The sequence below is a fragment of the Streptomyces sp. NPDC044571 genome (genome assembly GCF_040647115.1).
In the GTDB taxonomy this organism is placed as follows: Bacteria; Actinomycetota; Actinomycetes; order Streptomycetales; family Streptomycetaceae; genus Streptomyces.
Map to the genome: position 1 here is coordinate 1 of NZ_JBEZBN010000039.1, position 57671 is coordinate 57671.

At 71.0% G+C, this 57671-nt stretch carries 48 protein-coding genes and 1 tRNA gene (1 of these 49 running past the window's edge); 23 read left to right on the forward strand and 26 right to left on the reverse strand.

What is annotated here, in order from left to right; all coding sequences use genetic code 11:
* Positions 1–101: 101 nt before the first annotated feature.
* Positions 102–1232: a glycosyltransferase gene (locus AB0B01_RS21030; RefSeq protein ID WP_361721041.1), complete on the reverse strand. Its 1131-nt coding sequence runs from the start codon at positions 1230–1232 to the stop codon at positions 102–104.
* Positions 1233–1465: 233 nt separating this feature from the next.
* Between AB0B01_RS21030 and AB0B01_RS21035 the strand changes: the two genes are divergently transcribed.
* Positions 1466–2263 (forward strand): hypothetical protein, encoded by a 798-nt coding sequence (locus AB0B01_RS21035; protein ID WP_361721044.1) that lies wholly within the window; start codon positions 1466–1468, stop codon positions 2261–2263.
* Positions 2264–2280: 17 nt separating this feature from the next.
* On the opposite strand, the gene AB0B01_RS21040 is transcribed toward AB0B01_RS21035, so the two are convergent.
* The 3 genes from AB0B01_RS21040 to AB0B01_RS21050 form a co-directional block, all read right to left on the reverse strand.
* Positions 2281–3123, reverse strand: a complete 843-nt coding sequence (locus AB0B01_RS21040; RefSeq protein WP_361721046.1) for a hypothetical protein — start codon at positions 3121–3123, stop codon at positions 2281–2283.
* 149 nt (positions 3124–3272) lie between these two features.
* A complete protein-coding gene (locus tag AB0B01_RS21045) occupies positions 3273–4529 on the reverse strand; it encodes a metallophosphoesterase (protein WP_361721197.1) in 1257 nt (418 codons plus the stop codon).
* Positions 4530–4744: 215 nt separating this feature from the next.
* Positions 4745–5860, reverse strand: coding sequence for a LacI family DNA-binding transcriptional regulator (locus tag AB0B01_RS21050; RefSeq protein WP_361721049.1), 1116 nt, complete (start codon positions 5858–5860; stop codon positions 4745–4747).
* A 361-nt stretch (positions 5861–6221) separates the two neighbouring features.
* On the opposite strand from AB0B01_RS21050, the gene hisC reads away from it, so the two are divergent.
* A complete protein-coding gene (hisC, locus tag AB0B01_RS21055) occupies positions 6222–7301 on the forward strand; it encodes a histidinol-phosphate transaminase (RefSeq protein WP_361721052.1) in 1080 nt (359 codons plus the stop codon).
* A gap of 66 nt (positions 7302–7367) precedes the next feature.
* Here the strand turns inward: hisC and AB0B01_RS21060 are convergent, their stop codons facing one another.
* Positions 7368–7736 carry a cyclophilin-like fold protein gene (locus tag AB0B01_RS21060; RefSeq protein ID WP_361721055.1) on the reverse strand — a complete coding sequence of 123 codons (369 nt, stop codon included), beginning with the start codon at positions 7734–7736 and terminating at the stop codon, positions 7368–7370.
* Between the two features lie 189 nt (positions 7737–7925).
* Here AB0B01_RS21060 and AB0B01_RS21065 point away from each other — a divergent pair, with 189 nt between their 5' ends.
* The 4 genes from AB0B01_RS21065 to AB0B01_RS21080 are packed head-to-tail and all read left to right on the forward strand — an operon-like array spanning position 7926 to position 15857.
* Positions 7926–9431: a cytochrome ubiquinol oxidase subunit I gene (locus AB0B01_RS21065; protein WP_361721058.1), complete on the forward strand. Its 1506-nt coding sequence runs from the start codon at positions 7926–7928 to the stop codon at positions 9429–9431.
* Positions 9432–9449: 18 nt separating this feature from the next.
* Positions 9450–10451: a cytochrome d ubiquinol oxidase subunit II gene (cydB, locus tag AB0B01_RS21070; protein WP_361721061.1), complete on the forward strand. Its 1002-nt coding sequence runs from the start codon at positions 9450–9452 to the stop codon at positions 10449–10451.
* 45 nt (positions 10452–10496) lie between these two features.
* The gene (gene cydD / locus AB0B01_RS21075) at positions 10497–14087 is read left to right on the forward strand and encodes a thiol reductant ABC exporter subunit CydD (RefSeq protein ID WP_361721064.1); all 3591 of its coding nucleotides are present in this window, start codon (positions 10497–10499) and stop codon (positions 14085–14087) included.
* A 24-nt stretch (positions 14088–14111) separates the two neighbouring features.
* Positions 14112–15857, forward strand: coding sequence for a GAF domain-containing protein (locus AB0B01_RS21080; RefSeq protein WP_361721067.1), 1746 nt, complete (start codon positions 14112–14114; stop codon positions 15855–15857).
* On the opposite strand, the gene AB0B01_RS21085 is transcribed toward AB0B01_RS21080, so the two are convergent.
* Positions 15854–16744: a Cof-type HAD-IIB family hydrolase gene (locus AB0B01_RS21085; RefSeq protein ID WP_361721070.1), complete on the reverse strand. Its 891-nt coding sequence runs from the start codon at positions 16742–16744 to the stop codon at positions 15854–15856. The genes AB0B01_RS21080 and AB0B01_RS21085 overlap by 4 nt on opposite strands.
* 119 nt (positions 16745–16863) lie before the next feature.
* On the opposite strand from AB0B01_RS21085, the gene AB0B01_RS21090 reads away from it, so the two are divergent.
* Positions 16864–17769, forward strand: coding sequence for an LLM class flavin-dependent oxidoreductase (locus tag AB0B01_RS21090; protein ID WP_361721073.1), 906 nt, complete (start codon positions 16864–16866; stop codon positions 17767–17769).
* A gap of 75 nt (positions 17770–17844) precedes the next feature.
* Here AB0B01_RS21090 and AB0B01_RS21095 read toward each other — a convergent pair whose 3' ends face one another.
* The 3 genes from AB0B01_RS21095 to AB0B01_RS21105 all read right to left on the reverse strand — a co-directional run bounded on the left by AB0B01_RS21095 (position 17845) and on the right by AB0B01_RS21105 (position 23406).
* On the reverse strand, positions 17845–20829 hold the full coding sequence (locus tag AB0B01_RS21095) for a tetratricopeptide repeat protein (RefSeq protein ID WP_361721076.1): 2985 nt from the start codon (positions 20827–20829) through the stop codon (positions 17845–17847).
* On the reverse strand, positions 20826–22727 hold the full coding sequence (locus AB0B01_RS21100) for an HSP90 family protein (protein ID WP_361721079.1): 1902 nt from the start codon (positions 22725–22727) through the stop codon (positions 20826–20828). The genes AB0B01_RS21095 and AB0B01_RS21100 overlap by 4 nt, the downstream gene beginning before the upstream one ends.
* Before the next feature lie 139 nt (positions 22728–22866).
* On the reverse strand, positions 22867–23406 hold the full coding sequence (locus AB0B01_RS21105; RefSeq protein ID WP_361721082.1) for an RNA 2'-phosphotransferase: 540 nt from the start codon (positions 23404–23406) through the stop codon (positions 22867–22869).
* Between the two features lie 132 nt (positions 23407–23538).
* On the opposite strand from AB0B01_RS21105, the gene AB0B01_RS21110 reads away from it, so the two are divergent.
* Complete coding sequence (locus AB0B01_RS21110) at positions 23539–24306, forward strand: aquaporin (protein WP_361721085.1); 768 nt, start codon at positions 23539–23541, stop codon at positions 24304–24306.
* 104 nt (positions 24307–24410) lie between these two features.
* On the opposite strand, the gene AB0B01_RS21115 is transcribed toward AB0B01_RS21110, so the two are convergent.
* The 3 genes from AB0B01_RS21115 to AB0B01_RS21125 form a co-directional block, all read right to left on the reverse strand.
* A complete protein-coding gene (locus AB0B01_RS21115) occupies positions 24411–25325 on the reverse strand; it encodes a MerR family transcriptional regulator (protein WP_361721088.1) in 915 nt (304 codons plus the stop codon).
* Between the two features lie 280 nt (positions 25326–25605).
* A complete protein-coding gene (locus tag AB0B01_RS21120; protein WP_361721091.1) occupies positions 25606–27414 on the reverse strand; it encodes an SDR family oxidoreductase in 1809 nt (602 codons plus the stop codon).
* The gene (locus AB0B01_RS21125; protein ID WP_361721094.1) at positions 27411–28268 is read right to left on the reverse strand and encodes a M24 family metallopeptidase; all 858 of its coding nucleotides are present in this window, start codon (positions 28266–28268) and stop codon (positions 27411–27413) included. Before AB0B01_RS21125 ends, AB0B01_RS21120 begins: the two co-directional genes overlap by 4 nt.
* A gap of 284 nt (positions 28269–28552) precedes the next feature.
* Between AB0B01_RS21125 and AB0B01_RS21130 the strand changes: the two genes are divergently transcribed.
* From AB0B01_RS21130 to AB0B01_RS21150, 5 genes are all read left to right on the forward strand, one after another.
* Positions 28553–29530, forward strand: a complete 978-nt coding sequence (locus tag AB0B01_RS21130; protein WP_361721097.1) for an ABC transporter ATP-binding protein — start codon at positions 28553–28555, stop codon at positions 29528–29530.
* A complete protein-coding gene (locus AB0B01_RS21135; RefSeq protein ID WP_361721100.1) occupies positions 29520–30407 on the forward strand; it encodes an ABC transporter permease subunit in 888 nt (295 codons plus the stop codon). Before AB0B01_RS21130 ends, AB0B01_RS21135 begins: the two co-directional genes overlap by 11 nt.
* On the forward strand, positions 30404–31315 hold the full coding sequence (locus tag AB0B01_RS21140) for an ABC transporter ATP-binding protein (RefSeq protein WP_361721103.1): 912 nt from the start codon (positions 30404–30406) through the stop codon (positions 31313–31315). The genes AB0B01_RS21135 and AB0B01_RS21140 overlap by 4 nt, the downstream gene beginning before the upstream one ends.
* Before the next feature lie 14 nt (positions 31316–31329).
* Positions 31330–32049 (forward strand): ABC transporter permease subunit, encoded by a 720-nt coding sequence (locus AB0B01_RS21145; RefSeq protein ID WP_361721106.1) that lies wholly within the window; start codon positions 31330–31332, stop codon positions 32047–32049.
* 85 nt (positions 32050–32134) lie between these two features.
* A complete protein-coding gene (locus AB0B01_RS21150) occupies positions 32135–32782 on the forward strand; it encodes a rhomboid-like protein (protein WP_361721108.1) in 648 nt (215 codons plus the stop codon).
* Positions 32783–32904: 122 nt separating this feature from the next.
* Here AB0B01_RS21150 and AB0B01_RS21155 read toward each other — a convergent pair whose 3' ends face one another.
* From AB0B01_RS21155 to AB0B01_RS21195, 9 genes are all read right to left on the reverse strand, one after another.
* Positions 32905–33717 carry an HAD family hydrolase gene (locus AB0B01_RS21155; RefSeq protein WP_361721111.1) on the reverse strand — a complete coding sequence of 271 codons (813 nt, stop codon included), beginning with the start codon at positions 33715–33717 and terminating at the stop codon, positions 32905–32907.
* Positions 33714–34991 carry a serine--tRNA ligase gene (serS, locus tag AB0B01_RS21160; RefSeq protein WP_361721114.1) on the reverse strand — a complete coding sequence of 426 codons (1278 nt, stop codon included), beginning with the start codon at positions 34989–34991 and terminating at the stop codon, positions 33714–33716. Before serS ends, AB0B01_RS21155 begins: the two co-directional genes overlap by 4 nt.
* A 526-nt stretch (positions 34992–35517) precedes the next feature.
* Positions 35518–36453: a prephenate dehydratase gene (gene pheA / locus AB0B01_RS21165; RefSeq protein ID WP_361721117.1), complete on the reverse strand. Its 936-nt coding sequence runs from the start codon at positions 36451–36453 to the stop codon at positions 35518–35520.
* A 45-nt stretch (positions 36454–36498) separates the two neighbouring features.
* Positions 36499–37770 (reverse strand): iron uptake transporter deferrochelatase/peroxidase subunit, encoded by a 1272-nt coding sequence (gene efeB / locus AB0B01_RS21170; protein WP_361721120.1) that lies wholly within the window; start codon positions 37768–37770, stop codon positions 36499–36501.
* Between the two features lie 4 nt (positions 37771–37774).
* Positions 37775–39748, reverse strand: coding sequence for a copper resistance protein CopC (locus AB0B01_RS21175; RefSeq protein ID WP_361721123.1), 1974 nt, complete (start codon positions 39746–39748; stop codon positions 37775–37777).
* A 22-nt stretch (positions 39749–39770) separates the two neighbouring features.
* Complete coding sequence (locus tag AB0B01_RS21180; protein ID WP_361721126.1) at positions 39771–40283, reverse strand: copper chaperone PCu(A)C; 513 nt, start codon at positions 40281–40283, stop codon at positions 39771–39773.
* The gene (locus tag AB0B01_RS21185; RefSeq protein WP_361721129.1) at positions 40280–40930 is read right to left on the reverse strand and encodes an SCO family protein; all 651 of its coding nucleotides are present in this window, start codon (positions 40928–40930) and stop codon (positions 40280–40282) included. The genes AB0B01_RS21180 and AB0B01_RS21185 overlap by 4 nt, the downstream gene beginning before the upstream one ends.
* 63 nt (positions 40931–40993) lie before the next feature.
* Complete coding sequence (locus tag AB0B01_RS21190; RefSeq protein ID WP_361721132.1) at positions 40994–41710, reverse strand: YcnI family protein; 717 nt, start codon at positions 41708–41710, stop codon at positions 40994–40996.
* Between the two features lie 103 nt (positions 41711–41813).
* On the reverse strand, positions 41814–42623 hold the full coding sequence (locus AB0B01_RS21195) for a hypothetical protein (protein WP_361721135.1): 810 nt from the start codon (positions 42621–42623) through the stop codon (positions 41814–41816).
* A 216-nt stretch (positions 42624–42839) separates the two neighbouring features.
* On the opposite strand from AB0B01_RS21195, the gene AB0B01_RS21200 reads away from it, so the two are divergent.
* Positions 42840–43340 carry an ATP-binding protein gene (locus AB0B01_RS21200; RefSeq protein WP_361721138.1) on the forward strand — a complete coding sequence of 167 codons (501 nt, stop codon included), beginning with the start codon at positions 42840–42842 and terminating at the stop codon, positions 43338–43340.
* 115 nt (positions 43341–43455) lie between these two features.
* On the opposite strand, the gene AB0B01_RS21205 is transcribed toward AB0B01_RS21200, so the two are convergent.
* Positions 43456–44922, reverse strand: coding sequence for an aminopeptidase P family protein (locus AB0B01_RS21205; RefSeq protein ID WP_361721141.1), 1467 nt, complete (start codon positions 44920–44922; stop codon positions 43456–43458).
* Positions 44923–45009: 87 nt separating this feature from the next.
* A complete protein-coding gene (locus AB0B01_RS21210; RefSeq protein ID WP_361721143.1) occupies positions 45010–46629 on the reverse strand; it encodes a PP2C family protein-serine/threonine phosphatase in 1620 nt (539 codons plus the stop codon).
* Between the two features lie 439 nt (positions 46630–47068).
* Between AB0B01_RS21210 and AB0B01_RS21215 the strand changes: the two genes are divergently transcribed.
* Together AB0B01_RS21215 and AB0B01_RS21220 are read left to right on the forward strand one after the other, a co-directional pair.
* Entirely contained in the window at positions 47069–47767 is a 699-nt protein-coding gene (locus AB0B01_RS21215) for a bifunctional DNA primase/polymerase (protein WP_361721146.1), read from the forward strand.
* Between the two features lie 124 nt (positions 47768–47891).
* Entirely contained in the window at positions 47892–48494 is a 603-nt protein-coding gene (locus AB0B01_RS21220; protein ID WP_361721149.1) for a hypothetical protein, read from the forward strand.
* A 182-nt stretch (positions 48495–48676) separates the two neighbouring features.
* Here AB0B01_RS21220 and AB0B01_RS21225 read toward each other — a convergent pair whose 3' ends face one another.
* The 3 genes from AB0B01_RS21225 to AB0B01_RS21235 form a co-directional block, all read right to left on the reverse strand.
* A complete protein-coding gene (locus tag AB0B01_RS21225; RefSeq protein WP_361721152.1) occupies positions 48677–49651 on the reverse strand; it encodes a DUF5926 family protein in 975 nt (324 codons plus the stop codon).
* A 164-nt stretch (positions 49652–49815) separates the two neighbouring features.
* On the reverse strand, positions 49816–50418 hold the full coding sequence (locus AB0B01_RS21230) for an ATP-binding protein (protein WP_361721155.1): 603 nt from the start codon (positions 50416–50418) through the stop codon (positions 49816–49818).
* Between the two features lie 85 nt (positions 50419–50503).
* Positions 50504–51304, reverse strand: coding sequence for a glycerophosphodiester phosphodiesterase (locus tag AB0B01_RS21235; RefSeq protein WP_361721158.1), 801 nt, complete (start codon positions 51302–51304; stop codon positions 50504–50506).
* A 222-nt stretch (positions 51305–51526) separates the two neighbouring features.
* Between AB0B01_RS21235 and AB0B01_RS21240 the strand changes: the two genes are divergently transcribed.
* From AB0B01_RS21240 to AB0B01_RS21270, 7 genes are all read left to right on the forward strand, one after another.
* Complete coding sequence (locus AB0B01_RS21240; RefSeq protein WP_361721161.1) at positions 51527–53107, forward strand: trypsin-like peptidase domain-containing protein; 1581 nt, start codon at positions 51527–51529, stop codon at positions 53105–53107.
* 113 nt (positions 53108–53220) lie between these two features.
* Entirely contained in the window at positions 53221–54126 is a 906-nt protein-coding gene (locus AB0B01_RS21245; RefSeq protein ID WP_361721164.1) for a LysR family transcriptional regulator, read from the forward strand.
* 79 nt (positions 54127–54205) lie between these two features.
* Entirely contained in the window at positions 54206–54754 is a 549-nt protein-coding gene (locus AB0B01_RS21250; protein WP_361721167.1) for a cysteine dioxygenase family protein, read from the forward strand.
* Positions 54754–55800, forward strand: a complete 1047-nt coding sequence (locus tag AB0B01_RS21255) for a putative sulfate exporter family transporter (protein WP_361721170.1) — start codon at positions 54754–54756, stop codon at positions 55798–55800. The genes AB0B01_RS21250 and AB0B01_RS21255 overlap by 1 nt, the downstream gene beginning before the upstream one ends.
* Positions 55801–56051: 251 nt before the next feature.
* A complete protein-coding gene (locus AB0B01_RS21260; protein ID WP_361721173.1) occupies positions 56052–57008 on the forward strand; it encodes a peptidase in 957 nt (318 codons plus the stop codon).
* Between the two features lie 94 nt (positions 57009–57102).
* Positions 57103–57192, forward strand: a tRNA-Ser gene (locus AB0B01_RS21265).
* A 219-nt stretch (positions 57193–57411) separates the two neighbouring features.
* A protein-coding gene (locus AB0B01_RS21270) for a DUF6344 domain-containing protein (RefSeq protein WP_361721176.1) crosses the window boundary here: on the forward strand, positions 57412–57671 show its 5' portion. Its footprint extends 196 nt past the window's final position; the window shows 260 of its 456 coding nt (coding positions 1–260); it begins with the start codon at positions 57412–57414; its stop codon lies off the right edge, out of view.

Genomic DNA, 57671 nt, shown 5'->3' on the forward strand with positions numbered 1-57671 from the left:
ACTTACCCCACGGCTGCGGCCCGGTCCGTGCGCGCCCCTCGCCCCCCCGGGGGTTCTACCGGGCTCCCCCGGGTGCAGCGCTCCGGCCTGAAGTGCTGCGGTCAGACCGATGCGGGGTGCGATGTTTCACGTGAAACAGGGACGGTCGGGCCGAGCCGGGCTGCGGCGAAGCCCCGGTTGGTCTCCGTCTGCCGACGGTAGGACTCCGGCAGGTCGGGCAGGGCCAGTAGCCGGTCGCACATGTGCAGCGATGTCTCCATGTCACCGACCCAGTAGGCGGTGATCGAGTGCTCGAAGAGCAGGCCCCAGCGGTAGACCCAGGGCTGGACGAAGAGCAGGTCCGTAGGAGCCGGGCGGTCCAGCACGGCTGCGGTCACCGCATGCGCCGCGTGGTGCCGGCCCAGCAGACGCAGCCGTGAGGCGAGCTCGTAGCAGGCCTCCAGGCGGGTGGGGCGGGCTTCCCAGGCGCGGGTGAAGGCGTCCATCGCGGACGGCCAGTCGCCCGACTCCGCGCTCAGGATTCCGACCTGGAGCAGGGCGAAGTAGACCTCTTCTTCCCAGCCGCCCATCGCCGCCCGCCGCTCGTAGAGCCGGATCGCCGCCGGGGCGTCGCCCATGTCACGCATCGTCTGGGCGAGGTAGAAGACGGTCCGGGTGTTGGAGGGGTCCCGTTGGAATTCGGCGCCCAGGAGGCGGGCGTCGCGTTCGAACTTGTCGTGACGGGAGCCGCCGTCTGCGTGGTCCTCGATCACAAGGGCGTCGAGGTTCTCCTGGATGCCGGGGCGTGTGTCGTACTCGTCGGGACGGTCGCACGTGAGGTACTCGTGGGTGACACCCTCGTACCGCCAGGGAAGGTCGCCGCGGACCAGGCGCTTGATGCGGTATTCCGTCATCCCCTCGTGGCGCAGCATGTAGGACTGCGCCGTCAGCGGGGGCAGCGGGCCGTTGCGGCGCAGGACGAGGTCGGCGTCGAGGAGCAGCAGGTAGTCGGCCTTACCCCGGGCGTGCCCCACGTTGAGGCTGCGGTTGTGTCCGAAGTTGACCCAGGGCTCCTCGTGGAGTTCGCCGGGGATTCCCTCCAGGCTGTTGCGGATCAGCTGCTGGGTGCCGTCCGTGGACCCGGTGTCGGAGATGACCCAGGTGTCGATGAGATCCCGCACCGAGTCGAGGCAGCGTTCGATGACGGCGGACTCGTTCTTCACGATCATGCAGAGGCAAATGGTCGGCTTCACGGCCGCTGACCCTAGGGACGGGGCGGGTCGGGGCGGAGGCGGCTCGCCGCGGCGCGGACTCGGGTGGCCCTTTGGGGCACCGCCAAGTGGGGGTGCCCCATGGGCCGTTCCGCTGACACGCGGGCGAGCCGCAGCGCTCTTCGTGGAAGGCCTCCTCAGGATGACTCGCAGGGTCCGGCTCCATGTCCGGGCTCCGCAGACCCATTCGATTCGCTGTGCGCGAGGAGCGGTACATGAGTTCTGAGGACAGGGCCCGATCGATCCTGGGGCCGTTGCCCCGACGGGCCGGCTGGCTGGCCGGTGGCACGTTCGCCTCGGTGGCGCTGGTGCTGGCGAGCATCGCGGCTCCCGCTGCCGCCGGGGCTCCGCAGCCGACGGGGACGACGGTGACTTCGGACGACGGGGACCACTGCGGCCCGCGCGACACGAAGAAGGCCGGCAGCCCGGGGAAGACCGGTCAGGTCACCGGCGGCGACCGGTGCAAGGGCCCGACCGGCCCGCGGGGCCCGCGGGGCTTCACCGGTCCGACGGGTCCCACCGGTCCGACGGGCCCGGCCGGTGCGACGGGTGCCACCGGCCCGACCGGTCCGACCGGTGCGCAGGGTACTCCGGGTGCCAGCGGCCAGTGCTTCGACGTGGACGCCGTCCGGCCCGCCGCCTCCCGTGAGGTCAAGGCGGTGCTCTCCGACGGCATCACCTACGCGGGAATCCGCGACTTCACGGCGAACGTGCCCACTCCCTGGCGCTGGTACGACCTGACCGACACCGGGGACACCTACCCGGACGACGCGTGCGCCGTGTCGGTCACCGCCCAGGGCGTCAACGTCCACGTCGAGGTCCTGACCACGGGTGGTGAGATCTTCGAGACCCCGTGCACCATCGACCCCGGCACCCCGGATGCCCTCATCTGCACCGAGGTCTGGGCTGCGGCGAACCCCCAGCCCACCGAGGGAGACAATGGTCTGGCCCGGTTCGCCAACCGGGAGCTGACCAAGGAAGACATGAACCTGCGGCCGTACGAGACCAACTAGCGTGCCGAAGGCCACCGTCACTGTGGTCCGTGCCCCGGACCGCTGAAGTCCGGGCCGGTGAAATCCGGAGGCGTGTAACCGGGCCGGGGCCCCTGTGAGGGGGAGCCCGGACTGGTGAAGTCGGGCCGGGTGTATCCCAGGTTGGGGATGCGCCCGGCCCCTGGCGTACGGGGCGGCGGATACACCGGCCCCGTGCTCGGGTCGGCCAGCGCATCCCGCAGGAACGGCATGATGCCCCGCTCCAGCAGGGCGTGGCGCCATGCCTCACGGGCCAGCGCGACGTCGTCGGGTATCGCTGCGGTCCGGGCTTCGGCCACCACCTCCGTCGCCCGGTTGCGCAGGGCCGTCACCAGCAGGGCGATCACGGCGAACAGCAGCGTCACCACGGTCAGTGCGCCGAACAGCCAGCCCGCCCTCAGCATCGTGTCGGCGAAGGCCGGCTCAGGTTCGACCATCTTCAGCGTGTAGCCGACCAGCAGGAAGATCAGCATGGCGGCACCTGCCAGGAGCGGTGCGAGCACCGCGACCACGGCGCTGATCCCCGCCCCGTCGCCGTCTCCTTCCGCGTCCTCCTCGGCGAGGCCACCCGGTCCTCGGCTCCCCGTGGAGCCCGGTGTGGAGAGGATCTCGTCGCGCCGTTCCCCGCGGACTTTCACGTAGTGGTCGTACTCGGCCGCGGCCGCGGCCGTCAGTAGTGCGCTGGCCCCGAGGGCCATGGTGCGCAGTTGTTCGGCGTTCAGCCGTTCGCCTAGAGCGGCGAGTTCGGGCCGGTCGTGCGCGGTGCGCAGCGCCTCGTCGAGGAGCCGATCGAACTCCGGTCGGTCTTCGGTCAGCAGGTGCGGAGCGCTGTTCATGTGCATCCCCCGATGCTCCGTGGAGGCCGGTATGCCCGCGTAGAACGAGGCGCCGGCACAAACGGAGGAGAGCCTGCTACGGATAGAGCGATGGTAGAGCGACCATGCCACGCCGTGACAGGGGCTTTCCCGAATTACCCCGCTTCTGACAACCCTCAGGCAGCCAGCGGCAGTTGCACGACCAGCAGCTTGCCCGCCATCGTGACCCCGCCGTCCATCGCGATGGCGAGGCCGTCGGCGTACACATGGGGTCCGTCCACCGCCTCCGGGCCGCGGGAATCGTCGCCGTCCTCGGTACCCACCTCGCCGAGCAGGTACGGGATGGGGCTGTGCCCGTGCACGATGCGTCCGCCGCCGTAGGTGCCCAGCAGCTCGCGCACGGCCTGCGGGCCCGTCTCCTCGTCGCGGAAGGCGAAGCGCTTGGTGAACTTGCGGAACAGGTCCCAGGTGATGTCGGCGTCGTTGCGGTTGAGCAGCTCGTGGATGGTGTCGTTGACGTCCTCGATGGAGTCCCCGTAGTCGAGGTAGGCGGTGGTGTCGGAGTGCAGCAGCAGGTGCCCGTCCACCAGCACGGCCGCGTCCAGCCGTGACATCCACTGCAGGTGTACGTCCTCCAGGCGCTCCATGTCGGTGCGCTGGCCGCCGTTGAGCAGCCAGGCCGCCTGGAAGGTGGCGGTGCCCGCGCCCGAGGCGACGGGGGTGTCGCCGAACCGCTTGGCGCCGATGAGTAGCAGCTCGTGGTTGCCCATGAGCGCCTTGCAGTAGCCGCCGGCCGCCGCGGCCTCGGCGGAGAGCCGCATGACGAGGTCGATGACGCCGATGCCGTCGGGGCCGCGGTCGGTGAAGTCGCCGAGGAACCAGATGCGGGCGTTGCCGGCCGACCAGTGGTGGTCGGCGTCGATGAGGCCCTGGGCCTGGAGTTCGGTGACGAGTTCGTCGAGGTAGCCGTGGACGTCGCCCACGACGTAGAGCGGTCCGGGGCCGGAGGAGGGCTGGGCCTCCTGGGGCACGTACTGGACCTGGACGGTGTCCCCGGGGCCGCCCATTCCCCCGCGCGTGATGATCGGCAGGTCGCGCTGGGTGGGCGTGTAGCCCTCGGGGTCGTCCTCCTCGGGTGCCTGGCCGGCCTGCTCCTGAGGGGGCTGGGGCGCCTGGGCTGCCTGGTGGCCGGGGTGGCCCTGGTGCCCGGGCGGTCCGGAGGGCTGCGGGGGGTTCGAGGGCTGCGGGGGCGCGGCGGGCGCGCCCTCCTCGTAGTACGCGGGGTACTCGCCGTAGACGGGAGCCTCGTCGGGAAGCCCGGCGGGCACGCCGTACGGGGCGGGCTCGGTGACCGGCACCCGGAAGTCCCGCAGCGTCTCCGTCCGCATCGCGGGTCCCTGACCGGCCCCCTGAGTCATCGACCCCTCCACCACCGTCGCGCTGCCGTACACCTGCGGACCCTCCTGCCTCCGGGGCGGAGGGTCCGTGATGTCGTGCGCCCATCATAGGAATGCGGTTCGCGCTGTGTGACGCACCAGGGGTGGTGAATCCTGGGCGGAACCGATCGTTCCTGCTGCTTTCTCCCGATTTCGGTGTTGCTGAAATCCTCGGCGGGGCCGCCGACCCCGCAGATGTGGCGGAAAGCCGGTCAATCCTGCGCCGGTGACCGGGGCGGACTGACGGTCGTACGAGGCTGCCGGCGCTGCGAGGACGTGCGGACGATGAGCTCGGTCGGGACCACCTGCTCGACCGGCCGCCCGGTGTCGACGCCCTCGATCGCGTCGATGAGCAGCTGCACGACGGCGGTGCCGATGCGGCGCGGCTTCAGGGAGAGGGTGGTGATCGGCGGTTCGGTGTTGGCGTACACCGTGGACTCGCTGCAGCACACGAGTAGCAGGTCCTCGGGTACGCGCAGCCCGTAGCGCCGGGCAGCGGCGAGCAGGTCGGTGCCGTTGGGGTCGAAGAGACCGTAGACGGCGTCGGGCCGGTCCGGGCGGGCGAGCAGCCGGTCGGCGGCGACGGCCCCGGCGCACGGGTCGTGGGCGGGGTAGGACTCGTAGACGGGGTCCTGGCCGACGCGCTCGCACCAGTTGAGGTAGGCGGTGGTGGAGAGCCGGGTGTAGGTGTCGGTGCTGGTGCCGGTCAGCAGCCCGATCCGGCGGGCACCGGCGGCGGCGAGGTGGTCGAGCAGGTTGAGTACGGCGGCCTCGTGGTCGTTGTCGACCCACGCGGTGATGGGCAGGGAGCCGGCCGGGCGGCCGTCGGAGACGACGGGGAGGCCCTGGCGGACCAGTTCGGTGACGACGGGATCGTGGTCGGAGGGATCGATGACGACGGTGCCGTCGAGGGCGACGTTGGACCACACGTCGTGCCGGGAGGTGGCGGGGAGGATGACGAGGGCGTAGCCGCGGGCGAGCGCGGCGGAGGTGGCGGCCCGCGCCATCTCGGCGAAGTACGCGAATTCGGTGAAGGTGAAAGGTTCATCCCCGTACGTCGTCACGGTCAGGCCGATGAGCCCCGACTTGCCGGTACGGAGGGTGCGGGCGGCGGCGGAGGGGCGGTAGCCCAGCCGGTCGGCGACCTCGCGAACGTGGCGGCGGGTGGCGTCGGGCAGCCGTCCCTTGCCATTGAGCGCGTCGGAGACGGTTGTGATCGAGACGCCCGCCGCAGCGGCCACGTCCCGGATGCCGGCGCGGCCCTGTCGGCCGGCGGCCCGCCGGGTGGTCTCGGTCCGGCTCACCTGATGCTTCCCTGCTGCTGTCATGGCGAACCGATAGTAGGGCTCGGGGGGTGGGGTGGTCCGGATGCATATGCACGCGTTGACAGGCACGTTTCCGCACGGTTCGCCACCCACAATGACCTTGGAATACAAGGCATTTGAGCACTGATAGTGATCAGGTCGTTTGTTCGCGGGTACGGGCATGCCAAAGCGGCATGGTCTCGGGACGGTCTCAACTCACCTGTACGAGGGATGCGCGCCACGGCGCGGGCCACCAGCGCATGCATATATGCGTGCGCTCCCTCGCATTCCAGGCGCCTCCATTTTCGTCAGGCCGGAATCTTCATAAGGTAAGCAGTATTGAGTCGACGGCGACGTCGTACGGGACGGTCTAGGAGGACCTGCGGTGAGCGAGAAGAGCCCGAAGCTGCGCGCCGAGCTGGACGGCATTCCCACCTACAAGCCCGGGAAGCCCGCTGCCGCGGGCGGTCCCGTTGCGTACAAGCTCTCCTCCAACGAGAACCCGTACCCGCCGCTGCCCGGGGTGCTGGAGAGCGCGGTCGCGGCAGCCGGCCAGTTCAACCGCTACCCCGACATGGCCTGCACCGGCCTGGTGAACGAGCTCGCCGAGCGGTTCGGGGTGCCGGTCGAGCACATCGCCACGGGCACCGGCTCGGTCGGCGTGGCCCAGTCGCTGATCCAGTCGACGGCAGGACCGGGCGACGAGGTCATCTACGCCTGGCGGTCCTTCGAGGCGTACCCGATCATCACCCAGATCTCCGGTGCGACGGCCGTGCCGGTGCCGCTGACCGATGGTGACGTGCACGACCTGGACGCGATGGCGGCCGCGATCACCGAGCGGACCCGGCTGATCTTCGTCTGCAACCCCAACAACCCCACCGGCACCGTCGTGCGCCGGGCGGAGCTGGAGCGCTTCCTGGACCGCGTCCCCTCGGACGTCCTGGTGGTCCTGGACGAGGCCTACAAGGAGTTCATCCGCGACCCCGAGGTCCCGGACGGCATCGAGATCTACCGGAAGCGCCCGAACGTCGCGGTGCTGCGCACCTTCTCCAAGGCGTACGGACTGGCCGGACTGCGTGTCGGCTTCGCGATCGCGCACGAGCCCGTGGCGGCTGCGCTGCGCAAGACCGCGGTGCCGTTCGGCGTGAGCCAGCTCGCCCAGGACGCGGCGGTCGCCTCGCTGCGCGCCGAGGACGAGCTGCTGGGCCGGGTCGGCTCGCTGGTGTGCGAGCGGCAGCGGGTCTACGACGGGCTGGTCGGGCAAGGCTGGACGGTGCCGGTGACCCAGGCGAACTTCGTGTGGATGCGGCTGGGGGAGCGGACCGCCGACTTCGCGGCGGCCTGCGAGAAGGCCGGTGTGGTGGTCCGGCCGTTCCCCGGCGAGGGCCTGCGGGTCACGATCGGTGAGCCCGAGGCGAATGACGTCTTCCTGCACACGGCGGAGGCGTTCTTCAAGGAGCTGTGACCAAGGAGCTCCGACGAACGAGCTCCGACGAAGGAGCTCGGGGAGCCGGCCCCCCGGAAGGGGTGGTCAGACGAGCTCCACGCGGATCGGGTCGCCGTCGCGGACGGTGGACAGCAGGCGGGGGTCGCCGTCGAACGAGCCGAGCACGTTGCACGGGCTCGCCAAGCGGCTCTCGCCTCCGCGCGAGATGGGTGTGGGGCCGTAGGGCAGCGCGAGCGCGTCGCCCTCGGTCCAGAACGCGACCGTGCCGGGGTCGACGACCTGTCGGGCGTCGGCCTCCAGCGCCATGGAGACGCCGGTGTCGAAGTAGACCTCCTCGCCCCAGGTGTTCGCGGACGCGGAGATCGGAAGGGCGTTCCCCAGGGCCTTGGCCGTGGGCGTGTCGTCGAGGGTGGCGGTGAGCTGGCCCGCGGGCCAGGAGATTCGTATCTGCATGGCCGTATTCAACAATCTGTTGAATTGGTTGGCTAGGGGGTACCCCGCCTGAAAGGTCCGGAAGGCGGTGCGCCATAATGCTTGTGAATGTGAACGCGTTCACAAGCGTGTCCTGCTTCCTCCGCATATGGGGGAACCCGCCAGGCAGTCTGCCCGCTGTGACCACGGCGACGACAAGGAGAAGACGACGTGGACCTGGCTTTGGCGCCTGAGACATTGGCGCGCTGGCAGTTCGGCATCACCACCGTCTACCACTTTCTCTTCGTTCCCCTCACGATCTCGCTGGCCGCGCTGACCGCCGGCCTGCAGACCGCCTGGGTGAGGACCGAGAAGGAGAAGTACCTCAAGGCCACCAAGTTCTGGGGCAAGCTGTTCCTGATCAACATCGCCATGGGCGTGGTCACCGGCATCGTCCAGGAGTTCCAGTTCGGCATGAACTGGTCGGCCTACTCGCGGTTCGTCGGTGACATCTTCGGTGCCCCGCTGGCCTTCGAGGCGCTGATCGCCTTCTTCTTCGAGTCCACCTTCATCGGCCTGTGGATCTTCGGCTGGGACAAGCTGCCGAAGAAGATCCACCTGGCCTGCATATGGATGGTCTCGATGGGCACCGTCCTTTCCGCGTACTTCATCCTCGCGGCGAACTCCTGGATGCAGCACCCGGTCGGCTACCGGATCAACGAAGAGCGGGGCCGGGCCGAGCTCACCGACTTCTGGCTGGTGCTCACGCAGAACACCGCGCTCACCCAGTTCTTCCACACCATTACGGCGGCCTTCCTGGTCGGCGGCGCGTTCATGGTCGGCATCTCGGCCTTCCACCTGGCGCGCAAGCGCCACATCTCCGTGATGCGGACCTCGCTGCGGCTCGGCCTGATCACGCTGATCATCGCCGGCATGGCCACCGCCATCAGCGGCGACCTGCTCGGCAAGGTGATGTTCAAGCAGCAGCCGATGAAGATGGCCGCCGCCGAGGCGCTGTGGGACGGCGAGGCGCCCGCGCCCTTCTCCGTCTTCGCCTACGGCGACGTGGAGAAGGGCCACAACAAGGTGGCCATCGAGATCCCCGGCGTGCTGTCCTTCCTGGCCAACGACGACTTCTCCTCGTTCGTCCCGGGCATCAACGACGTCAACAAGGCGGAGCAGGAGAAGTTCGGCCCGGGCGACTACCGGCCCAACATCCCGGTCGCGTACTGGGGCTTCCGCTGGATGATCGGCTTCGGTATGGCCTCCCTCGGAGTCGGAGTGCTGGGGCTGTGGCTGACCCGGAAGAAGTTCATGCTGCCGCCGGGCCTGCGGACCGGTGAGGACGAGGTGCCGAACCTGGTGCTGTTCAAGACCAAGGTGCTCAGTCCCCGGTTCGCCGGCTGGTACTGGGTCGTGGCGCTCTGGACCATGGCGTTCCCGCTGATCGCCAACTCCTGGGGTTGGATCTTCACCGAGATGGGCCGCCAGCCGTGGGTCGTCTACGGCGTCCTGCGCACCCGGGACGCGGTCTCCCCCGGCGTCTCCCCGGGCGAAGTTCTCACTTCGATGATCGGCTTCACTCTGCTCTACGCCGTGCTCGCCGTCATCGAGGTCAGGCTGCTGGTCAAGTACGTCAAGGCCGGGCCGCCCGAGCTCACCGAGGCCGACCTCAACCCGCCCACCAAGATCGGCGGGAACGACACCTCCGACCGGCCGATGGCCTTCTCGTACTGAGGCTGGGGAGATCACACCATGCAACTTCACGACGTCTGGTTCGTCCTCATCGCCGTCCTGTGGACCGGCTACTTCTTCCTGGAGGGCTTCGACTTCGGGGTCGGCGTACTGACCAAGCTCCTCGCCCGCGACCGCACCGAGAAGCGGGTCCTGATCAACACGATCGGGCCCGTGTGGGACGGCAACGAGGTGTGGCTGCTCACGGCGGGCGGGGCGACCTTCGCCGCCTTCCCCGAGTGGTACGCCACGCTCTTCTCCGGCTTCTACCTGCCCCTGCTGATCATCCTGATCTGCCTGATCGTCCGCGGCGTCGCCTTCGAATACCGCCACAAGCGGGACGAGGAGCGCTGGCAGACCAACTGGGAACACGCGATCTTCTGGACCTCGCTGATCCCCGCGTTCCTGTGGGGCGTGGCCTTCGCCAACATCGTGCGCGGGGTGAAGATCGACGAGCACAAGGAGTACGTCGGGACCTTCCTCGACCTGCTCAACGGCTACTCGCTGCTCGGCGGTTTGGTCACCCTCACCCTGTTCACCTTCCACGGCGCGGTCTTCGTCTCGCTCAAGACCGTCGGGGAGGTCCGGGACCGCTCGCGTGCGCTGGCCACCCAGCTGGGCGTGGTCACCGCCGCGCTGGCACTCGGCTTCCTCGGGTGGACCCAGGTCTCGCGCGGAGGCGGCTGGAGCCTGATCGCGGCGATCGTCGCCGTACTGGCGCTGGTGGCCGCCCTGGCTGCGAACCTGGCCGGGCGCGAGGGATGGTCCTTCGCCTTCTCGGGGATCACCATCGCGGCGGCCGTCGCGATGCTCTTCCTGACGCTCTTCCCGAACGTCATGCCGTCCTCCCTGGACGACGCCTGGAACCTGACGGTCACCAATGCCTCGTCCAGCCCGTACACCCTGAAGATCATGACCTGGTGCGCGGCCGTGGCGACGCCCCTCGTGCTGCTCTACCAGGGATGGACCTACTGGGTGTTCCGCAAGCGGATCGGTACGCAGCACATCGCTGATGCGCACTGATCCCCGACCCTGCGGCCAGACCTGCCTGACCCCCCGTCCCGAGGGATGTTTCACGTGAAACCGATCGACCCGCGTCTGCTCCGGTACGCCCGCACCACCCGCCTCTTCCTGGGCGCCGTGGTGGCTCTGGGACTTGCCGGGGCGGGGCTGGTCGTCGGTCAGGCGATGCTCATCGCCGAGATCGTGGTCGGTGCCTTCGAGAACGGGCTGGACGGGCAGGCGCTGCGGACACCACTGCTGCTGCTCGCAGCCGTGGCACTCGGGCGGGCCCTGCTCGCCTGGCTCACCGAGCTGGCCGCCCACCGCGCCGGGGCGGCGGTCAAGTCGCAGCTGCGGGCGCGGCTGCTCGACCGGGCCGCGGAGCTGGGGCCGGGCTGGCTCAGCGGTCAGCGCACGGGATCTCTGGTGGCGCTGGCCACCCGGGGGGTGGACGCCCTGGACGACTACTTCGCCCGCTATCTGCCCCAACTCGGGCTCGCAGTGGTCGTCCCGGCGGCGGTGCTGGCCCGGATCGTCACCGAGGACTGGCTCTCGGCGGCCATCATCGTGGTCACCTTGCCGCTCATCCCCCTGTTCATGGTGCTGATCGGCATGGCCACCCAGTCTCGGATGGACCGCCAGTGGCGGCTGCTGTCACGGCTCTCGGGGCACTTCCTGGACGTGGTTGCCGGGTTGCCGACGCTGAAGGTCTTCGGACGGGCCAAGGCGCAGGCTGCCTCGATCCGCCGGATCACCGACGACTACCGGCAGGCGACGATGCGGACCCTGCGCATCGCGTTCCTCTCTTCTTTCGCCCTGGAGCTGCTGGCGACGCTGTCCGTGGCACTGGTGGCCGTGACCATCGGCATGCGGCTGGTGCACGGGGAGCTGGACCTCTACACCGGGCTGGTCATCCTGATCCTGGCGCCCGAGGCGTACCTGCCGTTGCGCCAGGTCGGCGCCCAGTACCACGCGGCCGCCGAAGGGCTCGCCGCCGCGGAGGAGATCTTCGCCGTGCTGGAGACGCCGGACACCAGGGCGGGCGGTGTCGCGCCCGTGCCGGCGCAGGGGCTCCGGATCGAGATCGACGGGGTCGCCGTCCGCTACGAGGGACGGGACGAGGACTCCCCCGGACCGGTTTCGCTCGTCGTCGAGCCGGGGGAGTGCGTGGCGCTCACGGGGCCGAGCGGGGCGGGGAAGACCACTCTGCTCCAGGTGCTGCTGGGGTTTGTGACCCCGACCGCCGGGCGGGTGCGGGTCGCGGGCACGGACCTGGCCGAACTGTCGTCGGCGCAGTGGCGGGAGCGGATCGCGTGGGTGCCGCAGCGCCCGCACCTCTTCGCCGGGACGATCGCGGAGAACGTACGCCTCGCCAGTGTGGGGGCCCGCGACGAAGCCGTGGTGCAGGCGCTCAAGGACGCCGGTGCCTGGGAGTTCGTGAGCGGCTTGCCGCAGCGGGTCGACACGAGGCTCGGTGAAGGCGGGGCCGGGCTGTCGGCCGGCCAGCGCCAGCGGCTGGCCTTGGCGCGGGCGTTCCTGGCGGACCGGCCGGTGCTGCTGCTGGACGAGCCGACCGCGGCTCTGGACGGCGAGAGCGAGGCCGCCGTGGTGGACGCGGTCCGCCGACTGGCCGTCGGACGGACCGTGCTGCTGGTGGTGCACCGGCCGGCGCTGCTCGCCGTGGCGGACCGGGTAGTCGAGGTGGGGCCCGCCGGAGCTCTCCCCCGCCCGGCGCCGGCCCGGCAGGAGGCTGCGCCGGCCCCCGCCAGCCCCACTCCCGCTGTCCCGGCCCCCGCTGTTCCGGCCTCGGGTGCACCGGCCTCCGGCGCGCCTGCCGAAGTGGAGGCACCGGCACCCGCGGCGGCCGCGGTCGTCGAGGGTGCCTGGGCTCACGCACGCGGCGGCGATCCGCTCCGCCGGGTCAGGGAGCTCGCCAGGGCGTGGCAGGGGCGGTTCCGGCTCGGCCTGTTGCTCGGGGCACTCGCGATGGGCTGCAGCGTCGGGCTGATGGCCGTCTCCGGATGGCTCATCTCACGGGCCTCCGAACAACCGCCGGTGCTCTACCTGATGATGGCCGTCACCGCGACGCGGACCTTCGGGATCGGGCGGGCCGTCTTCCGGTATGCGGAGCGGCTCGTTTCCCACGACGCCGTGCTGCGGATGCTCGCCGACCTGCGCGTATCGGTGTTCCGGCGATTGGAGCGCATTGCTCCGGCCGGGCTGAGGGAGCAGCGGCGCGGGGATCTGCTGGCCCGGCTGGTGGCCGATGCCGACGCCCTCCAGGATTACTGGCTGCGCTGGCTGCTGCCGTTCGGCACCGCAGTACTCGTCGGCACCGGCTCGGTCGCGTTCACCGCCTGGCTGCTGCCCGAGGCGGGGACGGTGCTCGCCGTCGGCCTGCTTGTCGCCGGGGTCGGGGTGCCGCTGGTCAGTGGTGCATGTTCCCGGAGGGCGGAGCGGCGGTTGGCGCCTGCCCGGGGCGAACTGGCCACCCGGGTGGCAGACCTGCTGACCGGGACGGCTGAGCTGACCGTGGCCGGTGCTCTGGAGGGACGCAGGGCGGCCGCGAAGGAGAGCGACCGGACGCTGACCGCGATCGCTGCCCGGGGGGCGGCGGCCACCGGGCTCGGGAGCGGGCTCTCCGCCCTGGTGTGCGGGCTGACCGTGGTGCTCGCGGCCGGCTTCGCCGCGAGCGCCGTGCAGGACGGACGGTTGTCCAGGGTGGCCATGGCGGTGGCGGTGCTGACCCCGCTCGCCGCCTTCGAGGCGGTGGCCGGGCTTCCGCAGGCCGTGCAGTACCGCCAGCGGGTGCGCCGCAGCGCCGAGCGGCTCTACGAGGTCATCGACGCTCCCGCCCCGGTCACCGAACCGGAACAGCCGGCCACCCTCCCCGCCTCCCCCTTCCCGTTGGTGCTGACGCGGCTCTCCGCCCGCCATCCGGGACAGGAGCGCGACGCGCTGTGCGGACTGGACCTGACCCTGGAGGCGGGGCGGCGCATCGCCGTCGTCGGTGCCTCGGGGGCGGGCAAGACCACTCTGGCCCAGGTCCTGCTGCGCTTCCTGGACCCCGCCGAAGGCTCGTACACCCTGGCCGGGACCGACGCGCGCACGCTCGACAGCGACGACGTACGCCGCATCGTGGGCCTGTGCGCGCAGGACGCGCACCTCTTCGACAGCTCGGTGCGCGAGAACCTGCGGCTGGCCCGTCCGGGGGCCAGCGAAGAGGAACTGCGAGGAGCACTGGCCGCCGCCCGGCTGCTGGAGTGGGTGGACGGCCTGCCCGACGGGCTCGACACCCTCGTCGGCGAACACGGTGAGCGGATCTCGGGGGGCCAGCGGCAACGCCTGGCACTGGCCCGGGCCCTGGTCGCCGATTTCCCCGTCCTCGTCCTGGACGAGCCGGCCGAGCACGTGGACCTGGCGACCGCGGATGCCCTGACGGCGGACCTGCTGGCAGCGACCGAGGGACGTACGACGGTCCTGATCACCCACCGTCTGGCGGGTCTGGAAGCCGTCGACGAGGTTCTCGTGCTGGACCGCGGAGCGGTCGTGCAGCGCGGGCCCTACGCCGAACTCGCCGCGGCCGAAGGTCCCCTGCGCAGGTGGGTGGAGCGGGAACGGCGGGCCGAGCGGGTACCGGCTGACTTTCCCCGGTAAAAGGGACTAACTACTCTCAAGGTCATGTCGCTGCAGGAGTCGCAGGAACCGCCGGACGCCTCACCCGGAACACAGCCGGACCCGCTGGAGGCCGCCACGCGGGCAACGCGGAGCCTGTACGGGCTGTCCACCGAGCTCACGGCCCGCGTGCCGCAATTGCTGGAGGCCATGCGCTCGGTCGGCACCGGTCTGGAACTGCACTCCACACTGGACCGCATCTGCGAGACCGCGGCCGAACTCGCCGACGCCCGCTATGCGGCGATCGGCGTCGTCGACACCGAGGGCCAGGGCCTCTCCGACTTCGTGACCTTCGGGGTCAGTGCCGAAGTGGCGCAGGAGATCGGGCACCGGCCGGACGGCAAACGCGGCCTGCTCGGGGCCCTGATCTCCCATCCCGACACCGTGCGCCTCGCCGATCTGACCAAGGATCCGCGCTCGGCCGGCTTCCCCCCGCACCACCCGCCCATGAGCACCTTCCTCGGTGTTCCGATTCGGGTGCAGGGGGAGATCTTCGGCAATCTCTACCTCGCCGAGAAGAACGGCGGCGGCGAGTTCAACGACTACGACGTCCATATGGTCCGGGTCCTGGCCACCGAGGCCGGGATCGCCATCGGCAACGCCCGACTGTACGAGGCGGCCACCCAGCGGGAGCGCTGGATCGACGGTTCGGTGGCCGTCACCACTGCCCTCCTGTCGGGAGGCGACGCGGACGACGCCCTCGTCGTGGTGGCCGAGCAGGCCCGCCACCTGGCCGACTCCGCCGCCGGCATTGTGATGCTGCCGGCCGAGGAGGGCGGGATGGAGATCGTCGCCGTCTCGGCGGACGACCCGGCGACCTCGCTCGGCGTGGTGATCCCGGCCGAGAGCCCAGTGGTGGCCAAGCTGCTCCAAGGCGAGCCGGTCTTCGTGACCGACGCATCGTCCGACCCACGCATGATCAGCAGGCTGACCAGCCCGTACGGGCCGTGCATGATGCTGCCGCTGCACAGCGGTGGACGGGTGCTCGGCGCGCTCGTCACCCCCCGCGCCCTCGGCGAGAGGCCGTTCAGCGAGGCGGAACGCACCCTGGCCACACAGTTCGCCTCTCAGGCGGCACTCGCGCTGATGATGGCCGAGGCGCAGCGCGACCGGGAGAGGCTCGCCGTGTTCGAGGACCGCGACCGGATCGCCCGCGACCTGCACGACCTGGTCATCCAGCGGTTGTTCGCGACGGGGATGATGCTGGAGGGCGCTCAGCGCCGGTCCGTCGTGCCCGAGGTGCGCGACGGAGTGGGCAAGGCCGTGGACGAGCTGGACGTGACGATCCAGGAGATCCGCACGGCTATCTTCGCCCTCCAGCAGGGCCCGGCGGAGGCCCCCGCGGGACTGCGCACCCGGGTACTGCGGGAGATCAACATGGCTGCGGTACCGCTCGGCTTCAAGCCCGCACACCGTTTCCTCGGCCCCCTCGACACCGTCGTCGGTGAACTGGTCGGCAAGAACCTGATCGCCGCGCTGCGCGAGGCCCTGTCGAACGCGTTCCGGCACGCGGACGCGTCCCGGATCGAGGTGGTCATCGACTGCACGGTCACATTGGCGGACGGGCGGCCCGGGGTGCGGCTGGAGGTCGCGGACGACGGCGTGGGCATCACGGAGGGCGGACGGCGCAGCGGGCTGCGCAATCTGCGCAGACGGGCCGAGTCGCTGGGCGGTGCCAGCTCGTACGGCCCCGGAATCGCCGAGGACGGCGGCGGGACCACCCTGGTCTGGGAGGCCCCGCTGCAGGCCTAGGGCTCTATCCGGTGGGTGGTGCGTTCGGCGAGGATGCGCTCGATCACGACGGCGACGCCGTCTTCGTTGTTGGCGACCGTGCGGCCCGACGCGGCTGCGATCACATCCGGGTGGGCATTGCCCATCGCATACGAGGTGCCCGCCCAGCGGAGCATCTCCACGTCGTTCGGCATGTCTCCAAAGGCGACGACCTCGGCCGGGCTGATGCCGCGCTCGGCGCAGCACAGCGCGAGGGTGCTGGCCTTGGAGACGCCGAGTCCGCTGATCTCCAGGAGGGCGGTGGGGCTGGAGCGGGTGATCGACGCGTACGCACCCGCGGCGGAGCGTGCCAGAGCCAGGAAGTCGTCGGGTGTGAGCTCCGTGTGGTGCGCGAGCAGCTTGAGGACCGGCGCTGCCTTGTCGTCCGCGTCCTGCTCCAGCAGCTTCTCGGCGGCCGCCACCTGCGCGCCCGGATCCAGGAAGAAGGGCGGGTAGAGCGGCTCGTAGTTGATTCCGGTGGTCGTCTCGACCGCGAAGGAGGTCCCGGGCGCGGCGGCCCGCAGGGTCTCCACGACCGTGAGGGCAGTGGCTCGGGCGAGCGCCCTGACCTCGACGAACTCGCGGCCCGCGTGGAGATCGACCACTGCGGCGCCGTTCGCGCAGATCGCCAGTCCGTGGCCGTGGACGTGATCGCTGACCACGTCCATCCAACGGGCCGGGCGGCCGGTGACGAAGAACACCTCGATCCCGGCCTCCTCGGCGGCAGCCAGCGCGGCGACCGTGCGCAGCGACACGGACTTGTCGTCGCGCAGCAGGGTGCCGTCGAGATCGGTGGCGATGAGCCGGGGAGTGGGGGTGGGCCCGTCCGGGCGCTGGGGAGCCGAGGTCACGGCTCCATCTTCGCCCATGGCACCGCGACACCCGACCAGACCCGGTACCGGCCGTGCCCCCGTTGGCGATGTTTCACGTGAAACGAGACGCACCGATGTTTCACGTGAAACATTGATGGAGCCGTAGTCTCGAACGCATGAGTCTGCGTCTGAGCACTGTGATCCTCCCCGTACGCCCGTGGCGTGAGGGGGGCCGGGACCAGTGGGTGCGAGCCGAGGGGCTTGGGTTTCACACCGCCTACACCTACGACCACCTGTCCTGGCGCTCCTTCCGTGACCTCCCCTGGTTTGGCGCGATCCCGACGCTGACCGCCGCGGCCGCGGCTACGGAACGGATGCGTCTGGGCACGCTGGTGACCTCGCCGAACTTCCGGCACCCGGTGACCCTGGCCAAGGAGCTCATGAGCCTGGACGACATCTCCGGCGGGCGGGTCACGCTCGGCATCGGCGCCGGCGGCAACGGGTTCGATGCGACAGCCATGGGTCAGGATTCCTGGACGCCGCGGGAGCGCGCCGATCGCTTCGCCGAGTTCGTGCCGCTGCTGGACCGGCTGCTGACCGAGCCGGCGGTCAGCGAGCGGGGCACCTTCTATTCCGCTGACGAGGCCCGCAACATCCCTGGCTGCGTGCAGCGGCCGCGGCTGCCGTTCGCGGTCGCCGCAACCGGGCCGCGCGGCCTGAGGCTCGCCGCCGCCCACGGCCAGGCCTGGGTGACGACCGGCGACCCGAAGCTGTTCGAGGAGGGCACCCCCGAGCAGTCGATGGAAGCCCTGCGCGGGCAGCTCGCCAAGCTGGACCAGGCCTTCGCCGAGATCGGCCGCAGTCCGGAGGCGATGGAAAAGATCCTGCTGACCGGTTTCACTCCGGAACGCAACACCCTGCTGGAGTCCGTGGACGCCTTCGTCGACTTCGCGGGCCGCCACCAGGAGCTGGGCTTCAGCGAGCTGGTGATCCACGCTCCGATCCCGGACTCCGTTTTCGCTGGCGACGAGAACGTCTTCGAGAAGATCGCCACCGACGGCCTGGCGCAGCTGGCCGGCTGATCCGGTTCCCCGGGCGTCATACCGATGCCCCTGCCGCTTTCGGGCGGCAGGGACATCGGCAGGGCAGCGCGGAGATCAGGAGCTCAGCCGGTCCAGCACGTACTGCGCACGCTCCAGGAGGGTTTCCGGGGCTCCCCCGGGCAGGGCCCGCAGTTCGTCGATCAGCGCCGACATCCGGGCGGCGCCCGCTTCTTCGCGGCCCAACTCCTGCTCGGTCCACGCCGCGTACTGCACGCAGTGCAACCGGTCTCCCAGATGGTCCGGTCCGAGTTCCGCGTAGATGCCGGCCGCGCGCTCGGACAGAGCGACCTCCTCCAGCCTCAGGGCCTCGATCTGCGCCGCACCGGGCCGCTCGGCGGAACCTTCACCGTCCTCGTCCTGCTCGTACGTGGTCACCCACCGGTCGAGCACCTGCGCCAACTGCTGCCAGGTCTGAGCGAGCTCGGAACGCAGATCCCGGCGTTGCGGGGCGGCGGCCAGCGCGGCGTCCAGTACGGCCGCCGCCTCCTGCATCCGGGTCCGCGCCCGTGCGACCGAGGCGTCGTCGACCTTTTCGCGCAGGTCGAGCCAGGCCAGGGAACGCAGGATCCGCACCTCGGCGACGGGCGCGTCCCCGCTGATCCGGTGCAGCTCCAGGGACCTCTCGTACGCGGCGACGGCTTCCTGGGGCAGCTGCGCCGCGGAGAGCTGGTCGGCGGCCGACTGGGCGAGGCTCGCCTGTGGACGCGGGTCGTCCCAGCCCTGGGTCACGTCGGCCGCCAGCAGGTACTGCTCCGCCGCCGCCCGCGGGTCGCCGAGTTCCTGAAGGAGATCCCCGAGGAACTCCCGTGCGGCCACGGCCTGTCCCTCACCGTGCTCCAGCAGGTCGGGCAGCGTCGACTGCAGTACTTCCGCCGCATCGGCGGTGCGACCCTTGCGCGCATGGGCGCGGGCCAGCAGCAGCCGTGCCTGGGCTCCGCCGTCGCCGCTCAGGCCGGCCTGGTCGAACCAGTGCGCCGCGCCCAGCGCGTGCTCGTCCGCCTCCTGTGCCGTGTCGGGCCGGCGCAGCAGGATGTCCGCGAGGGTGAGCCGTACGACGGCTTGGGCCTCGGCATCGACGACCTCCTCCGAGTACTCCAGCGCGGAACGCGCCGCCTCCAGGGCTTCCTCGGGCCGGCCCAGGGACAGCAGGACGCCGGCCCGCAGTACCAGCGGATCCACCGCCTGCCATGGCCGGCCGGCGGCCGCCGCCCGCGCCGCTGCCGCCGCCAGCAGCGGTACGGCCCGTTCGGGATCACCCTGCGCCAGGCCGATCCGGCCCAGCATTTCCTCGGCCTCCGCGGCCAGGTCCGGCAGGGTCCCCCCGTATGCGGCGACGAAGCCGGTGAGCTCGGCCGCAAGCTCATCGTGGCCGTGGCCGTGGCCGTGGCCGTGGTGGTCGTGCTCCTCGGTACTTTCCACCGAGCGCAGGTATGACTCCACCCGCAGCGAGGTCAGTTCGGCGAGCGCGATACGGCGCTCGCGCAGCGGCTCGCCCGCATCCAGCGCCTCCGCGGACCGCCGGGCCACCCGCAGCAGCTCGCGCATCCGCTCCGGAGCCGCCCCGGACTGCGCGGCCAGGGTCGCCAGCCGCAGTTCCGCCAGTGCGGCGCGCTCCGCCTGACCGAGCGCCCGGTATCCGTCGCGGACCGCTGCCAGTAGCTCGGCCGCGTCCGCGGCTCCCGCGCGCGCGGCGGTCAGGGCCCGGTGGTCCGCCACGTCCGCGGCGACCAGGGGATCCATGTCGCCCTCCGGCTGCCCGTCCAGCCGTGCGGCGACCTCGGTCCACAGGGCGTCCGCCCCCGGATGCCCTCGGTCGCGTGCCTGCCGGGCCCGCTCCACCAGCCCCGCGAAACCGTCCCCGGTGTCCGGAGCCGGCAGGGCGTCCGCCCCCGGGCGCACGGCCGAAGCCGGCTCCGCCTGCGGCAGGGCCGAGCTGCGCACGCCCAGGGGGAGCACGTCCACCAGCGGCTCCCGCCCGATCCGGGCGAGCAGCCGGTCCGACACGCGGGTGGTGCCGTTGCGCGCGTCGAACCGCCGCGCGATGTCGAGGGAGCTCGCGCGCAGCACCTCGTACAGCTCGGAGACCGTGTGCGGGACGCCCTCGTACGGGACGGCCGGGCTCTGGCCGTGCCCCAGTTCCCGGAGCCGGCGCAGCAGGACGAGGATCCCGCCGTGGAAGGCCCGCTGGTCGTCTGCGTTGGCGAGCGGGTGCAGGTGGGCGGCGTGCTCGGCGAGGATCTCCAGGCCGCGCGATTCGTTGCCGCTCAGCGCGCAGAACTCGATGTGCCTGCCGATCGTCGGCAGCAGGCTCTCGTTGCCCCGGGCCATGCGGTAGCCGCGCAGGTGGTTCGAGCGGGCCTCGTCGTACCGGCCGAGCCGCAGCAGCGGCAGCAGGGAGGTGCCGAGCAGCCGGTGCGGCTCCTCGGCGCAGGTCCGCTCGCCCGAGAGCACGGGCTGCCACATCTCCAGGGCCCGGGCATCGTCGCCGCGCAGGACCGCGTACTGGCCCTGCCCGTTGAGTTCGCAGGCGTGGCAGTCGCTCATGTCGTCGCGGTCGGCGGCCAGCCAGGCGGCCAGCGCCCGCTCGGCCCGCTCGTCGTCGCCGATGGCGTCGGCGAGCCACAGTTCGGCCTTGCGTACCGGCCGCTCGCTGTAGCCCGCGATCCGGTAGCGGCGCTCCATCTCGTCCAGCCAGCCGGCGGCGGATTCCAGCGGGATCTCGGGGGAGTCCGTGATGGCCGAGGCCACCCACTTGAACTCCCAGAACAGCGAATGGGCCTCCCATTCGGAGAAGGCGCCGGGGTCCTTGTCGTACTCCTGGAGCAGCCGGGCGAACGGCACCAGCATCTTCGGCGACTCGGAGCTGTAGAGGTAGGAGTTGATCAGGTTGTCCAGAGCTTCGCGGAACAGCGCCTGGTCACCGCTCGCCTCCGCCGCGCCGACCAGGGCCTCGGCGTGGGCGTTGCGCGCCGTCCCGTTGGGCGTCTGGCGGTTCTCGTGAAGGCCCTGCTCGATCTGCTCACGCGTCAGCATGGTCACTGGTGGCCCTCCGTGGAGTCGATGGAGTGGGTCGCCCATTCCAGGAGTCCGAGGAAGGCCCGGTTGAGCAGGGTGGAGTCGGCCGGGCGCAGCGGCCGCTGGGACATCAGCAGGGCCTGGCCGTACAGCGATTCGACGGCGGTGCCGGTCAGGGCCTCGTCGGGGAGTGCCGCGATCCGGCGGATCAGCGGGTTGTTGTGGTTGAGCACGAGGCGGGCGCGCGGCGCCGAGCCGCGGAGGGCGCCGAGGATGCCGCTCCAGAGGGAGTCGGCACTGTCCAGGGCGGCGGTCCGGTCGCGCTCCTGGCGGGCTTGGCGGTCGTCGAGGTAGAGCGCCGGCACGGAGACGGGCTGGAAGGCGCGCAGCACCACGTCGCAGCCCTGCACCTCCAGGCGGGTGCGGGCGGTGGACAGGAAGGGCGCCAAGGCCAGTTCGGCGGAGGTGGGGACCGGGTCGAGCCGCTCGGTGACGGCACCCGCGTCCAGCTCGGCGACCTTGAGGTCCGGGCGGACCGCAGGCAGCAGGGCGAGCAGGTCGGCGTCGTACGTGTAGCCGGCGTTGATGACGCCGAGGCCGTGTGCCGCCGCGATCGGGGCGATCTGGCGGAACTCCTCCACGGTGCGTGTGAAGTGGATCTCGCTGTGGGCGGCGGTGAACTCCTGCAGGCTCATCGATCCGTCGCTGGTCTCGAACGGCAGCCAGGGGAGCATCAGGCCGAGCAGCTCGGCGTCGTGCCGGGCCAGCGACTTCACACCGAGGTGGTGGACGCTCAGGAACGCGGCCAGGCGCTCCGGTTCGCTCGCTGCGAGTTCGCCGAGCCAGGCCCGGATGCGGGTGCCGAGGGCCTCCCGTACGGCGGACAGGGTCTCGTCGTCGTACAGGTTCTCGCGGGAGGCGGTGGGCCGCAGCGTGTCGGTGTCCAGGACGGCGCGGACGAAGAACGCCCAGTCGGGCAGCAGGTTGTCGGCCTGGTCGGTGAGGAGCATGCCCTTGAGGTGGACGCGGTGTCCGGCCCGGTGGGCGGGACTGGTCGGCTCGGGAAGGACGTAGGCCACGCCGCGCACCCCGGCCACGGGCAGGTCGAGGTCGATGCTGTCGAGCGGGGTGAAGCCGAAGAGCTCGGCACAGTGCCCCGCGAGCGCGACGCGGCGGGCGGCGGGGGTCGGGAAGGAGCGGTCCCACACGGCCGGCCTGTCGGTGATGGGGCGCGGCTCGCCGCCCTCGCCTTCGTCGAAGGTGATGTCGTAGGGGAGCAGGGAACCGTAGTCACGGGCGAGCTGCTCGACCTTGGCCGGAGCGGTCCACTCCTCGGCTCCCGGGCGGGCCTGCAGGATGACGGTGGTGCCGGCCTCGGGGCGCGCCTCGTGCGGCAGCTCGCGGACGGTGTACGAGCCGTCGTCCGTGGCCAGCCATTCGACGGGCGTGGCCTGGGGGTCGCGGGCGGAGCGGGTGATGACGCGGATCTGCCGGGCCACGACGAAGCAGGCGAGCAGGCCGATGCCGAACTGGCCGAGGAACTCGCGGCGGGTGTTCTCCAAGCCGCCGGCCTCGATGCCCCCGTCGCCGCCGCGCTTGGAACTGCGGCCGATGGTGGCGAGGAGGGAGTGGGCCTCGGCAGCGGTCAGGCCTATGCCACTGTCCTCGATGGTCACCCGGCCCCCGGACGCCGACAGGCGGATGCGGATTCGCGCCTGCGGGTCGAGCGCCTGGCGGGCGGTGACGGCGTCGACGGCGTTCTGGAGCAGCTCGCGGACGTAGACGCGGGGGCTGGAGTAGAGGTGGTGCGAGAGCAGGTCGACGAGGCCGCGCAAATCGACCTGAAAGCTGGAGGGAGAGCCGGAGGGAGAGGGAGCGGAGGACGGAGAAGAAGACGGAGAAGAAGGGGATGCAGACGTCATGGGGCGTCACCTCGCGTGCACGTGAAGGGTTCGGTGATCGCGAGGTCCCCCCCTCACAGATCCCGGAATGAGGAACAGAGTAGGGCGATGATCTGACAATCTCTCCCCGAATTCCGTCGCCTCCGGGCCGCTGCCGCAGTCAGCGCAGGCGCAGGAACTGCGGCGGTACGGCATCCACCAGCCACACTCCGTTGGCGCTGATCCGGAACACGTGCCCGGCGGCGCGCATGGCCGCCGCGTCCACGGCGAGCACGACGGGCCGTCCGCGCCGCGCACCGACGCGGGTTGCCGTCTCCCGGTCGGGGGAGAGGTGTACGTGGTGGCGGGCCATGGGGCGCAGGCCCTCGGTGCGGATCGCGTCCAGCGCTGCCGCGACCGTGCCGTGGTAGAGGTACGCCGGCGGCTCGGCCTCCGCGAGCCCCAGGTCCACGGAAACGGTGTGGCCCTGGCTGGCCCTGATGCGGCTGCCTTCGACGGCGAAGCGCTGCTTGTCGTTGGTGGCGACGACGTGGTCGAGTTCGGCGCGGCTGAAGGGGAAGCCGTGGGCGGCGGCCGCGCCCAGAAGGTCGTCGATCTCCACCCAGCCGTGGTCGTCGAGCACCAGTCCGATGCGTTCCGGCTGATGGCGCAGGTGTTTCGAGACGTATTTGGACACCTTCACGGTGCGCTTGTCGTCCATGACCCCAGCTTGCCGGGTGGGAGGGGCTGCGGGCGGTGCATTTTCGCGGCGGCAACAGCCGGGGCGACCGCTATCTTCTTTCCAAGATGCGGAATACATTTTCCACTGAACGCCTTCCCCGGGGGAGAACCCATGACGATCCACGCTTCCCTGCCGCGCCGTGCCGTCGCCGAGTTCATCGGAACGGCCGGTCTTCTCGTGGTGGTGATCGGTTCCGGTATCCAGGCCGAGGGCCTCAGTCGTGACACCGGAGTCGCCCTCCTCGCCAACTCGCTCGCCTCCGCCATCGGCCTCGGGCTGATCATCACCCTGCTCGGCCCTCTCTCCGGAGCCCACCTCAACCCCATCGTCACCCTCACGTCCTGGTGGGCCCGGCGCACCGGCGGCGCAGGGCTGGGCGGCCGGGAGGCCCTCGTGTACACCACCGCCCAGACCGTCGGCGCTATCGGCGGCGCCGTCCTCGCCGAAGCCATGTTCGGGCGCCTCCCCGGCGGCTTCTCGACCCAGATCCGCGGCGGCGGCCACCTGCTCATCGGCGAGGTCGTCGCCACCGCCGGACTCGTCCTCGTCATCCAGGGCCTGGAGCGCATCGGACGCCCCCGGCTGATCCCGGCCGCGGTCGCCGCGTACATCGCCTCGGCGATCTGGTTCACCTCGTCGGGCTCCTTCGCGAACCCGGCCGGCACCGTCGGGCGCGCCTTCAGCGACTCCTTCACCGGTATCGCGCCGCAGTCGCTGCCCGGGTTCGTCGCCGCCCAGCTGCTCGGTGCGGTCGTCGGTCTCGCCCTCGCCGCCCTCCTCTACGGCAGTGCCCGCCGCGGTGCGAAAGGGGCGAGAGCCGTGGTGGTGACGGCCGGTCACACCGCTGCCGCGCACACCTCGTACGAGGCCATCGGTTGAGTTGTCCACCGGGTTGCCCACAGGAAGCCCCGGCTTGTCCACAGCCGGTTGGACGGGTTTTGACGGCAAAGGGGTGATCTACCCTGTGGACTACTGAGCGAGGTCTAGCGCCCGCCGCGGCGGGCCAACTCGTTCATCGTCCGGGCCTGGAGCTCCCGCTCCGTGGCGGCCCGGACGAACTCCCCCACATGCTCGGGGCCGACCAGCTCCTGCACCGCGCGTACCGTCTCGGCCGGCAGCGCCACCGCCGCGGGCCCCGACGGCTGCGGGGCGCCGGCCGCGCCCAGATGCCGCTGCAGGTGCCGGGTCGCGAACAGCCGCATCGCCCGCGCCAGCTCGGCATCGACCGTCTGCTGCGCCAGGGGCCGCAGTCTCCGTACCAGCGTCGCCGCCTCCGCCGCGTCGGCGTCCGTCGGCGGCACCTGCTCCAGGTAGCGGGCGAAGACATGCTCGGTCGTGAACTCCAGGAACCGCGAGGCTATGTGCTCCACCTGCCCGCGCAGCTCCCGCAGGTGGCCGGTGATCGCCGCCAGCGGCACCCCGGCCGCGTACAGCTCCGCTGCCACGGCCAGCTCCTGCGGCGACGGCACCAGGAACTCGTCCGGGCGCCCCGGGATCCGCTCCAGCACCCCCAGCTCGCAGGCCTCGCCCACCGCTTCGTCGTCCGGCCTGCCGCCGAAGCGCTCGTTCAGCTCGGCCCGGGTGATCCGGGCCGCCTCCTCGTCCGTCCACGGCCCGTGCACCTCGGCGACCAGTCCCAGGACGCCGCCCAGCCCGCGCCCCGCGTCCCAGGCCTCCAGCAACTCCTTGATGGAGGCCAGCGTGTAGCCGCGGTCCAGCAGGTCGGCGATCTGGCGCAGGCGCGCCAGATGCGTGTCCCGGTAGACGTTGGAGCGGCCGCGCCGCTCCGGCTTCGGCAGCAGACCGCGGTCCTGGTACGCCCGGATCGTGCGCACCGTGGCCCCGCTGTGGTGTGCGAGATCCTCGATCCGGTACTCGGCTCCTGCCTGGTCTGACAATCCGGGCTCCCTACGACATGGCGGTGGGCCGACCGCGCCCGCGGCGGCCCGGGGCGGCCGGTGAAGCCGCACGGCAGGCGGCCGCCCCTGCGCAGCAGCGAGCCCTTCTGCGAGGGATGGTACGACCGCCGGAAGAAGCCCGGTATGGCCGTGCCGCTCTCTCGGCGCCGGCGTCCGCGAAGGTGCCCGTGGAGGCGTCCGTGCCGGGTCTCGCGCCGAGGCCCGTACCGGGGGCGGTGCCCCAGACCCGACAGGTCCGGCGCACCGCCCCCGTACGAGGTCACAGCCGGGGCTCCAGCCGTGCCAGCCGCCGCAGGGCGGCGGGCGCGAACCGGGACATCCACAGGGCGCCCTTGGACTCCGGGGTCACCGGCACCACCGCCTCATTGCGCACCACCGCCCGCAGGATCGCGTCGGCCACCTTCTCCGGCGGGAAGTTGCGCAGCCCGTACAGCCGCGAGGAGCGCTCCTGGCGGCGCTTCTCCTCCGCCGCGTCCACCCCGGCGAAGCGCGAGGTGGCGGTGATGTTGGTGTTGACGATGCCCGGGCATACGGCCGAGACCCCGATCGACTTCGACGCGAGCTCGGCACGCAGGCACTGCGACAGCATCAGCACCGCGGCTTTCGAGGTGCTGTAGGCGGGCAGCGTCCTGGACGGCAGATAGGCGGCGGCGGAGGCGGTGTTGACGATGTGCCCGCCCTGGCCGCGCTCGGCCATCTGCTTCCCGAAGATGCGGCAGCCGTGGATGACACCCCACAGGTTGACGTCGAGGACCTTGCGCCAGTCCTCCGAGGTGGTCTCCAGGAAGGGTCCCGACAGGCCGATCCCGGCATTGTTGACCAGCACGTCCACGATTCCGTACGCGTCGGCGACCTTCGCCGCGAGTTTCTCCATCGCCTGTTCGTCACTGACGTCCACGCACTCGTCCCAGGCCTCGGGGGCCCCGACGAGCCGCGCCATGTCGGCCGTACGCGCCGCGCCCTCGGCGTCCCGGTCCACGCACACCACCCGGGCGCCCGCCTCGGCGAAGGCGAAGGCCGTGGCCCGTCCGATGCCACTGGCAGCCCCGGTGACGAGCACCAGCCGGCCGGCGAAACGGTCGGCGTACCTGCCCGGCGCCTTGTGCTCCGGGGCCCGGGTGGCGGGATCCTCCCGGGCGGTGACGAAGTCGGAGATCCATCCGGCCAGTTGGTCCGGCCGGGTCCGCGGTACCCAGTGCTTGGCGGCCAAGGTGCGCCGTACCAGGTCCGGGGCCCACCGCTCCAGGTCGTCGTAGAGCCGCTCGGAGAGGAAGGCGTCCCCCGTCGGCGTGATCAGCTGGACCGGTACGTGCGCGTACGCATCGGGGCGCGGCCTGCGCAGCCGAGGACGTACGTTGTCGCGGTACAGCCAGGCCCCGTGGGCGGCGTCCGAGCGCAGCGAAGCGGTCGGGTAGGCGCCGGCCGGGACCTTCTCGACGCGTTCCAGGATGCGCGGCCACCGCTTGCCGAGCGGGCCGCGCCAGGCGAGCTCCGGCAGCACGGGCGTGTGCAGCATGTACACGTACCAGGACTTGGCGCCCTGGCCCAGCAACTGCGCCGCCCGCCGCGGGGTCGGACGCGTCATCCGTTTCTTGATCCAGTGCCCGAAGTGGTCGAGGGAGGGCCCGGAGATGGAGGTGAAGGAGGCGATCCGGCCTTCGGTACGGGCGACCGTGGCGAACTCCCAGCCCTGGACGGAGCCCCAGTCGTGCCCGACCACGTGCACCGGCCGGTCCGGACTGACGGCGTCCGCGACCGCGAGGAAGTCGTCGGTCAGCTTCTCCAGGGTGAATCCTCCGCGCAGCGGCTGCGGAGCCGTCGAGCGACCGTGTCCGCGCACGTCGTAGAGCACCACGTGGAAGCGGGTCGCCAGCCGCTCCGCGACCTCCGACCAGACCTCCTTGCTGTCGGGGTACCCGTGCACCAGCAGCACGGTCGGCCGGTCCGCCTCGCCGAGTTCGGCGACGCACAGCTCGACCCCGCCGGTACTCACCCGGCGCTCGCGGGCCCCCGCGAGGCCCGCGCCGTCCGCCGCGCCGTAGGCGCCGGTCCTGTCCGTCCCGCTCATGCTGTCGTCTCCTCGGCCCAGCGCCGCACGTGCGGCAGATCGTCGTCCAGCCAGTACGCACTCTCCTCGGGATCCCGGGAGTCGGTGACCACCAGGATCTCCTCGAACTTCGCGCCGGTCCCCCGGAAGCCCAGATGCGGCTCCACCGCCCACAGCCCTGGCTGCGGCGGATGGTCCGAGAAGTGGTACGGACTCCACAGCGGGGACCAGCCCTCGCGGTGTCCGTGCAGGGCGTCCGAGGCCAGCCCCTTCAGGGACTGCGTGCCGAACCCGAAGGCGGTCGGGGCCCAGCGCCGTTCCCTGACGCGGCCGATCTTGTGAGCGATCACGCCGAACGGATACGCGCGGTGCCGGTTGGCATAGCCCTGCCGGACCATCAGCCGTTCGACGTTCTCGTAGATCTCCCGCAGCGGCCGGCGTTCGCGGACCTGTTCCACGATCAGGTCGCGGTGCGGCCGCAGATCGGACATCAGCCGGTCCTGCACCGGATTCAGCCCGAGGCTGCCCGAGTAGCCGATGTCGGCCGCGTACCCCCGGTGGACCGGCGCCATGTCGAGGATGAACGGCATGCCCGGCTCCAGCTTCCGGTTCGTCGGGAAGAACTGGAGGGGGATCTTGAAGTTCGTGAAAGCGGTGCGGTCCCCGAACCAGGCGAACGGCAGATGGAACCAGTCCCGAACCCCGCGGTCCCGCAGCCACTCCCGCTGCATCCTCGCGGCCTCGCGCTCGGTCACACCTGGCCGCAGCTGCGCCGCGACGGTCTCCGCGCACTCGTACGCAAGGCGTTGTACTTCCCTGAACCCGCGCAGCTCGGCGGAGAGGTGCGCGGTGCCTTGCTTGGTGTCCCCAGCCATGCCAGCCGTCCGTCCGTAGAGCCGTACGCACCCGAAAGTTGACATTGATGAATGTGACAATGACCGGAGGGCGCGTCAAGGCCCGTGCACAGACCTGTGGATAAAGTTGGCCGGTCCCCGGCCCTGGGCGAGGCACCGCGCCGCCGGGGCATTCCGCCGCCGGGACGTTCCGCTGCCGAGCCTCCATGTCAGCCTTGGGGCAGGGGCCGTAGTCCTCAAGGCGGAGACAGGATGGCGCTCCAGGTCTGACGATCCGCGCGGTCCGCACCACTAACGTCGGTGCCGTGACTGTCATCGCGACCGAAAGCCTGAGCAAGCGGTACCCCCGAGTGACCGCCATCGACCGGCTCTCCCTGGACATCGGGCCCGGAGTGACCGGCCTCGTGGGCGCCAACGGAGCCGGCAAGTCCACGCTGATCAAGATCCTGCTGGGACTGTCCCCCGCCACCGAGGGCCGCGCCGCCGTACTCGGACTCGACGTCGCCACCCACGGCAGCGCCATCCGCGAACGCGTCGGCTACATGCCCGAGCACGACTGCCTGCCGCCCGACGTCTCGGCCACCGAGTTCGTCGTCCACATGGCGCGCATGTCCGGCCTCCCCCCGGCCGCCGCGCGCGAGCGGACCGCCGACACCCTGCGCCACGTGGGGCTGTACGAGGAGCGCTACCGTCCCATCGGCGGTTACTCCACCGGCATGAAGCAGCGCGTCAAGCTCGCCCAGGCGCTCGTCCACGACCCCCAGCTGGTCCTGCTCGACGAGCCCACCAACGGCCTCGACCCCGTAGGCCGCGATGAGATGCTCGGCCTGATCCGCCGGGTCTACACCGACTTCGGCATCTCCGTCCTGGTCACCTCCCACCTGCTCGGCGAACTGGAGCGGACCTGCGACCACGTGGTGGTCGTCGACGGCGGCAAGCTGCTGCGCTCCAGCTCAACGAGCGACTTCACCCAGACCACCGCCACCCTCGCGGTCGAGGTCACCGACTCCGACCTCCACCCGGACGGGACGGCGGCCCTGCGCAAGGCGCTGGCCTCGGCCGGTCTCACCCTTCACGCGGGCGAGGAGCAGGGCCTCCCCGGAGCCGGCCACATCCTGCTCGTCGAGGCCACCGGCGAGGACACCTACGACACCGTCCGCGATACCGTCGCCGACCTCGGTCTCGGCCTGGTCCGCATGGAGCAGCGCCGCCACCACATCGCCGAGGTCTTCCGCGACCACGACCGCCACCAGCAGAAGGGAGCCGGTTCCGATGGCGCCTGACACCTCCACCCAGATCCACAACATCGGCTACCGGTCCTACGAGGGCGCCCGGCTCGGCCGCTCCTACGCCCGCACCTCGCTGTTCTCGCAGTCGCTGCGCGGGGCCTACGGACTCGGCCGGTCCGCCAAGTCCAAGGTCCTCCCGATGATCCTCTTCGCGGTGATGTGCATCCCGGCGCTGATCATCGTGGCCATCGCCATCGCGGTGCCCGGCTCCACCGACCTGCCGATCAAGTACACGACGTACGCCCTGACCACCCAGATGATCATCGGCCTCTACCTGGCCTCGCAGGCGCCGCAGTCGGTCTCCCGGGACCTGCGGTTCAAGACCGTGCCGCTCTACTTCTCCCGCCCCATCGAGCGGGTCGACTACGTCCTCGCCAAGTTCGCCGCGATGGCCTCGGCCCTGTTCATCCTGACCGCCACACCGCTGCTGATCATGTGGATCGGCTCCCTGTTGGCGAAATTCGACTTCGCGGACCAGACGAAGGGGTTCGCCCAGGGACTGGTGTCCGTGTTGCTGCTGTCCGTCTTCTTCGCCGGCCTCGGCCTGGTCATGGCCGCGCTCACCCCGCGCCGCGGCTTCGGTGTCGCCGCCATCATCGCCCTGCTCCTGATTCCGTATGGTGCAGTGACCGCAGTCCAGGGCATCGCCTACAACACCGGTTCCACGGGCGCCGTCGAGTGGATGGGCCTGTTCTCGCCGATCACCCTGATCGACGGCGTACAGACCGCGTTCCTCGGCGCCACCTCCGCCTTCCCCGGCGGCGAAGGCCCCTCGGCCGCAGCCGGCTCCGTCTACCTGCTCGTCGTCCTCGCCCTCATCGCCGGCTCCTACGCCGCCCTGATGGCCCGCTACCGGAAGGCCGGGCTGTGACCATCATCGACATCGACCACACCTCCCGCTGGTTCGGGAACGTCGTCGCCGTCAACGACGTGACCATGCGCATCGGCCCCGGTGTGACCGGCCTGCTGGGCCCCAACGGCGCCGGGAAGTCCACCCTCATCAACATGATGGGCGGCTTCCTCGCCCCCTCCACGGGCACCGTCACCCTCGACGGCGCGCCGATCTGGCGCAACGAGCAGGTCTACCGGCAGATCGGCGTGGTCCCCGAGCGGGAGGCCATGTACGACTTCCTCACCGGCCGGGAGTTCGTCGTCGCCAACGCCGAACTCCACGGGCTCGACGAGGCGGCGGCCCAGCGGGCGCTGGCCACCGTGGAGATGGAGTACGCCCAGGACCGCAAGATCGCGACCTACTCCAAGGGCATGCGCCAGCGCGTGAAGATGGCCTCGGCCCTCGTCCACGACCCGTCCGTGCTCCTGCTCGACGAACCGTTCAACGGCATGGACCCGCGCCAGCGGATGCAGCTCATGGACCTGCTGCGGCGCATGGGCGAGGAAGGGCGCACCGTCCTGTTCTCCTCGCACATCCTCGAAGAGGTCGAACAGCTCGCCTCCCACATCGAGGTCGTTGTCGCCGGCCGGCACGCCGCCTCCGGCGACTTCCGCAAGATCCGCCGTCTGATGACGGACCGCCCGCACCGCTACCTCGTCCGCTCCTCCGACGACCGCGCCCTTGCGGCTGCTCTGATCGCCGACCCCTCCACCGCCGGTATCGAGGTCGACGTCAAGGAAGGCGCCCTGCGCATCCAGGCGGTCGACTTCGGCCGTTTCACCGAACTGCTGCCCCGGGTCGCGCGCGCCCACGGCATCCGGCTCCTGACCGTCTCGCCCTCCGACGAGTCGCTTGAGTCGGTCTTCTCCTACCTCGTCGCGGCCTGAAGGAGCTGGCACCCATGTACAACCCCACCGTGGCCCGGCTCACCTATCGCGCCCTGCTCGGCCGTCGCCGCGCTCTGATCCTCTTCGCGCTGCCGGCCCTGCTGATCGTCATCTCCCTCGCCGTCCGCGCCTTCACGGGCCTGGACGACAAGGTCGCCGCCGACCTGCTGGGCGGCTTCGCCCTGGCGACCATGGTCCCGCTGATCGGCGTCATCGCCGGGACCGGCGCCATCGGCCCGGAGATCGACGACGGCTCGATCGTCTACCTGCTCTCCAAGCCGGTGAAGCGTCCGACGATCATCATGACGAAGCTGATCGTCGCGATCGCGGTCACCATGGCCTTCTCCGCGATCCCCACGCTGATCGCCGGCTTCATCCTCAACGGCAATGGCCAGCAGATCGCCGTCGCCTACACCGTCGCCGCGCTCGTCGCCTCGATCGCCTACAGCGCCTTGTTCCTGCTGCTTGGCACCGTCAGCCGGCATGCCGTGGTCTTCGGCCTGGTCTACGCCCTGATCTGGGAGTCCCTCTTCGGGAGCCTGGTCTCCGGAGCCAAGACCCTCAGCGTTCAGCAGTGGGCGCTGGCGCTCGCCGAGAAGGTCGCCGGGGAGGGCTACGTCGACGCCACCGTCGCCCTGCCCACCGCCGCCGTCCTGCTCTGCGCGGTCACCGTCGGCGCCACCGTCTACGCCGGCCAGAAGCTGCGCCGCCTGACCCTGGCCGGAGAGGAGTAGACCCCCGCCACGCCGACTCCGCGAACTGTGCCCCGCCCGGCCCACCGGCCAGGCGGGGCACCGTCGTACGGGGCATCATCAGTGCATGGTCGAGCACCCCCAGCCCGAGCCGTCCAGGCCCGTGCGGGCCTGGATACGCTCCTCGCCCGGGACGCACATATGGCTGCTCGTCATCGCCATCACCAGCCTCATCGTGGTGGTAGCCCCCGACCGCGTCGAACACGTCCTGCTCCACCGCCACAGCAGCAATATCCACGAGCTCACCAGGCATCCCGTCCGGGCCCTGCTCTCCAGTGCGTTCTGGATCGAGAACCCGTCCTCGCTCGCCCTCTACGCCGTCCTCTTCGAGCTCTTCCACGCACCTGTGGAACGCTGGCTCGGCACGCTGCGCTGGCTCGCCATCGTCGCGACCGCGCACATCACGGCCACCTTGGTCAGCCAGAAGGTCGTGCTGATGGCGATTGAGGACCACCGGGCCCCGCACAGCATGGTCCACGTGGTCGACGTCGGCGTGAGCTACGGGCTGGCCGCGTCCATCGGCGTCCTCACTTACCGGCTCCCCCACCCGTTGCGCTGGTTCTATCTGGCCGGGGTGGTCGCCTTCTTCGGGATCCCCCTCTTCACCGGCGGCAATTTCACCGATCTCGGGCACGCGATCTCGCTTGCCGTCGGTCTGCTCGCCTGGCCGCTGACCCGGCACCCGCACCCGGCCGACGTTTCACGTGAAACATGAAATTCGCTGGTACGGGGCTTCCACCCGGGGCAGAGTGATCCGTGCGGGGAGTAACAAGGGTCCGGGGCAGCCACTTCGAGCGCGCCGTCCGGCGCGGGCTGCCCCGGACGCCTCGTCAGGTCCTACGCGGCGCCCAGCAGGCGCTCCAGCACCACCGCGATGCCGTCCTCCTCGTGGGAGGTCGTCACCTCGTCGGCCACCGCCTTCAGCTCCGCATGGGCATTGGCCATGGCCACTCCGTGCGCCGCCCAGCCGAACATCGGGATGTCGTTGGGCATGTCACCGAACGCGATCGTCTCCGCCGCCTTCACGCCCAGTCGGCGTGCGGCCAGGGAGAGGCCGGTCGCCTTCGTCAGGCCCAGGGGCAGTATCTCCACGATGCCCGGACCGGCCATGACGATGTCGACCAAGGCGCCCACGGTCTCCCGGGCCGCCTTGACCAGGGTGTCGTCGTCGAGTTCCGGGTGCTGGATGTACAGCTTGGTCAGCGGAGCGGCCCACACCGCTGCGGTGTCCTCCAGGTAGACGGCCGGCAGGCCCCCCTGCACCTGGTAGCCGGGCCCGAACAGCACGTCGCCGTCCAGCCCGTCCCGGCTGGCCGCCAGCGCGAGCGGCCCCACCTCTGCCTCGATCTTCGACAGCGCGAGGCCGGCCAGCTGCCGGTCCAGCGTGACCGAGGTCAGCAGACGGTGGGCTCCCGCGTCGTAGATCTGCGCGCCCTGCCCGCACACGGCGATGCCCTTGTAGCCGAGATCGTCCAGCACGCCCCGGGTCCAGGGCACGGCCCGGCCGGTGACGATGATGTGCGCCGCGCCCGCCGCGGTGGCCGCGGCGAGCGCCTCACGGGTGCGTTCCGAGACGGTGTCGTCGCCACGCAGCAGCGTGCCGTCGAGATCGGTCGCGACGAGCTTGTACGGGAACGGGGCCGGGCTCACTTGGTGATCGGCTCCAGCACCTCGCGGCCGCCCAGGTACGGGCGGAGCACCGCAGGCACCCGAACCGAACCGTCGGCCTGCTGGTGGTTCTCCAGGATGGCGACGATCGTGCGCGGGACGGCGCACAGGGTGCCGTTCAGCGTGGAGAGCGGAGCGGTCTTCTTGCCGTCGCGGTAGCGGATCGAAAGCCGGCGGGCCTGGAAGCCGTCGCAGTTCGAGGCGGAGGTCAGCTCGCGGTACTTGCCCTGCGTCGGGATCCACGCCTCGCAGTCGAACTTGCGCGAGGCGGAGGCACCGAGGTCGCCGGTGGCGACGTCGATCACCTGGAACGGCAGCTCCAGGCTGGTCAGCCACTGCTTCTCCCAGGCGAGGAGACGCGCGTGCTCGGCCTCGGCGTCCTCCGGTGCGACGTAGGAGAACATCTCGACCTTGTCGAACTGGTGCACGCGGAAGATGCCCCGGGTGTCCTTGCCGTAGGTACCGGCTTCGCGGCGGAAGCACGGCGAGAAGCCGGCGTACCGCAACGGCAGCTTGTCGGCGTCGATGATCTCGTCCATGTGGTACGCGGCGAGCGGGACCTCGGAGGTTCCGACCAGGTAGTAGTCGTCCTTCTCCAGGTGGTACACGTTCTCCGCGGCCTGGCCGAGGAAGCCGGTGCCCTCCATGGCGCGCGGGCGCACCAGCGCGGGGGTCAGCATCGGGATGAAACCGGCCTCGGTGGCCTGCGCGATGGCCGCGTTGACCAGGGCCAGTTCCAGCAGGGCGCCGACACCGGTCAGGTAGTAGAAGCGTGAGCCCGACACCTTGGCACCGCGCTCGACGTCGATGGCGCCCAGCGCCTCGCCGAGCTCCAGGTGGTCCTTGGGCTCGAAGCCCTCGGCGGCGAAGTCGCGGATCGTGCCGTGCGTCTCCAGGACGGTGAAGTCCTCCTCGCCGCCGACCGGCACGTCCTCGTGGACGATGTTGCCGAGCCGGAGCAGCAGCTGCTTGGCCGCCTCGTCCGCCTCGTTCTGCTCGGCCTCGGCGGCCTTGACGTCCGCCTTGAGCTGCTCGGCCCTCTTCAGCAGCTCCGCCCGCTCCTCCGGGGAGGCCTTGGGGATGAGCTTGCCGAGCGACTTCTGCTCATTGCGCAGTTCGTCGAAGCGCATGCCGGAGGACCTGCGGCGCTCGTCGGCGGAGAGCAGTGCGTCGACGAGCTCGACGTCCTCTCCACGGGCGCGCTGCGAGGCGCGGACACGGTCAGGGTCTTCACGGAGCAGCCGAAGGTCAATCACCCCTCCAGGCTACCGGGCTGGGCTTCGCGGCCTCACATCGATATAACGCTGCGTGTCACTATGCCCCAATTGCCGCGAATGGAAACTGTTCGGAACTGGCGGGAACCGATCCGTTCCCCCGCGGTCAACAAAGGCGGCCCATTCCCCGAAAAGGGGCACATCATCCCCGGCCGGGTCACCCCTGAGCAGGGGCGGAGGGCTCCCTTGTCCACAGGAATTGCCGGCGTGGGCAGCTTATCCACAGGCTGTGTGCTGGATCTGTGGACACGGAAAGGGATCAATCCCGCCCGGGAGTCGCTCAGGAAGAATCAGGGTTCAAACCACCCTCACACACTCATTCGGGTGGGAATGACTCGCTCCAAAGAGTTGGTCGAGGATGCGGAGGTGACGCCGTTTACCTTCCGCTCTCCAGCGCGAAACCCGAGCCGCCCGACCGATTTGTCGACTTTGCCGGTCCGGAGTGTCGACTAGTCCACAGGTCCCCATCTCGCCCTGTGGATAACTTTGTGGACAGGGCTGGGGAAAACTACGGCCGACCGTCGAGGCAGCGCGTCAGCCAGTCCGAAGCAGCCGTGAAGTCGCCGTCCGAGGTTCCCGGCCGCGGATTCCGGACGTCACCGTGAGCGACCCCCGCACGGGGATAGGAACCGAGGAAGCGCACCTGCGGACAGGTCCGCTTCAGCCCCATGAGTGCCTCGCTGACACGCCGGTCGGAAATGTGGCCCTCGGCGTCCACGGCGAAGCAGTAGTTCCCGATGCCCTCGCCGGTCGGCCGGGACTGGATCAGCATCAGGTTGACCCCGCGGACGGCGAACTCCTGGAGCAGCTCCAGCAGTGCGCCGGGGTGGTCGTCGCCCAGCCAGAGCACGACCGAGGTCTTGTCGGCACCGGTCGGCGCGGCAGGCCGGGCAGGCCGGCCGACGAGCACGAAACGGGTCTCCGCGTTCTGCGCGTCGTGGATCTCGGTGACCAGCGGGACGAGCCCGTACGTGGCGGCCGCGAACTCGCCCGCGAAGGCGGCGTCGAAGCGGCCCTCCTGCACCAGCCGGGCCCCATCGGCATTGGAGGCTGCCGACTCCCACAGCGCGTCGGGCAGGTTCGCCCGCAGCCAGTTGCGCACCTGCGGCTGGGCGACCGGGTGCCCCGTGACCGTCTTGACGTCGGAAAGGTGGGTCCCCGGCCGTACGAGCAGCGCGAAGGCGATGGGCAGCAGCACCTCGCGGTAGATCATCAGCGGTTCGCCGGAGGCCAGCTCGTCCAGGGTGGCCGTGACGCCGCCCTCCACCGAGTTCTCGATCGGCACCAGGGCGGCGGCTGCCTCGCCGTTGCGCACGGCGTCCAGGGCGGCCGGGACCGACACCATCGGGACGAGCTCCCGGGTCGCGGCTTCCGGCAGGGTGCGCAGGGCGGCCTCGGTGAAGGTGCCCTCGGGGCCGAGGTAGGTGAAGCGGGTGGCTGACATGCGATCAGCGTAATGCCGCTATGCAGACCGCGGCGGCGGTGTCCGTCATCCGTCGAGCAGCCGCTGACCCACGTACTCCCCGGCGCGTGGACCGGGCGGGACCGCGTACAGCCCACTGGACTCGTGCCGGATGAACTGCGACAGGGCGTCTCCCCGGTCGAGCTTGCGCTGGACCGGGACGAAACCGCGCAGCGGATCGGCCTGCCAGCAGATGAAGAGGAGTCCGGCGTCGGGGCTGCCGTCCGCGGAGATCCCGTCGTGGAAGGAGAACGGGCGCCGGAGCATGGCCGCCCCGCCGTTCTGCTCGGGGGCCGAGATCCGGGCGTGCGCATTGGAGGGGATGACGGGCTTGCCGTCGGGGCCGATCTTGTCGAGCTGCATCTTCGTGGTCTCGGTGCCGCCGGTGAGCGGGGCGCCGGTGGCCTTGGTCCGTCCTATGACCTGCTCCTGCTGGGCGAGGGGCTGCTTGTCCCAGTCGTCGAGGAGCATCCGGATGCGCCGCACCACGGCGTACGAGCCTCCGCCCATCCAGGCGTGTCCGGCAGGCCCGGGACCGGCAGCGGGTACGAAGATCCGCCGGTCGAAGTCGGGCTCCGAGGGCTTCGGATTGCCGGTGCCGTCGACCTGGCCCATGAGGTTGCGGGCGGTCATCGCGGTGGCGGTGGCGCCGGGGGACCGGTTGAAGCCGTTCATCTGCCAGCGGACCCGGGCGGCCTCCCCGGCCTCCTTCTGGAGGGCGCGCAGGGCGTGGAAGGCGACCAGGCCGTCGTCGGCGCCGATCTGGACCCAGAGGTCGCCGTTGCTGCGCTGGGCATCGAGCCGGTCGGAGGAGAAGTCCGGCAGCGGGTCGAGGGCGGTGGGGCGGCGGTCGGTCAGGCCGGTGCGGTCGAAGAAGGAGTGGCCGAAACCGAAGGTGATGGTGAGGGAGCACGGCCCGGCATCCAGGGCGATGCCGGAGTCGGCTGTCGGCGCGGTCTCCCCCGCCATGAGCCGCCGTGCGGTGTCGGACCAGCGGCGCATGAGGGCGGCGGCCTCCTTGCGCCCGGCGCCGGGCACAAGATCGAAGGCGAGGACGTGCCCCTTGGCCTGCAGCGGAGTGGTGATCCCGGCCTGGTGGTCGCCGTCGAAGGCGACCTGCGTGGCGCCCAGCGAGGCGAGGGATCCGGGCGGCCCGGCGGCACCATCGGCGGAGTCGCCCAGTGCGGAGTGCACCAGGGCGCCGCCGGTGGCACCGAGCGCGAGCCCGGCCGCACCTGCGGCGCCGACGGTGCCCAGCAGTCGCCGGCGGGAGATCTCGATGTCGGGGGTCTCGGTCACGGGGTCAGCCGATCTTCACGTTCTTCTGGACGGTCGTCTGGTCGATGTCGGAGGTACGGACGGTCACGTCGATTCGCCATTCCCCGGCGAACGGCAGCTGGACGCCCGATGCGCTCCAGTGGCCGGGGGCCGCGCGTTCCGGCACGAGCGGGAGGGGTCCGATCTCCCGGGCGGGGAGGGTGAAGGCGACCTTGATCTCGGGGACGTCGAGGGGGCTGCCGTCAGGGTCGTTGACCCAGAGATGGAGGGTGTTGGCCCCGGCCCGGCCCGGGTCGACTTCGAGTCGGACGGAGCCCTTGCCCTTCGCGCCGCCGGTGTCGAAGGGGAGGGTGATCTTGATGGCCCGGTTGGGGACAGCCGTGGCCGAGGTGGTGCGACCCGCCTCCTGCTCCGCGGCGCGCCCCGGCTCCGTCCCGGTGAGCACGGTGGTCACCGCGAGCAGGGCAACCGCGACGGCCGCCTCGGCAAGCACGGAGCGCCGCAGGCCCGCACGGGAGGGATCGGCGTCGCGGGCCTGCTTCTCCCGCGCGTTCTCACGGGCGGCGCGCTGCCTGGCCAGCTGCGCGGCCCGCTTCGGGTCTTCCGCACCTGTGGCTCGGACGCCGACGGCCGATGTTTCACGTGAAACAGCGCGCCGCGTTTCACGTGAAACATCACGCTGGGGGACGAGCCGCGCCGCAGTCCCGGCCGCTGCGTCGGACAATCGCGCGGTCCAGCTCCGGGAGAGGTAGGCGACTGCGACCAGGACGGCCACCAGGCCGATCTTGACGAGCAGGAGCTGCCCGTAGCTCGTGCCCGTGAGAGCGGACCAGGTGCCGAGCTGACGCCAGGACTGGTAGATCCCGGTGGCCGTGAGGACCAGGACACAGACGAAGGCGACCTTGGAGAACCGCTGGACTGCCTCGCGCTCCATGTCGGGCACCTTGTGGAGGGCTACGAGCAGCGCGGTGAGCCCACCGAGCCAGAGGGCGACAGCCATCAGGTGCACGATGTCCACCGGCATGGCGATACCGGGCTGAACGCCGGTGGAGGCGTGCTCGGCCAGAGCCCAGGTGGCGGCGATACCGCCGGCGACCACGGCTCCGCCGATGGCGAGGCCGAAGAACAGGTCACTGGTGTCCTTGCTCGCGTTCTCCTCCGCGGCCGGGGTGGTCTGCCGCCGGGCGTACGCACCGAAGAGCACCGCGACGAACAGCGCGGCGGCCCCGAGGAGGAGCAGTCGGGAGACGAGGGAGGCGCCGGTCTTCGTCTCCAGTACCGACTTGAGCCCGCTCAGGTCGAGCGCATCGGCGAACTTCCCCGATCCGGTGTACGGGTTGCGGAGCACGATCATCGCGAGGGTGGCTGCGGTGAGCATGACCCAGCCCCGCAGGACGAGCTTCTGCAGCGGGCGCTGCGCAGCGCCCGGGCGCCAGCACAGCAGGATGAACGCGGCGCCTCCCACCAGGACGGTGAAACCGGCGTAGGCGGCGTAGCGGGCGATGCCGTACGCGATGCCCACCGGACCGCCGCCCCCCTGGTGCGTGAGCAGGGTGACGCTCGTGCTGGACGGCGCCCCGATGGAGAAGGTGAAGGCTCCCGAGACGGGGTGGCTGTCGGCGGAGACCGCCTGCCAGGCAACGGTGTAGGTGCCGTCCGGCAGGCCGGAGTGCAGGGCAGTGCCATAGCGGATGGTGGATCCGCTGCACATGTCCCGGAGTTCGCCGGTGTCCACCCGCTTGCCCTGGGGGTCCATGACGCGAATGGAGTCGTCGCCCATGGCGACCTGCTCCGAGAAGGAGAGGGTGACCTGAGCGGGGGCCGTGGCGACCACCGCCCCCTCCTGGGGATCGCTCGCGGTGAGTGCGGCATGTGCCGTGGCCGGCGCGGCGGCGGTGAACAGCGTTGCCAGCAGGGCCGCGAGGACCAGCGTGAGCCGTGGCAGGAGCGCCGCGGGCCGGACGCGGGCCGGGGAGGGGGCGAGGGCGGTGGCCGTCATGGCGTGTCAGTACCTCGGTCCGTCAGTGGGCGTTGCCATCGGTGGGAGTCGGAGCCTGGGCGTTGTACGTCCGTTCCTTGACGTCCAGCTCGACCTTCACCGGGTCGGACTTCTCGAAGCGCAGCTCGACGGTGACCTTGTCGCCGACGTTCGGCTTGCTCTTGAGCCCCATGAACATGATGTGGCTGCCGCCGCGCTCCAGCCTGAGCTCTCCGTTCGCCGGCACGTCCATGGACGGGACCTGCTGCATCTTCTGGTCCTTGGTCTCGTGGATCTGCAGATCGTCGGAGAGCGCACTGGTGACCGCGGTGAGCTTGTCCGCGGTCCCGGAGCCGTTCTTGATGACCATGAACGCGCCGGCCATCTTGTCGTTCACCGGTTCCGGCATGAAGGCACCGCTGACCGTCATCTTGGGCTTGGCCCCGTCGGCCTTGGCGCCCGAGCCGGAGCCGGAGTCCGAGGAGCAGCCGGATATGGCGAACGCTGCCGTCAGGGAGAGGACGGCGGCGAGGGTGCGGGTGGTGCGGGCGTTCACGGGTTCTCTCCCTTGACGATCTTCGGCAGGTCCTTGGTGTAGTCGTCGATGGTCGTGCCCTCGCCGTAGAGGAGGTACCCCTCGTCGGTCTTGGGCGAGAACGCGATGACCTGGGCGCCGTGCATGGACACGACGCTGCCGTCGGCCTGCTTCTTGGGTGCCTCGATACCGACGCCGAGCGTGCGGGCGGCGGCCTGGATGGTGGCGAAGTCCCCGGTGAGTCCGGTGAAGGAGGGGTCCTGGGACCTGAGCCACGCGCCGAGGGAGTCGGGAGTGTCCCGCTCGGGGTCCGTGGTGACGAAGACGACCTGGAGCTGGTCCTGGTCGGCCTTGGGAAGCGCCTTCTTGGCGACGGCGATGTTGCTCATCGTCAGGGGGCACACGTCGGGGCAGTTGGTGTAGCCGAAGTAGATGAGCGTCGGCTTGCCCTTGGTCTGCTCCCGCAGGTTCCACGGCTTGCCCGTTGTGTCCGTCAGGACGAGGTCGGGCTTGTCGAAGGGGCGGTCGAGGACGGTCGCCTTGCCGGTCTTCGACTGGCTGGTGATCTGGGTGACCGAGTCGGTCTTCGCGGTCTCGCCACCGCAGGCGGTGAGGGCGAGTGCGGCCGCCGCCACGAGGGCGGCGACCGTCACACGTGTGGTGCGCATGGAGGAATGTCCCTGGGATCGGGGATGGTCTGACTCAGGCCTACGGCCTGGCGGTACGGCAGGTCAGGAGGCGCGGCGGCGCGAGGCGATGCCGAACGCGAGCCCGCCGAGGCCGACGACGATGCCCGCGATGCCCAGGGCGCGGGCCGTCGTGTCGGAGCCGCCGGCGGCCGCCTCGTCGTGCTCGTCCTTCGTGGCGTGGCCGGCGTCGGCTGCGGCCGGCTTCTTGCCGTCGTCGTGGTTGTCGGCGACCTTGGCGGCCGTCAGCTTCAGGACGGGCGCCGGGTTCTGCGGCTCCGCGGCGCCTTCCTTGGCCTCCTCGATCCACCGGACGACCTCGTTGTTGTCGTACGTCTGGATCGCCTTGAAGACCATCTGGTCGGCGTTCTCGGGCAGCTTGCCGACGGAGACCGGGAACTGCTGGAACTTGCCGGGCTCGATCTTGCCGCCGCTCCACGTGACCTTGGTGACGGCCTCGTTGATCTGCTTGCCGTGCACGGTGAGCGGCTTGTCGAGCTTGCTCTTCTCGACGGTCACGGTCCAGCCGGGAATGTCCTGCGGCATGACGGACGTGAGCGGCTGGTCGACCGGGAAAGTGACTTCGAGCTGCGTGGTCGAGGCGTTGTCGCGTTCGTTGGGGACCTTGAAGTTGAGCGTCGCGTAGCCGCCCTTGGCGGCCTCGCCCGGCTGCACGCTGACGTGGGCGAAGGCGGGACCGGACAGGACGAGGACGGCACCGGCGGCGAGGGCGGCGGCGAAGGAGACGCGAGAGGTCTTCATGGCAGGAACACTCCACAGAGCAGGGGTGACGGTGGATCCGCGTGCGGGCGCGCGCGGAGTTCGCGGCACCGGTGCTCCCCCGGCCCGGGGAAGGGGTGCCGCGTCAGGCTGCGAGGACGAGCGCCGCGGGCGGCCCGCGCCTGATCACCGTGTGGTGGAGTGTCGCCCGGCCGGTGTCCACGGCCGCCGCCCCGGCGGTCAGGGCAGGGCGCGGGGTACGGGCGGAGGTGCCCGGGAGTCCGGCGGCGAGGGCCCGTACGAAGGCCAGCGCGGCGCGCAGCGGACGTACGGGGTCGGATTCGGCGGAGGCCCGGGACAGTTCGAGGAGGCGGAACAGGGCCGCCTCGCCGCGCGCGAGCAGCCAGCCGACGGCGAGTGCGGCCAGCAGGTGCCCGGCCAGCATGCCGGGGCTGAACAGGGCGGTGTCCGGCGTGGAGGCGGCCTGTGCCATGGATGCATGGCCGGCATGCCCCTGCGCCGCCAGCTCAGCCGTCATGGCGGCCGGGTCGAGTCCGGCGGTCTCCAGGACCTGCCGGGCGTCGGCCGGGCTGAGCGGTACGGAGTTGCCCCCGCAGATCAGCCGGGCGGCGAGGGCCGGCAGCGCGGAGTCGGAGCCGGCAGGCGCCGGAGCCGCCGCCGCACTGTGCTGGCCGAGGCCGAACACGGTGTGCAGGCCGAGCTGCCCGGCGGTGAGCCCGACCGCGATGCCGCTCAGTGAGCGCCGGCGTCCCGCGAGCGGAGCCGCGACCGCGAACACGGCCAGGAAGGCGACGGCGAGAGCCCACCACGGGACGGTGGCGCAGGACGCCACCGCATGCCCCGCCGCGGACAGCACGACACAGACCGCGGTGAACACCGCGGCCCGGATCAACCGGAGACCGGCTCCGGCGGACGTCGTGTGGAGGGCAGTCATGGCCGGGACATCATCGCACTGCGCTCCGGCCCTTCATGCAGCAGGTCCGGAAGGTCGTGAGTGACCCCGTACGACGCCGTTCGGGGTCTACGTTCGGGGTCTACGAGGCCCGCGCGTCGGCATACACGCCCCGCCCGGAGTGCCGCATCGGCCGAATGAGGGCTCCAACAGCCGCCAGGGGCTTACGCTCCGCCCACCGCGGCAATACGTAACCGTATGAGCATCTGGTGGTCTCTCCACTTGAGGCGCGAAGCCGCGAGCGTGCCGCTCGCCAGGCGACTGCTGCTCGGGACGATGGAGACCGCGGGGGTGGACCCGGACATCTCCTTCGACCTGTCGGTGGCACTGAGCGAGGCGTGTGCGAACGCGGTGGAGCACGGCGGGCCGGTGGCCGACACCGGTTCCGGCGGGGAATCCGTTCCGGAGGCGTGCGCGGCGTACCGCGTCACGGCCTATCTGGACGGGGACTGCTGCCGGATCGAGGTGACCGATTCGGGCCCGGGTTTCCCGGCGGCGACCGTGGCCGGACACAGACCCGCGCCGGCCGCGCCCGCCACCCCGGCCGACACCGCGGCGAAGGAACACGGCCGCGGCCTGTGGCTGATCGAGGAGCTCGCCGACCACGTCAGGCTGCGCAACCGCCCGGGCCAGGGCGCGGTGGTCAGCTTCGACAAGGTCCTCAAATGGCGCGAGGGAGCGCTGCTGAAGGTCTCGTAGCGCTGACAGTCCTCGGCCTGGCCGAGGACATCGTGACGCAGGAAGGGCGGGACCTCGCGTGGAGGTCCCGCCCTTGTGACGTGGGCGCCGCCGGCGTGCCGGTGCGGCGCGGGCGTCAGCCCTTCAGTCGCGCCATCCAGGCCTCGACCTCGGCGGAGGCCCGGGGCAGTCCGGCCGACAGGTTCCGGTTGCCGTCCTCCGTGACGAGGATGTCGTCCTCGATCCGGACGCCGATGCCCCGGTACTCCTCGGGCACGGTCAGGTCGTCGACCTGGAAGTACAGGCCGGGCTCCACGGTCAGGCACATGCCCGGCTCCAGCGTGCCGTCCACGTACGCCTCGGTGCGCGCGGCGGCGCAGTCGTGGACGTCCATGCCGAGCATGTGGCCGGTGCCGTGGAGGGTCCACCGGCGCTGCAGGCCCAGCTCCAGGACGCGCTCGACCGGACCCTCCAGCAGGCCCCACTCGACGAGCTTCTCGGCCAGCACGTGCTGCGAGGCGTCGTGGAAGTCGCGGAACTTCGCCCCGGGCTTCACGGCCGCGATGCCGGCCTCCTGGGACTCGTACACCGCGTCGTAGATCTTGCGCTGGATGTCGGTGTAGGTGCCGTTGATCGGCAGCGTGCGCGTGACGTCCGCGGTGTAGAGGGAGTGCGTCTCGACACCCGCGTCGAGCAGGAGGAGGTCGCCGGAGCGGACGTCGCCGTCATTGCGCACCCAGTGCAGGGTGCAGGCGTGCGGGCCAGCGGCGCAGATGGAGCCGTAGCCGACGTCGTTGCCCTCCACGCGGGCGCGCAGGAAGAAGGTGCCCTCGATGTAGCGCTCGGAGGTCGCCTCGGCCTTGTCCAGGACCTTCACGACGTCCTCGAAGCCGCGGACGGTCGAGTCGACGGCCTTCTGCAGCTCGCCGATCTCGAAGGCGTCCTTCACGGCGCGGGCCTCGGAGAGGTAGACGCGCAGTTCCTCGTCGCGCTCGGCGGTGACCTTGTCGGTCAGGGCCTTCTCGATGACGGTGTCGTGGCCGCGGACGACGCGGACCGGGCCGGTGGCCTCCGCGAGCGCGTCGGCGAGCTCGCGCACGTCCTTGGCGGGGATGCCCAGGAGCTGCTCCGCCTCGGCGAGGGAGTGGCGGCGGCCGACCCACAGCTCGCCCTGGCCGGAGAGCCAGAACTCGCCGTTCTCGCGGTCGGAGCGGGGCAGCAGGTAGATCGTGGCGGTGTGGCCGGCCTCGCCCGCGGGCTCCAGGACCAGGACGCCGTTCTCGGTCTGGTCGCCGGTCAGGTACGCGTACTCGGTCGCGGCACGGAAGGGGTACTCGGTGTCGTTCGAACGGATCTTGAGACGGCCCGAGGGCACGACGAGGCGCTCGCCGGGGAAGCGCGCGGACAGCGCGGCGCGGCGGGCAGCGGTGTACGAGGCCTGGGCGATCGGCTCAAGACCGTGCAGCTCGGTGTCGGCCCAGCCGGTGCGCATGTTCTCGGCGAGTTCGTCGCTGACGCCCGGGTACAGCCCGTTCTTGCGCTGCTTGTGCTTCTTCTGGGGCTGCTCTTCTTCCGGGGTCTCCGGGGTGAGCTCGTCCGCCACGTCTTCTCCTCAGCTACGACAGGACCGGGTATGGACCGCATCCATCGTATGTGCGAAGGGAAGACGCCAGTCGGCACATGTGATAAATCAGTCAAACCGGGCAGCGAGCAGGACGATGTCCTCCCCTCGGACCTCCGCGGACGACGCGGCCCCGACCGACGCGAGGGTCCCGACGCGCCCGCGGTGACCAGCGGAACCAGCAGGACCGGCGGAGGCCGACACCGCCGAATCGCCCTCCGGCAGTACCGTCCGCAGGATGTGGTCGCACAGGGCGGCCGGGTCCTCGCGGGCACTGCGGGGCGCCCCCGCCGCCGCGGCGTGCAGCCGGGCGTAGGCACGGTCCATGGCATCGCCGGTACGCCGCAGGAGCCCGTCGGTGTAGAGCAGCACCGTTTCTCCAGCAGCAGGTTCGATCTCCACGCTCGGCGCTTCCCAGCAGGCGAGCATCCCGAGCGGCGCGGAGAGTGTCGTCTCCACGTACTCGGTCCGACGCGGGCCGATGAGCAGCGGCGGGGTGTGCCCCGCCCCGGCGACGATGATCTTGCGGTGGGCCGGTTCGCAGTAGGCGAAGAGCGCGGTCGCCGAGCGCGCGGACTCGGTCAGGCGCAGCAGCAGCTCCAGGTCGGAGAGGACCGCGACCGGGTCCTCGCCCTCCATGACGGCGTACGCCCGCAGCGAGGCCCGCAGCCGGCCCATCGCGGCCACGGCGCTCGGACCCGCCCCGGTGACGGAGCCGACGGCCAGTCCGAGGGCTCCCTCGGGCAGCGGCAGGGCGTCGAACCAGTCGCCGCCGCCCTGCGGCCCGGTGTGGTGGCGGGCGGCGAGCTGCACTCCGGGGATCCGGGGGAGCCGGCTGGGCAGCAGTTCCTCGGCGACGGTGGCCAGCCGGCTGCGGGAGCGCTCCACCTCCAGCATCCGGGCCAGGTGCTCGGCGGCGTGCCGGACGTAGAGCCCGGCGAGGTCGCGCTGCCGGTCGCTCGGCTCGGCCTGCTCGTCGTAGAGCCAGACGGCCGCGCCGAGCCGCCCGGTGGCCTCGGCGACCAGCGGAAGCGCGTAGCTGGCGGCGTACCCGAGTCGGGCGGCGACCTCGCGGTGGCGGGGGTCGACGGGGACGCCGTACCCGCCGAGGCCGGGAGGCGCGTCGGGCTCGGGGAGCACCTCGGAGCCGCCCTGGGCGTCGGGCAGTCCGTCGAGGATGCGGCCGTACGAGGTGGCGGCGCGCGGCACGGTCTCGATGTGCCCGAGATCCGCCCGGCCGAGGCCGAGGCCGATCGTGGTGCTGGGTCCGAGTCCGTCGGAGGGCTCAAGGACGATCAGGCCGCGGCGGGCCCCGACGAGGGCGGCTCCGGCGCGCAGGAATTCCTGGAGGGAGGATTCGAGGTCGCAGGCGCGGGCGAGGCGCTCGGTGAGCTCGTGGAGGGTGGTGAGGTCGGAGACCATGCCCGCGAGCCGGTCCTGGATCAGGGTGCCGGGCGCGGGTGCGGGAGTCGGGGCGGGGGCTGTCCGGGCGAGGGCAGGCGCGGCAGTGTGCGGGACCGTATTAACTGCTGGATCGATTCCAGCCACTTTCGGCAGATGCGGGGCGCTCATGGCGTCCGCCTTTCCACCTGGTGCGATTCGCCATATAGCATCGCAAACCCCCAGATCGTGCTGCGCCGCCATCAATGAATCCACATCTACACGCACACGAGGATCGATGTCCAGCATTGCCCAGGTGGGAATCCTGGTGTCCGTGAGACTGCAACTCACGGTCCAGCCAAGGCTAGAACTTGGCTGGAAAAAGCCGGAAGCGGACGGTTTTTGCGATCGACTGGTCGGGCGTCGGAGCGGGTCCGGGTACGTAATCGGTGGTGTCCGGGGCCAGTTGGCGCAGCCCGGCACTTGCCGGGAGCCGCCCGGCACCGTCGGGAACCACCCGGCATCCGCCGGGAACCGCCCGGCGCGAGCCGTCGTCCTTAGCGGCGGCAGTCGGTCTCGGCGCCGGCGCGGGTCGCGTTCCGCCCCGCTGCGGCCCTTGTAAGAAAACTGCACGAACCGTGTGAACCTGCTTCTGGCGGACAGTGACGCGAAACGTGTACGTGTGGTGAGACACCGCTTACATGGTGTGATGTGGCCCTCGGCGTTCAACGGAAAGGAACGAGCGCTCATGCGCGAGATCCTCGGAAGGCGTCTCCAGCGGCTCCGCAAGCGCCTGACATCCCTCCGTCCCGTCCCGGGACAGAGCGGTGATCCGGCCCTCCTCGACACGGCGCTCACCTGCGCGACGGCCTGGCACTGGCCCGTGCTGCCCGGGGTCGGCCGCTCCGGTGCCGACGGTCGCCGGTGCGCCTGTCCCGACCCCGACTGCGTCGTTCCCGGCGCGCACCCCTTCGACCCGGGGCTGCTCGCGGCCACCACGGACCCCCGGATGGTCGCCTGGTGGTGGGGCAACCGGCCCGCCGCCCCGGTCCTGCTCGCCACCGGCGGCGCCGCCCCGTGCGCCGTGAGCCTGCCCGCCGCCGCTGCCGCGCGTGCCGTCGTACGGCTGGACGCGCAGGGCATGCGGCTCGGGCCGATCGTGGCCACGCCGACCCGGTGGTCCCTGCTGGTGGCGCCGTACTCGCTGGAGCGGCTCGGCGAACTCCTCTACGCCAAGGACCACGTGCCCTCCGCGCTGCGCTTCCACGGCGAGGGCGGCTACCTGTTGCTGCCGCCCTCCCCCGCGTCCGGGGGCGGGCAGGTCCGCTGGGAACGCAGGCCCGCCGGCGCCGGGAGCCCGTGGCTGCCGGAGGTCGAGGCCGTCGTCGACGCACTGGTCGAGGCGAGCAGCGGCGCGTCCGGTGGGGGCAGCCGGCTCGCGTACTGAGCGCGGCACCGAAGCCCGCCGGTCACTCGTTCGGGTGTCGCCGGGACGAGTTTCCAAGGGAATTGGGCGCGGGGATCTCCGCGCCCCATTCCCGCATCGCTATCTTCGCCGAATGAATCTCCGCTTGATCGGTATCAGCGCCGGTGTGCTGATCATCTTGTCGCTCCCGCTGGCGGGAGCGATCGCCGGACCCGATTTCGCCGGTCAGGATGACGGAAAAGGCGGCGGCTTGTTCTCGTCCCTCGGCTTTGCCGACCCGTCGGGCCGATCCCATAAGGCGGCATCCGACGCCGCGGCCGCCCGCCCGTCCGCATCCGCGGCGCCCCGCACACCCAAGCAGTCCGCCCCGCCCGCGGCGCCCGGCCCGACCGAGCAGCCGCATACGGACTCCCGCTGCGGCCCCGAACTGTCCGCCCCGCAAGGGCTGGAGGCGCAGACCTGCATCCTGGTCAGCGAGGGCCGGACCTGGGGACGCAGCTACTACCGCAACACCAGCGGCCACCCGCTGGACGCCGTACTGACGGTGATGGGACCGGCGGGGCGCACGGTGCAGATCCGCTGCGCGGTGGGGACGGGCGATGATCCGGGGCTCTGCGAGACGCCGCGCGAGACCTCGGCCGGGACACCCGACAGTTACTCGGCGGTTGCGGAGTTTGCAGTTCCGGATGATGAAGGGCGGCTGCTGCTGCGGTCCGGGAGCAACGCACCGGCTCCGGCGGGCGGTTGACCTACCGCGGAAATGGAAGGGCCCGATCGCTGGCGACGGGGGATGCACCAGCGACCGGGCTACAAGAACGGTAACAAGAGATCGCCTGTTCGCAAATTCGATCTCTGATATTCAGACACCGATTTGCAGACGATTAGCGGGAGTTGTGACCCCAGTCACCGCCCCTGCGGGGCGTGCGGCGGTCAGCTCAGCGTGATCTGCCGATTGGTGAGGCCGCCGCGCGCCCGGCGCTCGTCCGCGGTCAGCGGGGCGTCCGACGCCAGGGCCGTGGCCAGCCGCTCCGCGAACGCGGCCGCGGGCTTCTCCACATCGTCGGCGCTCACTCCGGTGGGCAGGTCCCAGACGGGGACCATCAGGCCGTGGGCCCGGAAGGAACCGACCAGTCGGGTGCCTTCGCCGAGCGAGGAGGTGCCGGCGGCGTGCAGCCGCGCGAGGGCGTCGAGCAGCTTCTCTTCGGGGTGCGGCATGACCCAGCGCAGGTGGTTCTTGTCCGGGGTCTCGCACCAGTAGGCCGCGTCCACGCCGGCCAGCTTGACCGTCGGGATGGCGGCCGCGTTGGCGCGCTCCAGCGAGGCGGCGATCTCCGGAGAGGCGTTCTGGGCGCTCTCCGCATCCGGAATCCAGAATTCGAAGCCGCTGTGCACAACCGGCTCGAAAACGCCGTCCGTGTCCAGGAGATCCTGAAGTCGGGATCCCTCGGCGGGAACCCGGCGAGCCGGAACGGGATTACCCGGCTCCGCCAGGAGCGCGCGCTGCAGGGTGTCCGCCATGTCCCGGGCGAGGTCCCCGGTGGTCGAGTCGTTCTGCAGGGCGAGCAGGACCGACCCGTCCTCGCGGCGCAACGCGGGCCAGGCCATGGGGAGTACGGTCACCAGGGTGACGGACGGGACGCCCTCGGGCAGGCCGCCCTTGAGGGAGAGCGGGACGGTGGCCGCGGGCACGAGCTCGCGCAGCGCCACCCAGTCGCACTCGCCGGGCAGGCCCTCGAAGGGGCGCTGCACGTGCTCGGTGACGGCGTGCGCGGCGGCCGCGCCGTGGCAGGCCTTGTAGCGGCGCCCGGAGCCGCACGGGCAGGGCTCACGTGCGCCCACCACCGGGATCTCCCCGTTCTTGAGCTGCGGCTTTGCAGTCTTGGCTGCGGGGCGCTTCTTGGCCATCGTGGGTGTCTCCCGGTTGCGGCGGTACGGCTTGTGTCTGGGCGGGAGCCTAGTCGTTCGTACCGCCGGAACCGGTGTTGTGCGGCCGGGAGCACGGTCGGCGTGCGCTCCCGGAGGCCGCCTGTTCGGATGGCCTGTGCTGCGGGTTGGATCGTTCGGACGGGTCAGGGTTCCAGGTCGTCGAAGGCGGTGCTGAAGTCGATCGCCGGGGGCGCAACGCGCGTAGCGAAATCATCGTGCCGGGGCCCACACGCGACGATCACCCATACGGTGACCTCGCCTGACGCACCGTCCCGGACACCCCAGTCCTGGGCGAGGGCACTGATGATGTTCAGCCCCCGGCCGCCGCGGGCGGTGACCGAGGGCGTGGAAGGAACCGGGCGGGTGGGACCGCCCCCGTCCGTGACCTCGACCGTCAGCCGCCCTGCCATGTCGATGCGCCATGCGGCGCGTATCTCCCCGTCCCCGATCTCGCCCGCGCCCAGCGGTCTGCCGTGTCGGCAGGCATTGCTGAGCAGTTCGGAAAGGATCAGAACGGCGTCGTCCACGACTGATTCGGACACTCCGCTGATACGCAATTGCTCACGCATGCGGTGTCTCGCCTCGCCCACGCCAGCAGGACCATGGCGTACGTCCATGCACGACGACGTGGGCACTTCCTGTGCCACCACCAACGCCACCCCCGGAACCTCCTTAGCCCCACGCCATGGTCTGGATGCCCCCCTGGCCGGGACCGGAAACCGGCCTGGCAGGGCCCTGTGACGCATTCATGACCAGCGGTTGCGGAGGGGATGCGCCGGGGCACGCCGTGTCACGAACGTGCCCTCTGTGGCAGGTGGGCAAATGGGGACGTCAGCGTCCGAGCTGTGACAGAACCTGCCGCGGTCGGTTCGTGATGATCGCTTCCACACCCAGATCAGCGCAGAGCTGAACATCTTCCGGCTGGTCCACTGTCCATACGTGTACGGAGTACCCCGCGCCCTGGAGCCTGCGGATGAAGCCGGGATGGTTGCGCACGATCCGCATGCCCGGTCCGGCGATCCGTACGCCGGCCGGCAGCCGCCCGTCGCGCATGCGCGGGGAGACGAACTGCATCAGGTACACGGTCGGGACCGTCGGAGCAGCCGCCCGCACCCGGTGCAGGGAGCGCGCCGAGAAGCTCATCACGCGGACCGGGTGGGGGCCCTCAGCGGGCGGGGCGTCCAGGCCGAACCGCTTGAGGAGGAAGAGGAGGCGCTCCTCCACCTGTCCGGCCCACCGGGTCGGGTGCTTCGTCTCGATGGCGAGCTGCACCGGCCGCCCGGCGTCGGCGACCAGCTCCAGCAGCCGCTCCAGCGTGAGCACGGAGGTGCGCTCCGGGTCCGCGTCCCAGTCGGGGGACTCCTCGCGGTCCTTCCACGAGCCGAAGTCGAGGGCGGCGAGGTCGGCCAGCTCCAGGGCGGAGACGGCGCCGCGGCCATTGGAGGTGCGGTTGACCCGGCGGTCGTGGACCAGGACCAGATGGCCGTCGGCGGTGAGCCGGACATCGCATTCAAGAGCGTCCGCGCCGTACTCGATGGCCTTGCGGTACGCGGCCAGGGTGTGCTCGGGAGCGTCCTCCGAGGCGCCTCGGTGGGCGACGACCTGGATCGGAAGCGGCGTTGCGTGGGTCACCGGGTCATGGTGCCACCACGAGGCCTTCGGGTGACGGCCGCGTCCTGGGGATGCGCCGGAATTGCCGGAGATAAAGGATGGGGGAGACGCACAGGTCCGGCTTACAGTGCTCTGACGGGTCCTGGGCAAGGCTTGCCCCAGGAACTTGTGCGGCACGTCGAACGTTCAGTCGGGCCGAAGAGCAGGAATGTCTGAAGCCGTGTGTGACGAGGAGAGAGCGCTGTGAGCACCGAGAACGAGGGCACCGCGGCCCCTACGCCCCCCGCGGCCCCGTCCGCACCACCGGTGGCCACTCCCGCCCCCGAGACCCCCGCGTCCGCGCCGACAGCCGAGGCCCCGGCCGCTGCGGGAGCCTTCGCCGGGCCGCCCGCACCCACCACCCCGCCGGTGGCGCCGGGCGCTGCTCCGGCGGCGTCCGGCAGCGCGGCGCCTGCCGCTGAGCCGGTGACCCAGCAGCTTCCGCCGACCCCCGCGCCGGGCACCGAGCCCACCCAGCAGATCCCGTCCACCGTGGCACCCTCCGGCGCCCCGTCCTACCCCCAGGCGCCGACTCCGGCCGCGCACGGAGCCGAGGGCTGGCCGCCCCCGCCGCCCGCGGTCCCGGCGTACGGTGCGGGCGGAGGCCAGGGAGGCCACGGCGGCTGGGGCACGCCCCTGACCACCGACGGCAACCCGCCCGCCAAGCCCAAGGGCAAGGGCGGTCTGATCGCGGCCGTCCTGGTGGCGGCCCTCCTCGCAGGCGGCGTGGGCGGCGGCATCGGCTACTGGGCCGCCGAGCGGGGCAATGACGGCACCGGCTCGACCACGATCTCCGCGAGCAACACCCCCAAGGACATCAAGCGGGAGGCCGGTTCGATCGCGGGCCTGGCCGCCAGCGCGCTGCCGAGCGTCGTCACCATCGAGGCCTCGGCAGGGGACGGCGAGGGCGGCACCGGCACCGGCTTCGTCTACGACCAGCAGGGCCACATCCTCACCAACAACCACGTGGTGGCCTCCGCGGCCAACGGCGGCAAGCTCTCCGCGACCTTCTCCGACGGCAAGAAGTACGAGGCCGAGGTCATCGGCCGGGCCCAGGGCTACGACGTGGCCGTGCTCAAGCTGAAGAACCCGCCGTCCGGCCTGAAGCCGCTGCCGCTCGGCGACTCCGACAAGGTCGCCGTCGGCGACCCGACGATCGCGATCGGCGCGCCCTTCGGCCTGTCCAACACCGTCACCACCGGCATCGTCAGTGCCAAGAACCGCCCGGTGGCCTCCGGCGACGGCTCCGGGAGCAAGAACTCCTACATGAGCGCGCTGCAGACGGACGCCTCGATCAACCCGGGCAACTCCGGCGGCCCGCTCCTCGACGGGCGCGGCGCGGTCATCGGCATCAACTCCGCCATCCAGTCCGCAGGCAACGGCGGCTTCGGCGGCGGCCAGGCCGGCTCGATCGGCCTCGGCTTCGCCATCCCGATCAACCAGGCCAAGAACGTCGCCGAGTCGCTGATCAAGACGGGCAAGCCGGTGTACCCGGTCATCTCGGTCTCCGTGGACCTCCAGTCCAAGGTCGAGGGCGCCAAGATCTCCGAGCAGGGCGCCCCCGCGAACGAGCTGGTCGACCCGAACGGGCCGGCCGGCAAGGCGGGCCTCAAGCCCGGCGACATCATCATCAAGTTCGGCGACAAGCCGGTCGACAGCGGACCGACCCTGATCAGCGAGATCTGGACGTACAAGCCGGGCGACGTGGTGAAGCTGACCTACCTGCGCGACGGCAAGCCGTCCACCGTCGACATCACGCTCGGCTCGCGGGTCGGCGACAAGTAGACCCGGGGACGGGCCGGGCGCCTTGAGGCCCGGACGAGCAGTGGCCGGATGGTGAGGGGCCGTGGGCGCGATAACGCCTACGGCCCCTCCCAACGTCCGCTTATGCTTCCCCTGTGTTCGATTCGCGGCATATCCGGACGTTCCACGAGGTGGTCGCCTCGGGGTCCTACTCGGCGGCCGCTCGGGTCCTCGGCTACACCCAGCCGGCGATAACCCAGCAGATGAAGGCGCTCGAACGCGCTGTCGGCACACCGCTGTTCACCCGTATCGGCCGCAGAATGAAGCTAACCGAGGCCGGGGAGTCCCTGGCCCGGCACGCCGAGTCCATCCTCGGCAGCCTCTCCGCCGCCGAGGCCCAGCTGAAGGCGTACTCCCGGCTGCGGACCGGGCGGGTCCGGCTGTGCGGCTTCCCCAGCGCCAACGTCACCCTCGTCCCCGAGGCCCTCAGCGGCCTTGCCAAGGAGCACCCGGGCATCCAAGTGGAGCTACTGGAGGGGGAGCCGCCGGAGTCGCTGCGCCGGCTGGAGCGCGGGGAGTGCGACATCACCCTGGCCTTCACCTACCCCGGGCTGCACGAGGAGATACCGGAGGAGGTGGCCGAGGTCAGGCTGCTGGAGGACCAGTTGACGGTGCTGCTCCCGACCGGCCATCCCCTGGCCCGGCGCCGGGCGGTGCAGCTGGCCGACCTCGCGGAGGAGAAGTGGATCGCGGGCTGCCCGCGCTGCCGGGCGAACCTGCTGCACGAGTGCGCCGAGCTGGGCTTCGTGCCCGACATCCGGTTTGCGACCGACGACAACCTGGTCGTGCAGAGCATGGTCGCGCAGGGACTCGGTGTCGCGATGATGCCGGCCCTGGTGCTGCCTTCCCTGTCGTTGACCCGGGTCTGCGGGCGGGCGCTGCAGCCCGCCGCCCGGCGGCACATCGCTGCCTACGTCTACCGGGAGCACCTGCGCATACCCGCGACGGCCGTGGTGCTGGACGAGCTGAAGAGAGTGGCCGCGAACCGCGTCGGCTGCTGACCGATTCATAAGCGGGGCTTGGGAATTCGGGTCAGAACTGTCGTTGGACGTGATGGATCGGCGGCAGGACGCTGCCGGTATGACCACCACAACACCGGCCCGCACGACCGCGAGGTTGGCCGCCCTCGTCCGTGAAATCCGTACGGTCGTCGACCGGGGGTTGGCCCCGGACGTGACCGCGTACCTGGTGGGCGAGCTGCTCGCCCCTCATCTGGGCAGCGACGACCTGCTGACCGAGGCGCAGCAGGAGGGCGATCCGGAGCGCTACCGCCAGCACATCCTGCATGCCGAGTCCGACGGCAGCTTCTCCGTGGTCGCGCTGGTCTGGCTTCCGGGGCAGGAGACCTGCATCCATGACCACGTGTCCTGGTGCGTGGCCGGGGTACACCAGGGCCAGGAGAGCGAGCGTCGCTACCGCCTGGCTCCCGGTGCGGGCCCGGCCCGTCTGGTGGCAACGGAGGACGTGGTCAACGGCCAGGGGGAGGTCTGCGGATTCGCGCCGCCCGGAGACATCCACAAGGTTCGCAACTCCTGTGCGGACAAGGCGATATCGCTTCACGTCTACGGCGCCGACATCTCCCGGCTGGGTACCAGCATCCGCCGTACCTACGCGCCGCCCGTCGACTGATGGCCCTCCTCAATCGCCCGCAGAGCCTGGCAGTCCGGCATGTTTCACGTGAAACACCTTCATCCTGGCCGGGGTTGGGGCTCGCCGCTGTCGGCGTGGTGGTCGCCTGGACGGTGCACCGCCTGCTGCCCGTGGTGCCGATGCTGACCGCGTCGGTGGTGCTCGGCATTGCCGTGGCCCACCTGCCGGGCCTACGAGGTGTCGTACGCGGCATCGGGCGCCCGGGCCTCTCGCTGGCCGGACGGCGCCTGATGCGGATCGGCATCGTGCTGCTGGGCCTCGGTCTGGGCCTGGACCAGGTGTTCCGGCTGGGCTGGACGACGGTGGCGATGGTGGCCGGGGTGGTCGCAGCCACCTTCTTCGGCACGCTCTGGCTGGGGCGCAGGCTCGGGCTCCCCGGCGACCAGCCGCTGCTGATTGCCACGGGGTACTCGATCTGCGGAGCCTCGGCGATCGGGGCGGTGAGCCAGGTATCGGGCAGCGACGAGGAGGATGTGGCCTCCTCGGTGGCCCTGGTGACCCTGTGCGGGACCCTGGCCATCGCAGTACTCCCCTTGCTCCAAGGCCCGTTGGGTCTCACCGATCCGGCCTTCGGCCGCTGGGTGGGCGCTAGCGTCCACGACGTCGGGCAGGTCGTGGCCACCGCCCAGAGCGCGGGCCCGGGGGCGCTGGGCGAGGCGGTGCTGGTCAAGCTGATGCGGGTGGCGCTGCTGGCCCCGCTGGTGGCGGCCGTGGCCTTCTCCGTACGGGCGCGACGGCAGGGTGTACGCACGGCCTCCGGGCGGCGTCCGGCGCCGGTTCCGCTGTTCGTCGCCGGCTTCCTCGCCGCCGTGGCGCTGCGTACCACCGGGGTGCTGCCCGGCGTGGCGCTGGAGTGGGCGCACACCGCGCAGGAACTGTTGCTGGCGGCAGCCCTGTTCGGCCTGGGGAGCGCGGTACACCTGCCCACGCTGGCCCGGACCGGCGGAAGGGCCGCGGTCCTGGGTCTCGGGGCCTGGGTGGTGGTGGCGGGCGTCTCGTACGCGGGGGTGTTGCTGACCGTATGAGGGAGTGTCGCTGACCACACGCGGGGGCACGGATGCCAAGGCGGCGGATGGCAGGAGACGGATGGCGACGGGCCGGACGGCAGGAGAACGGGTGGGAGTTGGCCAATTCCTGGCCGGAACCGACCGAACGTTCTGACTGTCTCCTGACTTCTCGTGCCGTGCGTGCGACCCTGCGCCCGATCCGCACCGACAGCACTTCACCCCCACCCTGTCCGGTCCGAGGGGACCGGACACGGCAGAAGGAGTCAGGCGTGATTCGTCATCGCACGGCAGCATCGGTCCTCCTGGCGGCAGGCGCCCTCCTCACGGGCGCGCTGACGGCGGCCACCCCCTCGGCTGCCGCCGACACCCCCGCATCGTTCACGCAGCAGCACACGAAGGGCTTCTGGACCGCCGAGCGGATGCGGTCCGCGGTGCCGCTCGACGTGACGGCGGTGCCGGGGGTGGCGCGCACCCCGGTGGCCACCTCGGCCCGGCCCACCGCCATCGCCCCGACGGCTCCCTCCGCGGCGACCTCCCCCACGTCCTTCCCGCAGGCGGGCGGTGCCTGGACGGGCGGCGGGGCGGTCGTCAAAACCTCGGGCCGGGTCTTCTTCACCTTCGGGGACCGGACCGCCTCCTGCTCCGGTGACTCCATCACCAGCGCCAACGGCAGCACGGTCATCACCGCGGGCCACTGCGTGAAGTACCAGGGCGCCTGGCACACCAACTGGATCTTCGTCCCGGGGTACGAGAACGGCAACGCCCCCTATGGCCAGTGGTCGGCCACCAAGACTTTCGCCACCGACCAGTGGGCCGCCAGCGAGGACATGAACATGGACGTCGGCCTCGCCGTCGTCGCCCCCCTGAACGGCCAGAAGCTCAGCCAGGCCGTCGGTGCCCAGGGCATCCTCTTCAACGGGGGCTACAACAAGAAGATGTACTCCTTCGGCTTCCCCGCGGCCGCACCGTACGACGGCACGAAGCTCATCTACTGCAGCGGTTCCACGGGCAAGGACTTCCTGCTCACCAAGGACCACAGCCTCGGCTGCAACATGACGGGCGGCTCCAGCGGCGGCCCCTGGTTCCAGGACTTCAACGAGTCCACGGGCCTGGGCACCCAGGTCTCGGTGAACAGCTTCGGATACACCTTCCTGCCGAACCGCATGTTCGGTCCGTACTTCGGCAACGAGGCGAAGGCGGCCTACGACAAGGCCCAGACCTCCTGACCCGTCCCAGTAGGCCCTCCCGGGAAAAGCCGGCCCCCGCCGCCCTCCCCCAGCCGGTAGGCTGTAGCCGCTCCGCCCCAGCTGGGACGGGCAGGGTGGGTTGCCCGAGCGGCCTAAGGGAACGGTCTTGAAAACCGTCGTGGCAGCGATGTCACCGTGGGTTCAAATCCCACACCCACCGCCAGACCGGCGAACGTACTGAAAAGAAGGGGCGCCCCTCCAAGGGGGCGCCCCTTCGTCGTGCGGCCCGGATCGTCGGCGCGGGCGCCGGAGGGCCTTGGTTCTTCCGAGTGGTGTTTGTCGGAAGATCGGCGCGCGTCGGTGAGGCGGTGCGGTTGCGGACACATCATGCCGAATGTATGCAGATCCGCCCGTCGGAACTTTGCGAATCGAGGCACCCGTCATGGCTCACCGCATCAGCGTCGCGTCCCTGTGGACCGTCGTCGTCTCCGCGCTCGTCGCGCTTCTCGCTTCCCTCGGGTTCGGTCGCAAGACCGTTCCGTCCGCCGTCGTCGTTGCCGAGCCCTCCCGGCCCGTGGCTGCCGCCGTACGCCGGCCGGCCGTACCGGTGGCCCGGCGGACCTGGCGGGCGGTGATGCGGGGCAGGGCGCTCCCGCCCACCATCAAGCAGCGCATCCGCGCTGAGGCCCACGGCAAGTCGCC

Coding starts and splice junctions, on each gene's coding strand:
- AB0B01_RS21035 (WP_361721044.1), top strand. CDS start 1,466: ATGAGTTCTGAGGACAGGGCCCGATCGATCCTGGGGCCGTTGCCCCGA.
- AB0B01_RS21040 (WP_361721046.1), bottom strand. CDS start 3,123: ATGCACATGAACAGCGCTCCGCACCTGCTGACCGAAGACCGACCGGAG.
- AB0B01_RS21050 (WP_361721049.1), bottom strand. CDS start 5,860: ATGACAGCAGCAGGGAAGCATCAGGTGAGCCGGACCGAGACCACCCGG.
- AB0B01_RS21060 (WP_361721055.1), bottom strand. CDS start 7,736: ATGCAGATACGAATCTCCTGGCCCGCGGGCCAGCTCACCGCCACCCTC.
- cydB (WP_361721061.1), top strand. CDS start 9,450: ATGCAACTTCACGACGTCTGGTTCGTCCTCATCGCCGTCCTGTGGACC.
- cydD (WP_361721064.1), top strand. CDS start 10,497: ATGTTTCACGTGAAACCGATCGACCCGCGTCTGCTCCGGTACGCCCGC.
- AB0B01_RS21080 (WP_361721067.1), top strand. CDS start 14,112: ATGTCGCTGCAGGAGTCGCAGGAACCGCCGGACGCCTCACCCGGAACA.
- AB0B01_RS21085 (WP_361721070.1), bottom strand. CDS start 16,744: ATGGGCGAAGATGGAGCCGTGACCTCGGCTCCCCAGCGCCCGGACGGG.
- AB0B01_RS21090 (WP_361721073.1), top strand. CDS start 16,864: ATGAGTCTGCGTCTGAGCACTGTGATCCTCCCCGTACGCCCGTGGCGT.
- AB0B01_RS21100 (WP_361721079.1), bottom strand. CDS start 22,727: ATGACGTCTGCATCCCCTTCTTCTCCGTCTTCTTCTCCGTCCTCCGCT.
- AB0B01_RS21105 (WP_361721082.1), bottom strand. CDS start 23,406: ATGGACGACAAGCGCACCGTGAAGGTGTCCAAATACGTCTCGAAACAC.
- AB0B01_RS21110 (WP_361721085.1), top strand. CDS start 23,539: ATGACGATCCACGCTTCCCTGCCGCGCCGTGCCGTCGCCGAGTTCATC.
- AB0B01_RS21120 (WP_361721091.1), bottom strand. CDS start 27,414: ATGAGCGGGACGGACAGGACCGGCGCCTACGGCGCGGCGGACGGCGCG.
- AB0B01_RS21125 (WP_361721094.1), bottom strand. CDS start 28,268: ATGGCTGGGGACACCAAGCAAGGCACCGCGCACCTCTCCGCCGAGCTG.
- AB0B01_RS21135 (WP_361721100.1), top strand. CDS start 29,520: ATGGCGCCTGACACCTCCACCCAGATCCACAACATCGGCTACCGGTCC.
- AB0B01_RS21145 (WP_361721106.1), top strand. CDS start 31,330: ATGTACAACCCCACCGTGGCCCGGCTCACCTATCGCGCCCTGCTCGGC.
- AB0B01_RS21150 (WP_361721108.1), top strand. CDS start 32,135: ATGGTCGAGCACCCCCAGCCCGAGCCGTCCAGGCCCGTGCGGGCCTGG.
- pheA (WP_361721117.1), bottom strand. CDS start 36,453: ATGTCAGCCACCCGCTTCACCTACCTCGGCCCCGAGGGCACCTTCACC.
- AB0B01_RS21175 (WP_361721123.1), bottom strand. CDS start 39,748: ATGACGGCCACCGCCCTCGCCCCCTCCCCGGCCCGCGTCCGGCCCGCG.
- AB0B01_RS21185 (WP_361721129.1), bottom strand. CDS start 40,930: ATGCGCACCACACGTGTGACGGTCGCCGCCCTCGTGGCGGCGGCCGCA.
- AB0B01_RS21190 (WP_361721132.1), bottom strand. CDS start 41,710: ATGAAGACCTCTCGCGTCTCCTTCGCCGCCGCCCTCGCCGCCGGTGCC.
- AB0B01_RS21195 (WP_361721135.1), bottom strand. CDS start 42,623: ATGACTGCCCTCCACACGACGTCCGCCGGAGCCGGTCTCCGGTTGATC.
- AB0B01_RS21200 (WP_361721138.1), top strand. CDS start 42,840: ATGAGCATCTGGTGGTCTCTCCACTTGAGGCGCGAAGCCGCGAGCGTG.
- AB0B01_RS21210 (WP_361721143.1), bottom strand. CDS start 46,629: ATGCTGGACATCGATCCTCGTGTGCGTGTAGATGTGGATTCATTGATG.
- AB0B01_RS21215 (WP_361721146.1), top strand. CDS start 47,069: ATGCGCGAGATCCTCGGAAGGCGTCTCCAGCGGCTCCGCAAGCGCCTG.
- AB0B01_RS21225 (WP_361721152.1), bottom strand. CDS start 49,651: ATGGCCAAGAAGCGCCCCGCAGCCAAGACTGCAAAGCCGCAGCTCAAG.
- AB0B01_RS21230 (WP_361721155.1), bottom strand. CDS start 50,418: ATGCGTCACAGGGCCCTGCCAGGCCGGTTTCCGGTCCCGGCCAGGGGG.
- AB0B01_RS21250 (WP_361721167.1), top strand. CDS start 54,206: ATGACCACCACAACACCGGCCCGCACGACCGCGAGGTTGGCCGCCCTC.
- AB0B01_RS21255 (WP_361721170.1), top strand. CDS start 54,754: ATGGCCCTCCTCAATCGCCCGCAGAGCCTGGCAGTCCGGCATGTTTCA.